The organism is Micromonospora sp. TSRI0369, from assembly GCF_001905625.1.
In the GTDB taxonomy this organism is placed as follows: Bacteria; Actinomycetota; Actinomycetes; order Mycobacteriales; family Micromonosporaceae; genus Micromonospora; species Micromonospora echinospora_A.
Genome location: NZ_LIVU01000005.1, coordinates 619,246 through 675,434, shown reverse-complemented (window position 1 = coordinate 675,434; position 56,189 = coordinate 619,246). Strand labels below are relative to the sequence as shown.

54 protein-coding genes (2 of these 54 only partly in view) are annotated in these 56,189 nt (G+C 73.8%); 32 read left to right on the top strand and 22 right to left on the bottom strand.

Features of this window, described 5'->3' with window-relative positions:
• The 4 genes from AMK25_RS20435 to AMK25_RS20420 form a co-directional block, all read left to right on the top strand.
• Positions 1-619, top strand: the final stretch of a protein-coding gene (locus AMK25_RS20435) for a right-handed parallel beta-helix repeat-containing protein (RefSeq protein ID WP_073830071.1). The gene continues 2,663 nt to the left of window position 1, outside the view; only the last 619 of its 3,282 coding nucleotides appear in the window; its start codon lies beyond the left edge, outside the window; its stop codon occupies positions 617-619.
• Positions 620-672: 53 nt separating this feature from the next.
• The gene (locus AMK25_RS20430) at positions 673-972 is read left to right on the top strand and encodes a YbaB/EbfC family nucleoid-associated protein (protein ID WP_370013514.1); all 300 of its coding nucleotides are present in this window, start codon (positions 673-675) and stop codon (positions 970-972) included.
• A 119-nt stretch (positions 973-1,091) separates the two neighbouring features.
• Entirely contained in the window at positions 1,092-1,727 is a 636-nt protein-coding gene (locus AMK25_RS20425; RefSeq protein ID WP_184685237.1) for a helix-turn-helix transcriptional regulator, read from the top strand.
• A gap of 1 nt (position 1,728) precedes the next feature.
• Positions 1,729-3,933: a hypothetical protein gene (locus AMK25_RS20420; protein WP_073829913.1), complete on the top strand. Its 2,205-nt coding sequence runs from the start codon at positions 1,729-1,731 to the stop codon at positions 3,931-3,933.
• A 131-nt stretch (positions 3,934-4,064) separates the two neighbouring features.
• On the opposite strand, the gene AMK25_RS20415 is transcribed toward AMK25_RS20420, so the two are convergent.
• From AMK25_RS20415 to AMK25_RS20400, 4 genes are all read right to left on the bottom strand, one after another.
• Entirely contained in the window at positions 4,065-6,092 is a 2,028-nt protein-coding gene (locus AMK25_RS20415; protein ID WP_073830069.1) for a BTAD domain-containing putative transcriptional regulator, read from the bottom strand.
• Positions 6,089-8,278, bottom strand: coding sequence for a BTAD domain-containing putative transcriptional regulator (locus tag AMK25_RS20410; RefSeq protein ID WP_073829912.1), 2,190 nt, complete (start codon positions 8,276-8,278; stop codon positions 6,089-6,091). The genes AMK25_RS20415 and AMK25_RS20410 overlap by 4 nt, the downstream gene beginning before the upstream one ends.
• Before the next feature lie 287 nt (positions 8,279-8,565).
• Entirely contained in the window at positions 8,566-9,801 is a 1,236-nt protein-coding gene (locus tag AMK25_RS20405) for a cellulose binding domain-containing protein (protein WP_073829911.1), read from the bottom strand.
• A 181-nt stretch (positions 9,802-9,982) separates the two neighbouring features.
• The gene (locus AMK25_RS20400) at positions 9,983-10,696 is read right to left on the bottom strand and encodes a Clp protease N-terminal domain-containing protein (protein ID WP_073829910.1); all 714 of its coding nucleotides are present in this window, start codon (positions 10,694-10,696) and stop codon (positions 9,983-9,985) included.
• 225 nt (positions 10,697-10,921) lie between these two features.
• On the opposite strand from AMK25_RS20400, the gene AMK25_RS20395 reads away from it, so the two are divergent.
• From AMK25_RS20395 to AMK25_RS20365, 7 genes are read left to right on the top strand one after another with little or no spacing between them, the layout of a single operon-like run.
• Positions 10,922-11,641, top strand: coding sequence for a class II aldolase/adducin family protein (locus AMK25_RS20395; RefSeq protein ID WP_073829909.1), 720 nt, complete (start codon positions 10,922-10,924; stop codon positions 11,639-11,641).
• Positions 11,638-12,612, top strand: a complete 975-nt coding sequence (locus tag AMK25_RS20390) for an ABC transporter substrate-binding protein (protein WP_073829908.1) — start codon at positions 11,638-11,640, stop codon at positions 12,610-12,612. Before AMK25_RS20395 ends, AMK25_RS20390 begins: the two co-directional genes overlap by 4 nt.
• Positions 12,609-13,370 (top strand): ABC transporter permease, encoded by a 762-nt coding sequence (locus AMK25_RS20385; protein WP_073829907.1) that lies wholly within the window; start codon positions 12,609-12,611, stop codon positions 13,368-13,370. Before AMK25_RS20390 ends, AMK25_RS20385 begins: the two co-directional genes overlap by 4 nt.
• Entirely contained in the window at positions 13,367-14,131 is a 765-nt protein-coding gene (locus AMK25_RS20380; RefSeq protein ID WP_073829906.1) for an ABC transporter permease, read from the top strand. The genes AMK25_RS20385 and AMK25_RS20380 overlap by 4 nt, the downstream gene beginning before the upstream one ends.
• Entirely contained in the window at positions 14,128-14,943 is an 816-nt protein-coding gene (locus AMK25_RS20375; protein WP_073829905.1) for an ABC transporter ATP-binding protein, read from the top strand. Before AMK25_RS20380 ends, AMK25_RS20375 begins: the two co-directional genes overlap by 4 nt.
• A complete protein-coding gene (locus tag AMK25_RS20370; RefSeq protein WP_073829904.1) occupies positions 14,940-15,857 on the top strand; it encodes an MBL fold metallo-hydrolase in 918 nt (305 codons plus the stop codon). The genes AMK25_RS20375 and AMK25_RS20370 overlap by 4 nt, the downstream gene beginning before the upstream one ends.
• The gene (locus AMK25_RS20365) at positions 15,857-16,786 is read left to right on the top strand and encodes an amidohydrolase family protein (RefSeq protein ID WP_073829903.1); all 930 of its coding nucleotides are present in this window, start codon (positions 15,857-15,859) and stop codon (positions 16,784-16,786) included. Before AMK25_RS20370 ends, AMK25_RS20365 begins: the two co-directional genes overlap by 1 nt.
• Positions 16,787-16,794: 8 nt before the next feature.
• On the opposite strand, the gene AMK25_RS20360 is transcribed toward AMK25_RS20365, so the two are convergent.
• Positions 16,795-17,358, bottom strand: coding sequence for a DM13 domain-containing protein (locus AMK25_RS20360; protein WP_073829902.1), 564 nt, complete (start codon positions 17,356-17,358; stop codon positions 16,795-16,797).
• A gap of 102 nt (positions 17,359-17,460) precedes the next feature.
• Here AMK25_RS20360 and AMK25_RS20355 point away from each other — a divergent pair, with 102 nt between their 5' ends.
• Together AMK25_RS20355 and AMK25_RS20350 are read left to right on the top strand one after the other, a co-directional pair.
• Positions 17,461-18,156: a response regulator transcription factor gene (locus AMK25_RS20355; protein ID WP_073829901.1), complete on the top strand. Its 696-nt coding sequence runs from the start codon at positions 17,461-17,463 to the stop codon at positions 18,154-18,156.
• On the top strand, positions 18,153-19,175 hold the full coding sequence (locus AMK25_RS20350; protein WP_073829900.1) for a sensor histidine kinase: 1,023 nt from the start codon (positions 18,153-18,155) through the stop codon (positions 19,173-19,175). Before AMK25_RS20355 ends, AMK25_RS20350 begins: the two co-directional genes overlap by 4 nt.
• 17 nt (positions 19,176-19,192) lie before the next feature.
• Here the strand turns inward: AMK25_RS20350 and abc-f are convergent, their stop codons facing one another.
• Positions 19,193-20,830 (bottom strand): ribosomal protection-like ABC-F family protein, encoded by a 1,638-nt coding sequence (gene abc-f, locus AMK25_RS20345; RefSeq protein ID WP_073830068.1) that lies wholly within the window; start codon positions 20,828-20,830, stop codon positions 19,193-19,195.
• 431 nt (positions 20,831-21,261) lie between these two features.
• On the opposite strand from abc-f, the gene AMK25_RS20340 reads away from it, so the two are divergent.
• A complete protein-coding gene (locus AMK25_RS20340; protein WP_073829899.1) occupies positions 21,262-22,485 on the top strand; it encodes a multidrug effflux MFS transporter in 1,224 nt (407 codons plus the stop codon).
• A gap of 46 nt (positions 22,486-22,531) precedes the next feature.
• Positions 22,532-23,080, top strand: a complete 549-nt coding sequence (locus AMK25_RS20335; RefSeq protein ID WP_073829898.1) for an adenylate kinase — start codon at positions 22,532-22,534, stop codon at positions 23,078-23,080.
• On the opposite strand, the gene AMK25_RS20330 is transcribed toward AMK25_RS20335, so the two are convergent.
• Genes AMK25_RS20330 through AMK25_RS20320 form a run of 3 tightly spaced genes read right to left on the bottom strand, consistent with a single transcriptional unit; the run spans position 23,081 to position 25,233 of the window.
• Positions 23,081-24,028 (bottom strand): acyltransferase domain-containing protein, encoded by a 948-nt coding sequence (locus AMK25_RS20330; protein WP_073829897.1) that lies wholly within the window; start codon positions 24,026-24,028, stop codon positions 23,081-23,083.
• A gap of 48 nt (positions 24,029-24,076) precedes the next feature.
• Positions 24,077-24,391 (bottom strand): TraR/DksA family transcriptional regulator, encoded by a 315-nt coding sequence (locus tag AMK25_RS20325; RefSeq protein ID WP_073829896.1) that lies wholly within the window; start codon positions 24,389-24,391, stop codon positions 24,077-24,079.
• Between the two features lie 2 nt (positions 24,392-24,393).
• On the bottom strand, positions 24,394-25,233 hold the full coding sequence (locus AMK25_RS20320) for a rod shape-determining protein (RefSeq protein ID WP_073829895.1): 840 nt from the start codon (positions 25,231-25,233) through the stop codon (positions 24,394-24,396).
• 368 nt (positions 25,234-25,601) lie between these two features.
• Here AMK25_RS20320 and AMK25_RS20315 point away from each other — a divergent pair, with 368 nt between their 5' ends.
• A complete protein-coding gene (locus tag AMK25_RS20315) occupies positions 25,602-25,832 on the top strand; it encodes a potassium transporter TrkA (protein WP_073829894.1) in 231 nt (76 codons plus the stop codon).
• A gap of 26 nt (positions 25,833-25,858) precedes the next feature.
• Here the strand turns inward: AMK25_RS20315 and AMK25_RS20310 are convergent, their stop codons facing one another.
• The gene (locus AMK25_RS20310) at positions 25,859-27,079 is read right to left on the bottom strand and encodes a PucR family transcriptional regulator (protein WP_073830067.1); all 1,221 of its coding nucleotides are present in this window, start codon (positions 27,077-27,079) and stop codon (positions 25,859-25,861) included.
• 124 nt (positions 27,080-27,203) lie between these two features.
• Positions 27,204-28,187, bottom strand: coding sequence for a SpoIIE family protein phosphatase (locus AMK25_RS20305; RefSeq protein ID WP_073830066.1), 984 nt, complete (start codon positions 28,185-28,187; stop codon positions 27,204-27,206).
• 192 nt (positions 28,188-28,379) lie between these two features.
• Here AMK25_RS20305 and AMK25_RS20300 point away from each other — a divergent pair, with 192 nt between their 5' ends.
• From AMK25_RS20300 to AMK25_RS20270, 7 genes are read left to right on the top strand one after another with little or no spacing between them, the layout of a single operon-like run.
• Positions 28,380-31,214: a Na+/H+ antiporter subunit A gene (locus AMK25_RS20300; protein WP_073829893.1), complete on the top strand. Its 2,835-nt coding sequence runs from the start codon at positions 28,380-28,382 to the stop codon at positions 31,212-31,214.
• Positions 31,211-31,678 (top strand): Na(+)/H(+) antiporter subunit C, encoded by a 468-nt coding sequence (locus AMK25_RS20295; protein ID WP_073829892.1) that lies wholly within the window; start codon positions 31,211-31,213, stop codon positions 31,676-31,678. Before AMK25_RS20300 ends, AMK25_RS20295 begins: the two co-directional genes overlap by 4 nt.
• Complete coding sequence (locus AMK25_RS20290) at positions 31,675-33,246, top strand: Na+/H+ antiporter subunit D (RefSeq protein ID WP_073829891.1); 1,572 nt, start codon at positions 31,675-31,677, stop codon at positions 33,244-33,246. Before AMK25_RS20295 ends, AMK25_RS20290 begins: the two co-directional genes overlap by 4 nt.
• On the top strand, positions 33,243-33,845 hold the full coding sequence (locus AMK25_RS20285; protein ID WP_073829890.1) for a Na+/H+ antiporter subunit E: 603 nt from the start codon (positions 33,243-33,245) through the stop codon (positions 33,843-33,845). The genes AMK25_RS20290 and AMK25_RS20285 overlap by 4 nt, the downstream gene beginning before the upstream one ends.
• A complete protein-coding gene (locus AMK25_RS20280; RefSeq protein ID WP_073829889.1) occupies positions 33,842-34,105 on the top strand; it encodes a monovalent cation/H+ antiporter complex subunit F in 264 nt (87 codons plus the stop codon). Before AMK25_RS20285 ends, AMK25_RS20280 begins: the two co-directional genes overlap by 4 nt.
• Complete coding sequence (gene mnhG, locus AMK25_RS20275) at positions 34,102-34,500, top strand: monovalent cation/H(+) antiporter subunit G (protein ID WP_073829888.1); 399 nt, start codon at positions 34,102-34,104, stop codon at positions 34,498-34,500. Before AMK25_RS20280 ends, mnhG begins: the two co-directional genes overlap by 4 nt.
• A 32-nt stretch (positions 34,501-34,532) precedes the next feature.
• Positions 34,533-36,125 carry an amidohydrolase gene (locus AMK25_RS20270; protein WP_073829887.1) on the top strand — a complete coding sequence of 531 codons (1,593 nt, stop codon included), beginning with the start codon at positions 34,533-34,535 and terminating at the stop codon, positions 36,123-36,125.
• Between the two features lie 144 nt (positions 36,126-36,269).
• On the opposite strand, the gene AMK25_RS20265 is transcribed toward AMK25_RS20270, so the two are convergent.
• The 4 genes from AMK25_RS20265 to AMK25_RS20250 form a co-directional block, all read right to left on the bottom strand.
• Positions 36,270-37,265: an ArsR/SmtB family transcription factor gene (locus tag AMK25_RS20265; RefSeq protein ID WP_073829886.1), complete on the bottom strand. Its 996-nt coding sequence runs from the start codon at positions 37,263-37,265 to the stop codon at positions 36,270-36,272.
• A gap of 132 nt (positions 37,266-37,397) precedes the next feature.
• On the bottom strand, positions 37,398-37,889 hold the full coding sequence (locus tag AMK25_RS20260; protein WP_073829885.1) for a hypothetical protein: 492 nt from the start codon (positions 37,887-37,889) through the stop codon (positions 37,398-37,400).
• Between the two features lie 58 nt (positions 37,890-37,947).
• On the bottom strand, positions 37,948-38,904 hold the full coding sequence (locus AMK25_RS20255; protein WP_073829884.1) for a hypothetical protein: 957 nt from the start codon (positions 38,902-38,904) through the stop codon (positions 37,948-37,950).
• Positions 38,905-39,021: 117 nt separating this feature from the next.
• Positions 39,022-39,201 (bottom strand): FCD domain-containing protein, encoded by a 180-nt coding sequence (locus AMK25_RS20250; RefSeq protein ID WP_241826424.1) that lies wholly within the window; start codon positions 39,199-39,201, stop codon positions 39,022-39,024.
• Here AMK25_RS20250 and AMK25_RS20245 point away from each other — a divergent pair.
• A complete protein-coding gene (locus AMK25_RS20245) occupies positions 39,191-39,382 on the top strand; it encodes an acetylxylan esterase (RefSeq protein WP_083664772.1) in 192 nt (63 codons plus the stop codon). The two genes, AMK25_RS20250 and AMK25_RS20245, sit on opposite strands and share 11 nt — an antisense overlap.
• On the opposite strand, the gene AMK25_RS20240 is transcribed toward AMK25_RS20245, so the two are convergent.
• Both AMK25_RS20240 and AMK25_RS20235 read right to left on the bottom strand, forming a co-directional pair.
• Positions 39,379-40,422, bottom strand: a complete 1,044-nt coding sequence (locus AMK25_RS20240; RefSeq protein ID WP_073829883.1) for a polyprenyl synthetase family protein — start codon at positions 40,420-40,422, stop codon at positions 39,379-39,381. The two genes, AMK25_RS20245 and AMK25_RS20240, sit on opposite strands and share 4 nt — an antisense overlap.
• Positions 40,423-40,429: 7 nt before the next feature.
• Positions 40,430-40,840: a hypothetical protein gene (locus AMK25_RS20235; protein ID WP_073829882.1), complete on the bottom strand. Its 411-nt coding sequence runs from the start codon at positions 40,838-40,840 to the stop codon at positions 40,430-40,432.
• 161 nt (positions 40,841-41,001) lie between these two features.
• On the opposite strand from AMK25_RS20235, the gene AMK25_RS20230 reads away from it, so the two are divergent.
• The 5 genes from AMK25_RS20230 to AMK25_RS20210 all read left to right on the top strand — a co-directional run bounded on the left by AMK25_RS20230 (position 41,002) and on the right by AMK25_RS20210 (position 48,075).
• Positions 41,002-42,564 (top strand): phenylacetate--CoA ligase family protein, encoded by a 1,563-nt coding sequence (locus tag AMK25_RS20230; RefSeq protein WP_073829881.1) that lies wholly within the window; start codon positions 41,002-41,004, stop codon positions 42,562-42,564.
• Between the two features lie 3 nt (positions 42,565-42,567).
• Positions 42,568-43,008, top strand: a complete 441-nt coding sequence (locus AMK25_RS20225; RefSeq protein WP_073829880.1) for a DUF4188 domain-containing protein — start codon at positions 42,568-42,570, stop codon at positions 43,006-43,008.
• On the top strand, positions 43,005-44,087 hold the full coding sequence (locus AMK25_RS20220) for a hypothetical protein (protein ID WP_073829879.1): 1,083 nt from the start codon (positions 43,005-43,007) through the stop codon (positions 44,085-44,087). The genes AMK25_RS20225 and AMK25_RS20220 overlap by 4 nt, the downstream gene beginning before the upstream one ends.
• Positions 44,088-44,089: 2 nt before the next feature.
• A complete protein-coding gene (locus AMK25_RS20215) occupies positions 44,090-45,103 on the top strand; it encodes a nitroreductase (protein WP_073829878.1) in 1,014 nt (337 codons plus the stop codon).
• Between the two features lie 155 nt (positions 45,104-45,258).
• Positions 45,259-48,075 (top strand): glycosyl hydrolase family 95 catalytic domain-containing protein, encoded by a 2,817-nt coding sequence (locus AMK25_RS20210; RefSeq protein ID WP_073829877.1) that lies wholly within the window; start codon positions 45,259-45,261, stop codon positions 48,073-48,075.
• A 57-nt stretch (positions 48,076-48,132) separates the two neighbouring features.
• Here AMK25_RS20210 and AMK25_RS20205 read toward each other — a convergent pair whose 3' ends face one another.
• Entirely contained in the window at positions 48,133-48,846 is a 714-nt protein-coding gene (locus AMK25_RS20205; RefSeq protein ID WP_073829876.1) for a hypothetical protein, read from the bottom strand.
• A 73-nt stretch (positions 48,847-48,919) separates the two neighbouring features.
• Here AMK25_RS20205 and AMK25_RS20200 point away from each other — a divergent pair, with 73 nt between their 5' ends.
• The gene (locus AMK25_RS20200; protein ID WP_073829875.1) at positions 48,920-49,747 is read left to right on the top strand and encodes a PIG-L family deacetylase; all 828 of its coding nucleotides are present in this window, start codon (positions 48,920-48,922) and stop codon (positions 49,745-49,747) included.
• 46 nt (positions 49,748-49,793) lie between these two features.
• Here AMK25_RS20200 and AMK25_RS20195 read toward each other — a convergent pair whose 3' ends face one another.
• The gene (locus tag AMK25_RS20195; protein ID WP_073830065.1) at positions 49,794-50,939 is read right to left on the bottom strand and encodes a carboxylate-amine ligase; all 1,146 of its coding nucleotides are present in this window, start codon (positions 50,937-50,939) and stop codon (positions 49,794-49,796) included.
• Between the two features lie 161 nt (positions 50,940-51,100).
• On the bottom strand, positions 51,101-52,525 hold the full coding sequence (glnA, locus tag AMK25_RS20190; protein ID WP_073829874.1) for a type I glutamate--ammonia ligase: 1,425 nt from the start codon (positions 52,523-52,525) through the stop codon (positions 51,101-51,103).
• A gap of 235 nt (positions 52,526-52,760) precedes the next feature.
• Here glnA and AMK25_RS20185 point away from each other — a divergent pair, with 235 nt between their 5' ends.
• Complete coding sequence (locus AMK25_RS20185) at positions 52,761-54,545, top strand: N-acetylglutaminylglutamine amidotransferase (protein ID WP_073830064.1); 1,785 nt, start codon at positions 52,761-52,763, stop codon at positions 54,543-54,545.
• 32 nt (positions 54,546-54,577) lie between these two features.
• The gene (locus AMK25_RS20180; RefSeq protein ID WP_241826423.1) at positions 54,578-54,841 is read left to right on the top strand and encodes a hypothetical protein; all 264 of its coding nucleotides are present in this window, start codon (positions 54,578-54,580) and stop codon (positions 54,839-54,841) included.
• An 83-nt stretch (positions 54,842-54,924) separates the two neighbouring features.
• Here AMK25_RS20180 and AMK25_RS32455 read toward each other — a convergent pair whose 3' ends face one another.
• A complete protein-coding gene (locus tag AMK25_RS32455; protein WP_162959107.1) occupies positions 54,925-55,095 on the bottom strand; it encodes a hypothetical protein in 171 nt (56 codons plus the stop codon).
• 534 nt (positions 55,096-55,629) lie between these two features.
• A protein-coding gene (locus AMK25_RS20175; RefSeq protein WP_073829873.1) for a serine/threonine protein kinase crosses the window boundary here: on the bottom strand, positions 55,630-56,189 show its 3' portion. The gene runs 73 nt beyond the window's last position; 560 of the gene's 633 nt are visible here — the last part of the coding sequence; its start codon lies beyond the right edge, outside the window — the gene reads right to left on this strand; the stop codon is at positions 55,630-55,632.

Below are 56,189 nucleotides of genomic sequence, written 5' to 3'. Positions count from 1 at the left end.
CGGCAGCGGCCGGAGCGAGTACGCCCGGCTCTACGCGGCCTGCCTGTCCGAGCTGGGCCTGGTGCCGGTCGGCCAGCTGGTGCGGGTGAGCACGCGCCGGGAGCTGGCGCCGCAGTGGCCCGGCCAGGCGGCCAGCCTGGTGGCCGCGGTCCTCGACGACGCGGCCGGGGGTGTGCTCCAGCTCGACTACGCCGACGACGGGTCCGGTGCGGCGCCGGAGATCGCCGAGGCGCTCGTCACGCAGATGCGCTCCCGGCTCGGCGACCCGGTGGTGGTGCTGACCGGCGAGGAGCCGGCGCTGGCGAGCCTGCGGGCCGCGGTGCCCGCGGTGAACGAGGTGTTCGGCCAGCAGTGGTCGGTGCCCGAGTTCAGCACCGACGAGCTGGCCGAGATCGTGCTGCGGCATCTGGTGCGGCGGGGCCACGAAGTCCCGGACGACGTCCGGGAGGCGCTGGCCCGGATGGCCGGTCAGCTGCCCGAGCGCACCGTCCACGCCGCACACCAGTTCTCGCTCACCCTGACCCGCCGCACCGGCTCCCGCACGCTCGCGCTCGCCGACCTGGCCGCGCCGCCGCCCCCGGTCGGCGAGCGTCTCGGTGGCCTGGCCGCCGTCGGCTGACCACCCGCCCCACGCAGACAGAAAGGCCCGGCATGCAGCCCGAATCCAAGCCGATCCCACCCTCGTTCCAGGAGTTCATGGCGAACGCGCAGCGGCTCGAGGACCAGATGCGCGCCGCGCAGACGGAGCTGGAGAAGGCGATCGTCACCGGCCGTTCCCAGGACGCGACGGTCGTGGTGATGGCCAGTGGCCTGGGCAAGGTCCAGGCCGTCCGGGTCGACCCCCGGGTATACGAGCAGCGTGACGCGGCGTCACTTCAAGCGGCGATCATGGAGGCGATCCAGGCCGCCGCCGCTAACGCCGGGAAGCTCGCCACGGAGAAGATGGGTCCCGTCGAAATCAATCTTCACTGACTGAAAAAAGTCTGACCAGCGCTTACGTGCACATCTTCACGGGTTGCCGCGTCCTGCGGCGCCACTGTGGAGATTTCCTGAAGGAGTCTCCACGAGACTGTCAGCCCCTACTGACAGTGATGGAGATGGCTGTGGAGCAAGTTGCCGTCTTTGTGCACGCGCCGGACCCGCTGACCCACACCGGGCTGACCGCCCACCTCCGGTCGCGGTCGGACGTCACGCTGCTGGACAGCGCGGACCGGACCCGCGCGCAGGTGCTGATCGTCGCGGCGGACCGCCTCACCACCGACGTGATCGCCATGCTGCGCCTCGCCGCGACCGAGATCGGCGCGCCCGTCGTGCTGGTCACCACCGACATCAGCGAGCAGGAACTGCTGACCGCTGTGGAGTGCCGGGTGGTGGCGGTCCTGCCACGGGCGGCGGTCACCGCCGAACGCCTCGCGCACAGCGTGCTGGCGGCGGCCTCCGGCGGCGGGGTGCTGCCCCCGAACCTGGTGGGCGAACTGCTCAAGCACATCGAACGGCTCCAGCGCGACGTGCTCAACCCGAACGGGCTGAACGCCTCGGGCCTCACCGCGCGCGAGATCGACGTGCTCCGGTTGATGGCCGAGGGCTTCGACACCAACGAGATCGCCGACGAGCTGCGCTACTCCGAACGTACGGTGAAGAACGTCATCTACGGCCTCAACCACCGCCTGAAGCTGCGCAACCGCTCACACGCGGTCGCCTACGCCCTGCGCTCCGGCATGATCTGAGGTGATCACCCGCCACACCGTCGGGAACGCTCTGGTGCTGCATCCCCGGGAGCGGATCAGCCCGGAGGCCCGTACGGTCGCGCTGTCGGTGGACCCGGATCCGGACAACGACATCGTGATCCTCGACCTGCAGCACGAGCTGCCCTTCGACGTCTGGGACACGGTCGCGACCGAGTTGCGCCGGCAGCGCCTGCGCCGGGGCATCCGGCTGGTGGTCTGCGGGGCGCGCCCCGAGACCGGGGCGCTCGCCGGCCAGTGGCTCTCCGACCGGCTGGGCCGGCCGGTGATCGCGCCGTTCGGGCGGATGATCCCGGGCGCCGCCGGGCTGCTCTTCGTGCACGGCACGGACCTCGGCGGCTGGGTCTGCTACCGGCGCGGCCGGGCCCCGGCCTGGCAGTCGAAGCGCTATCCGGCGCCGGCCTGGGACGGGGCCGCCACCGACCATCTCACCATCAGCTCCACCTGCGCCGTGGAGCCGCTGCCGGGTGGCGTCTGGCTGCGGGAGAGCCGCGACGACGCCGCGATCGCCGGGCACGGCAGCCGCCTGACCTCGGCCATGGCGTGCCTGCCGCACGCGATGCCGGTCCTGGTGGGCTGTCCCGGCACGGCCCCGCTGCGGCTCGACGACGTCGCCCGGTTCTGGCGTGGGCTCGCGCCGGAGGGCCGCGAGCACGCCCGCTTCATCCAGTACGGTCCGGTCGCGCTGCCCGACGGCGAGCAGTTCGGTCAGGCGCTCGCCGACGTCCTGGGCTGCTCGGTACGGGTCTTCACCGGGGTGCCCACCGGCCGGCCGGACGACCCGGCCATGTTCACCGTCACCGCCGACGGCGGGCCCGGCTGGCAGGTGTTCGCGCAGGAACTGGCGTACGGTCCCCGGGCGGCGCTCGGGGCGGCGGTGACGCCGCGCATCCTCAGCCACCGCGCGCCACCGGAACTCGGCGAGCCGGTCGGCCCCGGCGTCTACCAGTACGCCCACGACGCGGTGGTCGAGGTGATCCCGTCCGGCCTCTGGCTGCGTGGCCCGCAGCCGTCGCGTGACGCCGACCGGATCCGCGCCGTCCCGCTGGACCCGGCACAGGCCCGGCTGGTCGTGGACGACCCGGCGCCGGCGGTGGCCGACCGCCACCGGGAACTGGCCGGCGACCTCGCCGCGCGGCTCGACCCGGCCACCCGCGGGCGTACGGCGGTGCGGCCGTCCTCGCTCGTGGCGCCCGCGCGCCCGCTCGCCCCGGCGTCCGCGACGCGCCGGCACGCGCCGGATCAGGTCCCCGTGCCCCCGGTTCCCGCCCCGCCGCCGGTCGACCTCACCGTGCCCGGTCCGGTCGCCGCGCCGGTGGCCGCCGAGGTGGCCCTCCCCGCCGTGGCCGGGGCGGGCGGCGGTGGCGTGACCTGGGCGAGCGCTCCGACGATGGCGCTGCCGGTGCACCGCGCCACGGCGGCCCCCGCCCGCTTCCAGCGCACCCCCGTCGACGAGGCGCGGGGCGTGCGCCCCGGTCCCGACCTGGACGAGGAGCGGGCCTGGTTCCGCCGCGCGTTCCGGCGCCAGATCGCCGCGCTCGCCGCCGACGTCGCCCGCGTGCTCGCGGCGAACCCGGCGCTGCCGGACGGCGCGGACGCGGTGGAGTACGCGACAGCGGTCCGCCTCTACCTCACCGCCGCTGGGGACGGCGTCGACCAGGCGCTGCGGTCGGCCGAGCCGGGTGGGCACGTGCCGTTCGCCAGGTGCGTGGCCGCCGGGACGCGCCCGCTGCCCGTGCACACCGGCGTCACGTACGCCACCGCCGCCGTGGCCACGGCGGACCTGCGCCGGATCGCCCAGCGCCGGGTGCTGACCGACTGGGGGTTCACCAACGCGCTCGCCGAACCGCCGGCCGACCTGCCGGGCGACGTCGAGGTGCTGATCTGGTCGGCCACCGGGCGGCGCACGGGCGCGCTGGAGACCGGCGACGGCGTACCCGGCCGCGTCCTCTTCCTGCCCGGCACGGCTTTCGCGGTGCTCCACGTGCGGGAGCCGGCCGCCGGTGCTCGCGGCCGGCTGCTGCTGCGTGAGCTGGCCGCCGGCGACGCGACGGCCGACGAGCGGGCGCGGCACGACGCCCTGGCCCTCGCCGCCCTGGACCGGCACGTCGCGGGCGGCGCCGGCCCGGGTACGCCGGTCCCGCCGGCCGCGGCGCGCCGCTTCGTCGGCGTGCCCGGGCTGCGCTGAGCCGCCACCCGCGCGCACCGCTACCCTCGCCCGTCGCCGGCCGGGCAGGCCGCTGTCCGGGCACACCGCTGTCCGGGCACGCCGCCGCCACCCGCGCGGCGCTGCGCGGGCGTGCCGGGCGGCGTTGCGCGCTACCCGCCGAGGCCGTCCAGGAGGGCCGCGATCGTCTCCCGCTGTTCCGGCGGGCACCGGCCGCTCGCCAGGGCCCGGCGGAACAGCTCGCGGGCCGGCTCCGGCGCCTGCCGGGATACCTCGTCGCCGTGCGCGACCAGCCAGCCCACCTGCCAGGCGTCGACCTCGGGTGGCCCGGCGAGGAGGTGTTCGGCGACTCGGACGGCGGCGCTGCCGTTGTCCGCGAGCGCCTGCGCCGCGTACCTGTGCAGGGTCGGCCGCAGCGCGGCGGGGATGCTCCCGGCGAGCGCCCGCCGCAGCACCGGCTGCCGGAACGCCAGTTCGCTGCCCGCGCCCACGAGGACGGTCGCGGCAACCGCCTCCTCCAGGTCGGCCATCAGGTCGAACGGCGTCCGCCCGGTGACCGCGGCGAGGTCGGCGACGGCGAACTCGTCGCCGAGCAGGGCCGCGTACCGCAGTGCCTCCCGGGTGCCGGGGGAGAGGTGGTCGAGGCTGGCCCGCACGGTGTCCACAAGTGAGCGCGGCATGCCGTCGGCCCGCGCGTCGACCTCGGCGAACCCGTCGACCACCCGGACCCCGTCCTCCGCCACCAGACCGCTCACCAGCTCCCGCGCGTACAGCGGGTTGCCCCCGGTCAACGGCGCCAGCGACCGCAGCGTGGCGCCGGGCGGGACGCCCACCGCCGTGCCGAAGATCTGCTCGATGTCCGACCGCGGCAGGGGAGCGAGCCGCATCAGGTGCCCGTCGCGTGTCGCCACGCCCCGCCGCAGCCGGGCCAGGTCGCGGCGGCTGGGCTCGGGCCGGGTCGTCGCGACGAGCAGCAGCGGCAGCCACCGGGTCAGCGCGGCCAGCCGTTCCCAGGCCAGCAGGCTCGCCTCGTCGGCCCACTGGAGGCGCTCGACGGCCAGCACCAGCGGGCCGGTGGCGGTCAGCTGACGGACGTGCGCGAGCACCCGGTCGACGGCGGAGTCCGGGTCGTCGTGCGGCGCCGCCTCCTCGCCCAGCGCCGCGCGCATCACGTGCAGCGGGATGCGGCTGCTCAGTTCCTCGGCGACGCCGTGCACGACCCGCAGGCCGAGGGCACGCGCCTCGTGCAGCGCCGTGTCCAGCAGCGCGGACTTGCCGATGCCGGGCTCGCCCTCGATCCACACGATCGCGCTGCGTCCCGCGCGCGCCTCACCGAGCAGGCCGCGCAGCAGCGCCAGCTCGCCGTCGCGTCCGACGAGGCGGCGACCCCCCCTTACGGCCGGCCGGGCGACCACGGCGGCGGCCGGGGTCGTGGGCGGCCCCGACTCGGTGAGAATCCGGCTCTGCAGCTCACGCATCGCCGTGCCGGGCTCGACGCCCAGTTCGTCGGCCAGCACCCGGCGCGCCGCGTGGTAGACGTCGAGCGCCTCGGTGCCGCGACCGGCCCGGTGCAACGCGCGCATCAGCAACTCGTGGAACGGCTCGTGCAGCGGGTGGTCGCGGACCAGGGCGGTCAGGTCGGCGATCGGGCTCTCGTCGCATCCACCGTCGAGGATCAGCCGGGCCCGCCGCTCCGCCGCGGCGATCCGCAGCTCCGCCAGGCGGTGCCGGTCGAGCTCCGCGAACAGCGCGGCCACGTTGGCGTACGCGTCGCCCTGCCACAGCGCGAGCGCCTCGTCGAGCAGCGCCACGGCCTCGCCGGGCCGGCCCGCGGCGGCCGGCGCCTCGGCCGCCTCGCACAGCGACACGAACCGGTCGGCGTCGAGCGCGCCCGGGTCGAGGCGCAGCGTGTAACCGGCCCGGCCGGACAGCAGCCGTCCGCCGGCCCGGCCCAGGCTGCGCCGCAGGCCGGAGACGTACGTGTAGACGTTGCCCGCCGCGGCGCCGGGCGCGGAGCCACCCCACAGCGCCCGGATCAGCTCGCCACGGGTGACCGGCCGGTTGGCGTTCGCGGCGAGCATCGCGAACAGGGCACGCCGCCGGGCCGGTCCCAGGTCGATCTCGGCTTCGCCGTTCCAGGCGCGTACCGGCCCCAGAACGTCGACCCGCAGTTGCGTCACGAGCGGCCGACGACCGCCGGCCCGGCGCTGCGGGGCGGGCTGTCGGAGGCGGCGATCCGGCTCATCTCGGCGCACGTCGCGGCGTCCGCGGTGTGCGCCGACACCCAGGTCGCCTCGGCCCGGGCCGGAAGGCCGCAGCGGTGCAGCACCCGGGCCAGCTGCGCGGTGAGCACCTCGCGGGACGACGCGGAGAGGCCGGGCGAGGCGACGGCGTGCCGCAGCACCGCGATGGCGGGCGCGGGGGCGGCGTCGCTCAGCTGCGCGGCGTGGGCGGTCAGCCAACCCTGCACCCAGGCGTCGACCGGCACAGGCCCGGCCAGCAGCTGGCCGGCGACCCGGCCGAGGTCGCCGCCGGCCTCGGCGATCCGCTGCGCGAACTGCCTGTGCATCAGCACCCGCAGCGCGGTCGGGATCGCGCCGCGCAGCACCCGGCGGATCACCGGGTGCCGGAACCGCAGGCGACGGCCGTCCTCGACGAGCACCCCGGCGGCGAGCGCCTCCTCCACGGCCGGGACGAGCTGCGGCGCCGACCTGCCGGTGACCGCGGCGAGGTCGGTGACCAGGTAGTTGTTTCCCAGGAACGCGATCGCCCGCAGCAGCTGCCGGGTGTCGTCGGCAAGCGGTTGCAGGTGCCGGTTGACGGCTTCGGTCAGCTCGGGCCCGGGCGTGTCGGCGGTCCGGCCGTCGCGGTCGGCGAGCACGAGCTGGCGGAGGTAGAACGGATTGCCGGCGGCGGCCGCGACGAGCGCGCGTACGGTGCCCGCGCCCGGGCCGGGCGGACGGGCCCAGGAACGCGCCAGCCGGGTCGCCGTGTCGTCGTCCAGCGGCCCGAGTTCGACGAGCGCGGTGCCGTTGCGGGGCAGCACCCTGCGCAGGAGACGCACCTCGTACCCGGCGGGCACCGGGCGGCAGGCGGAGACGAGCAGCAACGGCAGCCGCCCGGTGAGGTTGTGCAGCGCGTGCCAGACCAGCAGCGACATGTCGTCGGCCCACTGGAGGTCGTCCAGGACCAGCAGCAGTGGCCGCTCGGCGCAGCGCGCCACCACGAACCGCTGGACCGTGTCGACGACAGTCATGGTCGGTGGCGCCCCGCCGGAGCAGGCGTGCAGCGAGGCGGGCAGGCCGCCGTCGTCGCCCAGCGACAGGCACTCCAGCACGATGCTCAGCGGCATCCGGTACGCCAGCTCGTCGCCGACGCCCCAGCCGACCTGGACGCCGAGCGGCGCCGCGTCGCGCAGCCCTTCGGCGAGCAGCGCCGACTTGCCGATGCCCGCCTCACCGCTGATCCAGACGCTGCCCCCGCGCCCGGCCGTGAGCGCGGTGACCGCCTGCCGCAGCCGGGCCAGCGCAGCCGTACGCCCCTGGAAGCCGGGGTGCGGGGGCGGCGCCGGGCTGTGTCCGCGCGTCACCGTGGGATTCGTGCCGAGTATCTGTTCGTGGATCCGGCGGACGGCGGCGCCGGGCTCGGTGCCCGACTCCTCCACCAGACGGTCCCGCAGCGTGGCGTAGAGCGCGCGGGCGTCGGCGGTGCGGCCCTGCGCGGCGAGCGCCCGCATGGTCACCGCGTACAGGCTCTCCCGGCCGGGGTGGCGGTCGGCGAGCGCGAGCAGGCGGTCGACGACCTCGGCGGCGCGCCCGAGGCCCAGCAGCAACTCCGCCCGCCGCTCCACCGACGTCAGGTACAGCTCGCCGAGCCGGATCCGCTGGCTGGCCGCCCGGGGTCCGGGGACGCCCACCAGCGCCTCGTCGCCCCGCCACTGGGCGAGCGCGGCGTCGAGCGCGGCCAGCTCGCCGGCCACGTCACCGGCGGCGCGCGGCGTGCGGGCGCGTTCGCGCAGCCGCTCGAAACGGTGGACGTCGACGGTGTCCGCCGCGACGTGCAGGCGGTAACTGCCACCCTCGGACGTGAGCACGCCGCCGGAGGACCAGCGGCCGCGATCGGGTTCGAGCACCCGGCGCAGCGCGGAGACGTACGTGTAGAGGTTGCCCTGCGCGCTGGCCGGCGGCCGGTCGCCCCAGACGGCGGCGATCAGCTCGTCCTTGGACAGGCCCCGCTGCGGGCTGAGGGCCAGCGCGGTGAAGACGGCCCGGCGCTGGGCCGACCGCATCGTCAGTTCCTGCCCGGCGAACGTGACCCGGAGGGGGCCCAGCAAGCGGATGTCGAAGCCACTGCACTGTGCCGTCATGCCGTCCTCGTGGTGACCCTGTCCCGGTGACAACCATCCGGGCGGAACCCTAGCTCACCCATCCACTATGTCAACTTCGTCGGCATGGCCGGAAGCCTTACGGCACATGGCCTTCCGGTGCGCCGACCGGCCGGCGAAGGCCCCTGCCGATCGCGCTAGCAGGGGCCTTCCGGCGGCGGGCTCGCACCGGCCGCGACGGCGGCCCGGCGACCGCCCGGCGTCCGGCGAGACGTTCCTCACCTGCCGGAGGGCCGGTCGCGGCCGGTCGCCGCCGTGTCAGTCGTGTCTCAGCTTCCGGCGCACGTGACGGTGGCGCCGCTGCCGTTGCCGGCGCCCTGGAATCCGAAGGTGGTGCTCTGGCCCGCGCCGACTCGCCCGTTGTAGCTCTGGTTCGCCACGGTGACGGTGCCGCTGGTTCCGCTGGGCACGCCGTTCCACAGCGAGCTGATCGATGCTCCGCCCGGCAGGGTGAGCGTCACGCGCCAACCGGTCAGCGCCGTGTTGCCGGCGGTGACGGTGACGGTGGCGACGAACCCGCCGTTCCACTGGTCCTGGACCACGTAGGCGGCCGAACAGGACGGGCCGCCGCCGGGCGGCGGCGTGGTGGGCGGGGGAGTCGTGGGTGGCGGCGTCGTGGGCGGAGGGGTGGTGGGCGGCGGCGTGGTGGGCGGCGGGTCGCCGTCGAGCGTCAGGTTCTTCTGCTGGACCGTCCACTGGGTACGGCACAGGCCGCAGTCCGGGCCGACGAAGTTGGCTCCGGCGCTCACGTCGCCCTTCAGGCGCCATTTCAGGTAGAGCACCGCCACCCGGCCGAACTCGCCGCCGTTGGGCTGGTCGTAGGTGCCGCCGTGCCCGACGTTGAGGTTGCCCATGAACGCGGGCAGCCCGGACGGCAGCTTGCCCCAGTCGTCCATGGCGTTGGGGTAGGCGATGTCGCTGGGCCCGCCGACGAAGTAGGCGATGGGCTTGGTCAGCCTGCGCAACTGGTAGTCGTCGGCGTCGTTGAGCAGCCCGCTGCTGAAGATGCCGGTCGTGGTGACGCGCGGGTCGTTGGAGACGGCGTACGCCTCCAGGCCGCCGCAGGAGAAGCCGGCGACGGCGATCTTCGTGGTGTCGAGCCGGTTGTAGTACTTGCTGCCCGACCGGGAGTTCTCCGCCACCGCCCAGTCGATGGACTGGGTGAGCATCTGGGCGTTTGTGGAGCCGGAGCCGTTCGGCGCGCCGTTGGCGATGGCGAGGAAGCCGTGGGAGGCGATCTCGCGGAGGAAGTTGCCCTGGGACAGGCCGTTGGCCGAGCACGCGCCGTTGCCCCACACCAGGACGGGTAGGCGTTCGGACGGGAGTGTCTGGGGCCGGAAGATGGTGTGGTTGGCCAGGGTGGACGAGGTTTCGTAGTCGGCGGGGTAGGGGCCGGAGCCGCCGATCGCGGCGCCGGCGGGCGTCGCGCCGAACGCCATGATCACGGAAGCGGCCGAAACGACGGCGGCCGCCAGCCCCGCGTAGATGCTCGATCTCCTTCTCATCGGTCCTCCAGCGACTGACGCGACGGCGTCCTTGGTGGTGACGGTGTGCGGTTACTATCACCGTGGTAACGAAAAGTGTCAATGTAACGTCCGCTGGGTGGACGCGACTTCGCGCTGGTCGGAGGTCCGAGGTGACGCCTCGGTAGAGCGATGCGAAACCGGCCCACCTCTGCGTCGGGCGTCAGGCGTCGGTCGCGTCGAGCCGCTTCTGCAGCCGGTCGAGCCGGTCGAGGACGTCGTGCATCATCACGCGCAGGACCGTCGTGTCGGCGTCGCGTCCGGGCAGCATCCGCCCGAACGCGACGCCGTGGTAGAGGGCGGAGAGCGCGGCGGGCGTGACGACAGCTGTCACCCCGGTGCGGCGCAGCGCGTCGCCCGCCTCGCCGTCGTCGCGCAACAGCCCGAGCAACAGGTGGCTGCCGGTGGTGACGGCCGAGGCGTGCGCGGTGGCCTGCTCGGCGGCGGCCGCCAGCACCGCCAGGGCGGCCGGCGACGTGACGGGATCGGTCGGTGTCGCCGTGGCGGCGGGGGTCTCGCCCAGGGCCGCGCGGATCGTGGCGGCGGGGAAGCCCAGCAGTTCGACGGTGTTCAGCACCAGGCTCTCGCCCTCGTCGAGGAAGGCCCGCAGCAGGTGGACCGGCTCCACCGTGCCCGCGCCGGAGGCGGACGCGAGGGCGTACGCCTGGTGCAGGATCGCCGCCACGTGGTGGTTGGCGGGCGGGGTCAGGGTGAGCCCGGCGGGCAGCGTCCGGGTGGTGGGTGTCTCGTGAGTCGCGCCCACGGCGCCGTCCAGCGCCTGGGTCAGCGCGGTCTGGCAGATCCGGGAGACCGGCAGCCGGGCGTCGCGGACGCGGTCGGCGAGGGCGTCGGGCAGATAAACGTTGACCTTGGGCACCTGACCGATCCTGTCACGCGAGAGCTGAGCAGGTCACCCCTTGATCGCCTACATTTCCTAGGGTTATAGTAGGGTTATGCCCGCGCTGCTGACCACCCGACGAGCCCTCGACCAGGGCCGTACCTCCAGCGCGCTCTGTTGCCGCTGAGCCCTACCGGCTCGCTTCGCACACGTCGCCTCGTCGTGCCCCCTGGGCACGGCCGACTCCTTAAGGCCCGACACGCCATGACTCAGCACGACCCTGTCCAGAAAGCCCGCGCCGACCTGACCGCCGGCATCAACAAGCTCTTCGCCGCCTCGGCCATGTCGGCCAGCGGACACGGCAACATCAGCGTCCGGATCCCCGGCCACGACGACCGCCTGCTCGTCAACGCCGGCGAGCTGCTGCGCCCGTGGCCCGCCGACGACCTGCGGGTCGCGGCGCCCGCGCTGCGCACCGTCAACGACGACGTCGTCGTGGTCGGCCTCGACGGGACCGTCCACGAGGGAACTCCCAGCCCGTCGGTGGCCGCGATCCTGAAGATGCACATCGGCGTCTACCAGGCCCGGCCCGACGTCAACGCCGTCATCCACACCCATTCGCCGTACGCCACCAGCTACGCCCTCGCCGGTGTGTCGCTGCCGGCCCGGTACGAGGCCCTGCTGGTGCACGGCCAGCCGGTCGACATCCCGGTCGCGCCGTGGGCGCCCCGCGGCACCGAGGAGGCGGTGCGGTCGATCGCCGAGACGTTCGCGGCGCACCCCCGCACGTACGCGATCCTGCTCGGCAACCACGGCCTGCTCGTCGCCGGCGACTCCGCCCGGCACGCCGCGAGCCTCGTCGTGGCGATCGAGGAGGCGGCCGTCTCCAGCATCGGCGCGGAGCCGCTCGGCGGCCCGGTGCCGTTCCCCGACCACGTTCACGACCTCGACCTGCGCCTGCGCTTTGAGGAGCCGACCGCATGACCACCCGTAGCCGCCGGATCGCCGGCGCCCTCGCCGCCGTCCTGCTCACCACGTCGCTCGCCGCCTGCGGTCAGGACGACGCGCCCGCCGCGGCGAGTGCCGACGGCCTCACCACCGTCCGGCTCGCCTCGTCGCCGCTGGGCCACCTCGCGCCCATCTACCTGGCCCAGGAGCGGGGCACCTTCGCCAAGCACGGCCTCAAGGTCGAGGTCGACACCGAGACCTCCGACCTGACCTCCGTGCCGGCCGTGCTGGCCGGCAAGGTCGACTTCGCCACCGGCGACCTCACCACGCTGATCGTGGCCCGGTCCAAGGGCCTCGACGTCAAGGCCGTGGTGCCGGCGTCCGCGTCCACCGGCAAGGAGGGTGCCGACTACGGCGCCCTGGTGGTCAAGGGCGACTCCGGCATCACCAGCGCCAAGCAGCTCGAAGGCAAGACCGTCTCGGTCAACGTCCTTACCAACATCGCCGCCGCGGCGGCCCGCGAGGCGGTCCGCGCCGACGGCGGCGACCCGGCGAAGGTCAAGCTCGTCGAGATCCCGTTCCCGCAGGCGCCCGCCGCGGTCAGCACGGGCCGGGTGGACGGCGCCTGGGTGGTCGAGCCGTTCCTGTCGGCGGCCAAGGCGCAGGGCGCGGTGCCGGTCGGCTGGGGCTTCACCGACCTGGCGCCCGACCTCACGGTCTCCGCCTGGTACGCGGCCGGCTCCTACACCTCGAAGAACGCGAAGATCGTCACCGCGTTCCGGGACGCGGTGCGGGAGGCGTACGCGTACGCCCGCGACCACGAGGACGAGGTGCGCGCGAAGATCCCCACGTTCACCGAGATCAAGCCGGAGGTGGCCGCGAAGATCACCCTGACCGGCCTGCGTGACGAGGTCAGCCGGCAGGCGGCCGAGAAGCTCGCCGGCTACGCCCAGCGCGACGGGCTCATCACCACCACACCCGACCTCGACGAACTGATCCTCAAGTGAGAAGGGGGTGGCTCGGCGCCGTGGGCCTGGCGGGCGCGGCTACGGGCTACGAGATCCTCGCCCGCCTGTTCTTCGACCCGGCGTACGTGCCGCCGCTGAGTGCCGTGGTTCCCGAGGCGCTGCGCCTGCTCATCGGGGAACGGTTCTGGACGGCGACCGGTCGTACGCTGACGGCGGTGGCGATCGGCCTGGTCATCGCGCTGCTCGCCGGCATCCTGGCCGGGTTCGCGCTCGGCTCGGTGCCGCAGGTGCGCCGGGCCACCTCCTCCACTCTCGACTTCCTGCGGCCGGTCCCGTCGATCGTGCTCATCCCGGTGCTGGTGCTCGTGCTCGACGTCCGGCAGATCACGGTGCTGCTGGTCGCCGTGTCGTGCTTCTGGATAGTCGTGTTCCAGGTGCTCTACGGCCTGCGCGACGTGGACCGGGTGGCGGTCGAGACCGCCCGCGCCTTCCGGCTCGGCCGGCTGGCCCGGATCGTGCACGTCACCTGGCCCACGGTGCTGCCGTACCTGGGCACGGCGCTGCGCCTGATCGTCTCGGTCGCGCTGGCGCTGGCCCTGACCGGTGGGCTGGTGATGGGCGCCGCCGGGCTCGGCGAGATGATCTGGAGCAGCCAGGAGTCCGGCGAGTCCACGGGCATGTACGCGCTGGTGCTGCTCACCGGCGGGCTCGGCATCGGCCTCGACCAGCTCGCCCGGCTGGCCGAACGGCGGCTGCTGCACTGGCACGTGGCGACCCGCCGGGAGGCCCCGGCATGAAGGCCCTCGGCTACGCGCTCGGCCTGCCCGCGGCGCTCGTGGCCGCCTGGTGGGTGGCCAGCGACGGCAGCACCAACGTGTTCCTGCCGCCGCTGCGCACGATCGTCGAGGCGTTCCGGGACGTGTGGTTCTCCGACACGTTCGTCCGCGACGTGGTGCCCAGTCTGTGGCGCCTCGCCGCCGGCTACACGATCGCGCTCGCCGCGGGCGTCGTCCTCGGCTTCGTGATCGGGCGGTGGGCGGTGCCGCGCGCGCTGACCGGCCCGCTGCTGGCGTACTTCCGGGTGCTGCCCGCCCCGGTGCTGATCCCGGTGCTGCTGGTGGCGGTCGGCATCGGCGACACGACCAAGCTGGTCGTCATCACTGTGGGCGCGGTCTGGCCGATCCTGCTCAACACCGCCGACGGCGTCCGCGCCGCCGACGAGGTCGGGCTGGAGACCGCCGCGGCGTACCGGCTGCCGCGCCGCACCCGGCACCTGCTGGTGCTGCGCGGCGCGAGCCCGCAGATCTTCGCCGGCGCCCGGCAGGCCCTCGGCCTGTCGATCATCCTGATGGTGGTCAGCGAGATGCTGATGAGCACCGACGGGCTGGGCTTCACAGTGGTGCAGTTCCAGCGCAGCTTCGCCATCCCGCAGATGTGGAGCGGGGTGCTGCTGATCGGCCTGCTCGGGTTCGGGCTCGCCAAACTCTTCGAGCTCGTCGAGCGACGCGCGTTGCGCTGGCATCGCGGCCACACCGGACAACTCACGGAGCGACCATGACCTCCCTGCTCGAGATCGCCGGGATCGGCAAGACCTACCGGGCCCGGGAACGCACCGTCGAGGTGCTGACCGCGATCGACCTGACCGTGTCCGAGGGCGAGTTCGTCGCGCTCGTCGGCCCGTCCGGCTGCGGCAAGACCACCCTGCTCAAGATCGTCGCCGGGCTGCTTCCGGCCACGGCGGGACAGGTCCGGTTCGGCGGCCGTCCGGTCACCGAACCGCCGCCCGGCCTCGGCGTCGTCTTCCAGGAGTACGGCCGCAGCCTGTACGCCTGGAAGACGGTCCGGCAGAACGTCGAGCTGCCGCTGCGGCACCTGGACCTGAGCCGGGCGCGGCGGCGGGAACTCGTCGCCGACGCGCTCGACGCGGTCGGACTCGGCGCGGCCGGCGACGCGTACCCCTGGCAGCTCTCCGGCGGCATGCAGCAGCGCGTCGCGATCGCCCGCGCGGTCGCCTACCGGCCCCGGCTGCTGCTGATGGACGAGCCGTTCTCCGCCGTCGACGCGCAGACCCGCGCCGACCTGGAGGACCTGGTGGCCGCGCTGTGGAAGCGGTACGGCATGACCATCGTCTTCGTCACCCACGACATCGACGAGGCGGTCTACCTCAGCCAGCGTGTCGTGGTGCTCGGCACCGGCGTCTCCGGCGTCCAGGCCGACATCCCGATCGACCTGCCCGCCGACCGGGAACAGATCGGCACCCGTTCCTCCGCCCGCTTCGGCGAGCTGCGCACCCGAGTGTGGACGCAGGTCCGCCGTACCCCCGACGGCGAGCCGGACGCTCGCCGCGCACCCGAGAGCGAGATGGTATGAGCAACGCCCGCTGGACCGACACCGGCGGCGGCGAGGGCCCGCTGTGGTCCTTCCGAGTCGGTGAGGTCGAGGTCTTCCCGATCCGCGAGGTCGACTACTTCGTGGACCCGGCCGAGTTCTTCCCGCAGCTGGCGACCGAGTCGTGGACCGACGGCGCGTTCTACACCCGGGAACCGTTCACCCACGACGGCCGGATCCTGCTCAACCAGGAGGCCCACCTGCTGCGCACGCCCGACCGGCTGATCCTGGTCGACGCGGGCGGCGGCAACGGCAAGCCGCGCAACGGTGGCGTGTTCGACCGGGCGGACCGGCCGTTCCTGGAACAGTTCGCCCGCGCCGGGGTGTCGCTCGGCGACATCGACACCGTCGTCTTCACCCACCTGCACGTCGACCACGTCGGTTTCGCCACCAGCGCGGACGGCCGCGGCGGCTGGGAGCCGACCTTCCCGAACGCCCGGTACCTGGTGGTCCGGGAAGAGTTCGACTGGTGGACCGGCCCGGACGGCGCACGAGCGATGCAACGGACCGGCGACTACATCGCCGACAGCATCCTGCCGCTGCGCGACGCCGGAGTGCTCGACCTGATCGAGGCCGACCACGTGCTGTCCCCGCAGGTGCACCTGGTGCCGGCGTTCGGCCACACGCCGGGCAACGTCTACCTGGTCGTCGAGTCGGCCGGGCAGCGGGCGCTGTTCGCCGGCGACATGCTGCACCACGGCGTCCAACTGGAACGGCCGGAGTGGAGCATCCGCTACTGCGTGGTGCCGGGCGACTCCGCCGACCAGCGCCGCCGGCTGCTCGAACGGGCCGCCGACTCGGGTGACCTGCTCGTGCCGGCGCATTTCCCGTTCCCGGCGGCCGGATACGTGCGCCGGGCCGAGCGCGGTTTCACCTACACGTTCCTCGACGTCTGATGCTCATCGCCGACTTCCACACCCACCACGCCTGTCCGGACTATCCCGCGGTGCTGCCGCACAACGCCACCGGCGTGCTCGCCGCCCGCTGGGCCGACACGGTCCGGCGGGTCGCCGACCTCGACGGCCTGCTCGCCGAGTCCGGCCGGCAAGGCGTGGACCTGCGCGTCCTCAGCGCCCCGCCGGCGATGGTCACACCGCACGGCGAACGGACGCGGCCGGACGACCAGCGGCGGCTCAACGACCATCTGGCCACAGTGGCCGCCGGGAATCCGGGCCGCCTCGCCGGGCTCGCCACGATCGACGCCTTCGGCGGCGACGCGGCCGCCGGGGAGGTGGCCCGGACCGTCCACGAGCTGGGCCTGCCGGGCATCGTCGTCGACTGCGCCGCCGCGGACGGGCGGCTGCTCGGTGACCCGGCCGCCCGTCCGACCCTGTCCGCCGCGGCCGAGCTGGGCGTGCCGGTCTTCGCGCATCCGATCAGCAGGTCCACGCTGACCGCCGAGTTCGCGGGCCTGGGCCGGCTCGGCACATCGCTGGCCCGCGGCACGACAAACGCCGCCGCGCTGCTGTCCCTGCTCACCGGCGGCGTCCTGGCCACGCTGCCCGGCCTGCACGTGGTCTTCCCGATGCTCGGGGTGGCCGGCCTGGCACTGGCCGCCGCCACGGACGAGGGCGCGTTGCTCACCGCGCCCGATCGCCGCGCCCACGTGTACGTCGACACCATGGGCTTCGCGCCGTCGGCGATCCGCTTCGCCACCGACCTGCTCGGCGCCGACCACGTGGTCGTCGGCGGGGACTGGCCGGTCGCCGAACGGGACACCACCCGGGAGCGGGTCGAGGCGGCGCTGCGCGGCGCGGGCCTCGACCCGGACGAGCGCGCCCTGGTGGCCGGCGGCAACACGTTGCGCCTGCTGGGGCGCGGCTGAGACGCCGATCAGGCCGGCGCCGATCCCGTCCCCGCCGCGGCCAGCGGGGCCGCGCCGAACGACACCGCGAACCGCTTGCACCAGATGGACACGCTGCGCAGCCCGTCCAGGTCCACCGACGCCGGGATGTCGTACGCCTGGTCGCCGATGTTGCCCTTGAGACGGCCCAGCTCCACCCAGCGGCCGTCGTCGAACACCTGCCAGCCCGCGCGGCCGGACAGCACCTTCCGGTCGGTGAGCCAGACCCGCAGGTCGGGACCGTCCGAGGTGTTCAGGCCCCGCAGCAGCAACTGGCGGCGGCCGTCGGCGAGACGGACCAGCTGCACCCGGCCGGACGTGTCGTGCTCGTGGGTGACGAAGTCACCGGCGGCGAGGACCACGTCGGCGGGCGCCCCGCCGGTGACCGGCGGGCCGCTCGTGCCGGCCGTCGGCGGCTCCGTCACCGACGGCAGCGCCTCGCGCACCTCGCGGTCGGTCACCAGCCGCCACGGCTGGAACAGGTACAGGCTCACCCCGAGGCCGGCGACGACCACGACGGCGAGCACCGACAACACCACACGTCTTCTGCCCATGTCGTGAACCGTAGGGCCGTACCCGGCCGGAGGATCTTTCCGTCCGCTTACGGCCCGACCGCGAGCCGCCGCATTGGGGTGCCGGTGGGTAGCGTCAGGCCCATGGAGCGCTACGTGCTCGTCGTCGACGACGACCGGACGGTGAGCGACGTCGTCCGCCGTTATCTCGAACAGGACGGCTACCGGGTCCGGCTGTCCTTCGACGGGGCGGACGCGCTCGTCGCGGCTGGGGAACAGCCGCCCGACCTCGTGGTCCTCGACCTGATGATGCCGGGCCTCGATGGCATCGAGGTGTGCCGTCGGCTGCGTCGCCGGCTGCCGGGACTGCCCGTCGTCATGCTCACCGCGCTCGGCGACGAGGCCGACCGGGTCGCCGGGCTGGAGGTCGGCGCGGACGACTACGTGACGAAGCCGTTCTCCCCACGGGAACTGGTGCTGCGCATCCGGTCGGTGCTGCGGCGCACGGCCCGCGACGACCGGGGACCGGCCGGGGTGCTGCGCGACGGCGACCTGACCGTCGACGCCGACCGGCGGGTCGCCGTGCGCGGCGACGACCCGCTGGCGCTGACCGTGCGGGAGTTCGACCTGCTCGCGTTCCTGCTGGCGAACCCGGGGCGCGCGTGGTCCCGGGCCGAACTGCTGGACCGCGTCTGGGGCTGGCGCTTCGGCGACCAGTCGACAGTCACCGTCCACGTCCGGCGGTTGCGGGAGAAGATCGAGGACCGTCCCGCGCGGCCGTGCCGCATCGTCACCGTGTGGGGCGTCGGCTACCGCTACGAGCCGCTGGAGTCCCGGTGAACGAGCTGCTGGTCATCGGGTTCTACGCCCTGCTGGCCGGCGCGGTCGTCGGCGCGCTCGGCGTGGGCGCGCTGCGGCTGGTGCGCCGCCGGTCGATCCTCGCGCACATCGCGGTGCTGCTCGCGGTCACGATCGCCTCGGTGACGGCGGGCGTCACCGCCGTCGCGCAGGCCATGTTCCTGTCCGCGCACGACCTGCAGGTCGTCCTCGTGACGGTCGCGGCGTCCGCGGCGGTCAGCCTCGCAGTCGGCGTGGCGTTCGCCCGCCGGCTGGCGCGTGCGGCCGTCTGGGCCGACCAGGCCCGCCAGCGGGAACGGCAGCTGGAGGCCGGCCGCCGCGAGCTGGTCGCCTGGGTCTCCCACGACCTGCGGACGCCGCTGGCCGGCCTGCGGGCGATGGCGGAGGCGCTGGAGGACCGGGTGGTCGACGACCCGGCGACGGTGGCCGAGTACCACCACCGGATCCGGGTCGAGACCGACCGGATGACGCGCCTGGTCGACGACCTGTTCGAGCTGTCCCGGATCAACGCCGGCGCGCTGCGGCCCGCACTGTCCCCGGTGCCGCTCGGCGACGTCGTGTCCGACGCGATCGCCGCCACCGCGCCGCTGGCCGCCGACCGGGGGGTGCGCGTGCTCGCCCCGGAGGCCGGATGGCCCACGGTCCGGGCCGCCGAGGCCGAACTCGCCCGCGTCGTCACGAACCTGCTCGTCAACTCGGTGCGGTACACGCCGCCGGACGGCACCGTGCGCGTCGACGCCGGGCACGACGAGGGCGACGTGTGGTTCGCCGTCTCCGACACCTGCGGCGGCATCCCCGAAGCGGACCTGCCCCGGGTGTTCGACGTGGCGTTCCGGGGGACACGGGCCCGCACACCCGCCGGCGCCGACCAGCCCGCGCCGGCCGGTGGCGGGCTGGGCCTGGCCATCGTGCGCGGCCTGGTCGAGGCGCACGGCGGGCGGGTGCACGCGCACAACGTCACCGGCGGCTGCCGGTTCGTCGTCCGCCTCCCGCCCGCCTGACCTGCCGCCGCGCCCGGTCAGGCGGCGTCCGGGGGACCGGTCTCCACCAGGCGCCCGTCGGCGAGCCGCAGCCAGCGCTCGACCCCGATCGCGGCGAGGAACCGCTCGTCGTGGCTGACCACGAGCAGCGCACCCCGGTACGCGTTGAGCGCGCTCTCCAACTGGGCGACGCTCACCAGGTCGAGGTTGTTCGTCGGCTCGTCGAGCAGCAGGAGCTGCGGCGCCGGTTCGGCGCCCAGGACGCAGGCCAGCGTCGCCCGCAGCCGCTCGCCGCCGGAGAGCACCCCGGCCGGCAGGTGCGCCCGCGGGCCGCGGAACAGGAAGCGGGCCAGCAGGTTCATCCGCTGCGCGTCCGGGGCCTGCGGCGCGAACGCGGCCAGGTTCTCCGCCACCGTACGGTCGGAGTCCAGCAGGTCGAGGCGCTGCGACAGGTACGCGATGCGGCCGTCGGCCCGGGTGATCCGGCCCTGCTCGGGTTCCAGGTCGCCGTTGATCAGGCGCAGCAGCGTGGACTTGCCCGCGCCGTTGCCGCCGAGCAGGGCGATCCGCTCCGGTCCCCGGATCGTCAGGTCGACGCCACCGGCGGCGAACAGCTGCCGGTCGCCGTACCGGATCTGCGCTCCTTCGGCGGCGAGCAGTGTGCGTCCGGCCGGCACCTCGGTGGCGGGCAGCTCCACCGAGATCTTCCGCTCGTTGCGCAGCGCCCGCTCGGCCTCGTCGAGCCGGGCCCGGGCGTCGTCGACCCGCCCGGAGTGCATCTCGTTCGCCTTGCCCGCGGCCACCTGCGCGTCCCGCTTCATGCCGCCGGCGACGATCCTCGGCAGCCCCGCGTTCTTCAGGTTGCGGGCGGCGTTGCCGGCCCGGCGGGCCGCCCGCTCGCGGGCCTCCTGCAACTCCCGCTTCTCCCGCTTGAGGTCCTGCTCGGCGTTGCGGACGTTCTTCTCCGCCACCTCCCGCGCGGCGCGCGCCGCCTCCTCGTACGCGGTGAAGTTCCCGCCGTGGAACCGCATCTCGCCGCGGTCCAGTTCGGCGATGCGGTCCATCCGGTCCAGCAGCGCCCGGTCGTGACTGACCAGCAGCAGGCAGCCGGTCCACTGCTCCAGCACGTCGTACAGCCGGTGCCGGGCGTCGAGGTCGAGGTTGTTCGTGGGCTCGTCCAGCAGCAGCACGTCGGGCTGCTTCAGCAGTTGCGCCGCCAGGCCGAGCGTGACGACCTGCCCGCCGCTGAAGGTGTCCAGCCGCCGGTCGAGCGCGAGGTCGCCGAGGCCGAGCCGGTCCAGCTCGGCGCGGGTGCGCTCCTCGATGTCCCAGTCGTTGCCGATGGTGGTGAAGTGCCGCTCGTCGGCGTCCCCGGCCTCGATGGCGTGCAGCGCCGTGATCAGCGGGGCGATCTCCAGCACCTGCGCCACTGTCAGGTCGCCGGACAGCGGCAGGCTCTGCGGGAGGTACCCGGGCACGCCGTGGACGGTGACCGACCCGGCGGCGGGCCGGAGCTCACCGGCGATCAGCTTGAGCAGGGTGCTCTTGCCGGCGCCGTTCGGCGCGACCAGGCCGGTCCGGCCCGCGCCGAGGGTGAAGGAGAGGTCCTGGAAGACCGGGGTGTCGTCCGGCCAGGAGAAGGTCAGGTTCGAGCAGACGACGAAGGAGTGTGACATCGGGAAGACAACCTCGGAGTGAGGGCAGGCGGAACGGAGCCGCCCGGCGGAGGACATGGTCTCGGGGAACGACGCGGCGACCACGGCGTACGGCGCTCATTCGCGCGTGCCGGTGGTCTGTCGCATCTGCGGGGCTCACCCGGAGATGTCGTCGTCGCCCGCCATGTCTGGTCTCCCTGCTTCTCGGACCGTCCGAGCCTAGATCGCGCCGGTACGCCGTGCAACGACGTTGCGCGCCGGCCGGTCGCGCCGGAGACCGCGTCGCAGCGGCGTGACCTGCGTTACCTCTCGCCGATGCGGGAATGTGATCACCGGAGACGCATTTGACTCAGGGTGTGAGTGCCGCACCCTCTTCTGCCCGGCCGCACGCCGACCGGACGGAAGTTCCCCAGACGACCGATGCCACCCCGACGCCCACCCCGGGTGACCTGATGAGCCGAGGTCAGCGCGTGAGGCTCGTGCTCGTCCTGGGCTCGCTGATCGCGGTGGGCCCGCTGACCATCGACATGTACCTGCCCGCGCTGCCCGCGATCGTGGCGGACTTCGCGACCACGTCGGCGGCTGTGCAGTTGACGCTCACCGGGACGCTCGCCGGGCTCGCCGTCGGGCAGTTGCTGATCGGGCCGTTGTCGGACGCGGTCGGGCGGCGCCGTCCGCTGATCGCCGGTCTGCTGCTGCACATCGTGGCGTCGGCGCTGTGCGTGGTCGCCCCGAACGTCGCCGTCCTGGGCGTGCTGCGGGTCGTGCAGGGCCTCGGCGTCGCCGCGACCGCCGTCGTCGCGATGGCTGTGGTGCGTGACCTGTTCAGCGGGTCGGCGTTCGCCACCATGCTGTCCCGGCTGCTGCTGGTGATGGGCGCGGCGCCGGTCCTCGCCCCGACGCTCGGCGGCGGTGTGCTGCGGTGGACGGACTGGCGCGGCGTGTTCGTGGTCCTCGCCGTCTTCGGCGTGCTGCTCGTCGTGCTGGCCACGCTCGCCCTGCCGGAGACGCTGCCGCCCGCGCGCCGTCAGCGCGGCGGAGTCGTGGCCACAGTGATGAACTACGGCGGGCTGCTGCGCGACCGGGTCTTCGTCGGCCTGGTCCTGGTCGCCGGCCTGGCCATGGCGGCGCTGTTCGCGTACGTGGCCGGCTCGTCGTTCGTCCTGCAGGACGGGTACGGCCTCGACGAGCAGGAGTTCGGGCTGGCGTTCGGGGCGGGCGCGGTGGGCCTGATCGGCGCGACCCAGTACAACGTGCGGCTGCTGCGCCGCTACTCGTCCCAGTGGATCCTGGTGGCCTCGCTGGCGGGGGGCACGGTGGCCGGGCTGGCGCTGCTGGTGTTCGCCGCGACCGGTTTCGGCGGCCTGCCCGCGCTGCTGGTGTCGCTGTGGGTGGTGCTGGCGGCGGCGGGCCTGGCCATGCCGAACGCCCCGGCGCTGGCCCTGTCCCGTCACGGCGAGGCAGCCGGCACCGCGTCCGCCCTGCTCGGTGCGGTGCAGTTCGGCGTGGGCGCGGTGGCGGCGCCGCTGGTCGGCGTGCTCGGCACCGGCGCGGTGGCGATGGCGCTGGTGGTGGCCGGCGGGATGGTGGCCGCCCTGGCGGTGCTGCTGGTCGTCGTGCGGCCGTCCCAGCTCGCCGGACTGGAGGCGGATCCGGCGGTAGCGGTCGCGCACTGACGGACCGCCCGGCGGCGCGGGTGCGCGCGGCGCCTACGCTGCTGCCATGACCGCCCCGGCCCGCATCCTGGTCGAGGGGATCCACGGGTCCGGCAAGTCGACGCTTGCCGCACGGCTGGCGCAGCGCTTCGACCTGCCCTGGTATCCGGTCGACGACCTGCTGTGGGAACCGGGCTGGGTGGAGGTGCCGGTCGCCGAGCAGCGGCGGCGGATCGAGGCGATCTGCCGGCGCGACCGATGGATCCTCGACGGCGCCTACCACGGCTGGCGGGACGTGGTGCTCGACCGCGCCGACCTGGTGATCGGGCTGGACTACCCGCGCGGGGTCTCGTTTCGGCGGCTGCTGCGGCGTACGCGGCAGCGGTTGGCCAGCGGCGAGGAGATCTGCAACGGCAACCGGGAGTCGTGGGGGAGCGTGCTGTCCCTCGACTCGGTGGTGGTCTGGCACGTCACCGGGTTCGGCCGGGCGCGCCGGCGCCTGCGGGCCTGGGCGGCCGACCCGGCCGGACCGCCGGTGCTGCTGTTCACCGACCCGGCCGCCCTCGACGACTGGCTGGCGAGCGGCTCGCCGGTGCCGGGCCGGCGCGGGACGTGACTACATCGGGAAGCGGCCGCGACGCCACTGCCAGTGGCGGCCGGCCCGCAGGTGGTCGATGATGGCGCGTTGCAGCGCGGTGCGGCGGGGCAGCCGGTCCAGCGGCGTGTTCAGGCTGCGGAAGACGAAGCGCAGCACCTCGACGTCGCCGTCCAGCCCGTCCATCTGCTGGTAGGGCTCCAGCGTGAACCGCCGCTGGAACCGGACGATGTTGGAGTCTTCCGGCAGGTATTCGCTCAGCTGCGGGTCGAGCAGCCAGGAGCCGCAGGAGAAGGCGGTGTAGCTCTCGTCGGGGAAGTGGCGCGGGAAGAACGCCCGGGCCCGCTCCAGCGACGCGTCGACCGCCTCCGGGGTCAGCGGCCCCGAGTCGGGGATGTGCAGGTCGACGGCCCCGGTGTCGCCGCGCTGGTGCTGCAGGCGGCCCAGCTCGTAGAGGCCGCCGCGCGCGTGCAGCGTCAGCCATGCCTGCATGACCGGCCAGCCCTCACCGTGCATCCGCCGGTCGACGGCGAGGTTGTTGCCCAGGTCGGCGAGCGTCGCCCAGGACACCTCGTCGGGCACGCCGTGGTCGGCGTGGTACGCCCGGACGACGTCGACCAGGGCCAGGTACGCGTAGGCGTAGAGGTGCCGCCAGGCCGGTCCCCGGTCGCGGGGCAGCGACGGGCCCGGCGGCAGCCAGCCGAAGCCGCCGAGGTCGGCCCGGACCAGGGCGATCGAGCGGTCGAGCAGCCAGCGCAGCTCCGGTGTCCACAGTGGGGACTCCGGCTCGGGCCAGGCCGCCATGATCTCGGCGGCGTCGTCGGGGCGGACCGCGAGCCGCTCCAGCAGCGCGGGCGCGTCCGCCCGGGCGGGCAGCGGCGCGGACGGCCGGTCGCCGGCGAGCCGGCGCACCCTGTCGATCTCCTCGGCGGGCACGCCGAGCCGGCCGGCGACGTCGTCCACATCCATGGGGACGACGCTACCGGCCGGCGTCCGCGCCGACAGCCCCGTGCGGTGTCAGCGCCGTTGCTGGCACGGCACGCAGAAGCGGGCCGAGGGGCGGATCTCCAGGCGGGCGGTCGGGATGTCCTGGCCGCAGCGCTCGCAGACGCCGTACGTGCCCTCGGACATGCGCTTGAGCGCCTGGGCGGTGTCCGCGATGCCCTGGCGCGCGGCCTCGATCAGCCGGCGCAGGGTGTCCGGGTCGTGGCCGCCGTGGTCGGGCTGCCGTGTGTGCAGCGTCAGCTCGGTGAGATGGTCGGTGTACTCGTTGAACTGCCGGTCCAGCAGTTCCCGCAGGGTGTCGGTGCGGTCGTTCAGGGCGTGCGTCATGATCAGGCGCTCCTTTCCGGGCGGCGCTGGGTGTCGTGCGGGTGGCGCAGGGCCGAGATGGCGGCCATGCCGGCGCCGGTCAGGGCGGCGGTCCGGGGTGAGGCGGCGCGGTGGACGGCGGCGCCGAGTGTCGCGACCATGCGGGCGGTCACGTCGGGCCGGGTCGCGCCGTCGCCGATGACGATCACGCCGCGGGCCAGAGCCGTGCGGACCAGGGGCCGCAACGCCGGGTCCTGGCGCAGCTCACGGACCAGTCGCGCGGCGGCGTCGGCGAGCATGCCGGCGGTCGTCGCGTGGTTCAGGTCGCGGGTGCCGACCTCGGCGCGGCGGGCGGCCACGACGCGGCCGTCCTCCAGCAACGCCACCTCGGTGAGCTGCGCGCCGATGTCGGCGAGCAGCAGGGTGCCGGCGGCGGCGCCGGCGCCGATGGCGCCCGCCCGGACGCTGTCGAGGAACAGCAGCCGGGACGGCGCGAGGACGGCGGCGAGCACGCGGCGCGTCGCCTCCTGCTCGGCCGGCGCGGCCAGCACCGGCCGGCAGGCCACCACGAGCGCGCCGACCGGCACCGACGCGCGGTGGTCACGCAGGATGCGTCGCAGCTCGGTGACACAGGCCGGGCCGTCCACGATCCGCCCGCGCCGCACGACCGGGCTGCGCAGGCCGTGACCGAGCGGGACGCTGAGCGTCCGGCCCGGCCCCAGCCAGATCCGCAGCAGGCTGCTGCCGAGGTCCACGGCGATCGGCGCCGCGTCGACGGCCACCGGCGGGCGTGTGGTGTGGGAGCGGCCGATCAGCAGACCGGTACGCGCCGGAGAGCGGACGGTGGTGACGGGATGCGGCATACCGACCTCTTTCGGATCAGGTGCCCAACCGGGCGGTGGACGGTGCGGGGAAGGGTGTGGCCGGGGGCCGGGGCCGGACGCCGGATTCGCTCGACGGCGTCGGCGGCCAGGGCTCAGGCGCGCCGCTGGTCGCCGCTCGCGGACCGGGACGCGCCGAAACCGGCGAACACCGGTGGTGAAGCCATCGACGTGCGGGTCATGGTCACCACCTCCTCGCTGCTCGGGTACCGCCTGGGACCTCCAGCTTCGCCCGGAAAGCCGCGCTCGGCATTGCCTGCCACCGGCCAACAAAGGGCCGAATGATTGCCGGTCACTGGACAACCGATCCGGGCACCCCCCGGAGCTATGGTTGACGTGAGGAGGTTCCCGTGATCATCGAACGCACGTTCCTCCCCGGCATCGGGGTCCGGCACACGCTGACCACCGAAGAGGGCCGCCGCATCGGAGTGATCGACTACCACACCGGCGGCCGGCGCGACGTCGTCCACGACGACCCGGACGACCCGGACCGCATGGTGACGCTCAGCCTCACCCGCGACGAGGCGTCGGCCCTGGCGAACCTGCTCGGCTTCCCGGAACTGGTCGCCGTTCCCGCCTGAGCGTCACGGCGGCAACGGCCCGGGTGTCAGGCCGGCAGCGGCTTGCGCGGCCAGTCCAGCGCCCGCGCGCCGAGGACGGCGGCGTGCAGTGTGAACCGGTCCCGCGTGTCGGCGGGGTCGTAACCGCTCAGCGCCCGCACGCGGGCCAGCCGGTAGGTGACGGTGCGGACGGACACGTGCAGCCGGCGGGCCGCCTCGGTGCCGACCTCGCCGCAGGCGAAGTACTCGTTCAGCGTGTCCAGCAGTGGCTCGGCGCCGCCGCGCGCCTGGGCCAGCGGTGTCAGCACCGCCCGGACCAGGTCGACCATGGCGGGCTGGTCGCGCAGCAGGACGCGGTAGATGAGCAGGTCGTGCGCGTCGATCACGGACGTGTCGGAGTGCAGCCGCCGCGCCGTGGTCAGCGCCTCCCGCGCCTCCTCGTAGGAGCGGGCGATGCCGTACACGCCGGGGTGCGGGCGGCCCACCGCCACCTGCCACGGCCGGCCCCGCACCAGGCGGTCCAGCTCGCCGTGCATCAGCGTGCCCAGATTCCCGGCCGGCCCGCGGCCCCGGTCGCCGGCCACCGGATCGGCCGGGGCGATCACCACGAGCAGCCCTTCCTTCGTGGCCACCAGGACGTCCCGGTCGCCCAGCCGGTCGAAGACGGCCCGTTCCAGCGCGCTGATCGCCGCCTCCGTGTCCGGCAGCCGGCGGCCGGGCGCGGCGAGCGCGACCTGGTGTACGCGGGCCAGGTCCAGCCCGAACGGCTCGGCCCGTTCCACCAGCCCGCCGAGGTCGGAGTCCCCGCGCAGCAGGTCGTCGACGAGTTCCCGGCGCAGCGACTCCTCGCGCCGGACCAGTTCCCGCCGGGCCACCGCGTAGCCCTCGGCGAGCGTGGCGACGGCGGTGTCGACCACGTGCAGCACGGCGTCGGCGGCGGCGCGGACCGCCTCGCTGTCGTCGGAGCGGTCCAGGTGCGGAAGCTGCCGCCACACCCGCCGCGCCGCGGACAGGTAGAGGCGTACCGCGCGTCCGGCGGACACCCCCTGCTCGGCCGCGCGCCGGCCGAGGGCGCCCACCGCGTCGAGTTCGGCGCGGCGCGGACGGCGGCCGGTCACCGCCGCGTCGGTCAGCAGCCGCAGGTAGTCGCCGAGCAGTTCCACAGGTACGCCACCGGCGTCGGCGCTCGCCTCGCGGGCCACCTCGGCCAGCCACTGCTCGTCCTCGCCGCCCGCGGCCGGCGCCGGCCGGCGGACGTTGTCGGTCATCGCGGTCTCCCCGTGCCGGACCGGCATCCGACGCCGGCCCACCGCGCCCAGCGTAGGCCGGGGGTCCGGAGCCGGCGGGCGCGACCGGCCCGCGCGGTCGGTCCGGGGGCGGGCGCGCCCGGTGTCATGCCCGCGACGGCGGGCCCGGGTCGACCACGAGCGCCGGACCGATCCGCCGCCCACCCCGGGGACCGCGGGTCAGCCGCCGCGCCGCCCCCGTCGGGTCGTGGTCGGCCGCCACCTGATCGAGTACGCGGACCCAGCGCTCGCCGTGCGCGTCGGCGAACGCGGCGCCGACCACGGCGACCCGCCGGCCGGTGACCGGCGACGGCGGCGCGTCCCCGCCCGGTGAAGTGGACCCGGCCCGGGCAGTGGACCCGGCCGGTCGAGTGGACCCGAGCGCCGGCCCGGCCGGCACCCCGGCGAGGTCGGCCCGGTCTCCGCTGACGGTGATCAGGTCGGGCGAGCCGCAGCGCACCGCCTCCACCGCGCCGGACCGGTCCACCCGCACGATCGTGGCGCGCAGGTGACCCGCCGGCGCGAGGTCGCGTACCGCCTGGTCGAGCACGCCGGCGAGGCGCTGCGGCGACGCTGCCGGCCCTGCGTGCCGGCGGAACGTCTGCTCGACCGCCCGCCGTCCGGCGGGCGTGTCCAGCGCGGCGCCGGTGACCGTGCCGATCAGGGCGAGGAGCCCGCCGCCGCGCAGCGGAACGGCGGCGCCGATCTCACCGGGCGAGCCGCAGACCGCCAGCGCCGCGCTTCCCGGCCCGGCCGGCACGGTGAAGACCGCGACGTCCGGCGGCCCGGCGGCGCGCGTCACCGACGCGGTCCGCGTCCGTCGGCGGGCCCAGGCCAGCAGGGGCACCGCGGACAGGCTGACCGCGGAGGCGAGCAGCGCCTGCGGGTCGGTGCGATGACCGGGGATCACCGGTACGAGGACCGACGCCACCACCAGCACGCCCGCCCACGCCGACACCAGCGCCGCCGCCCGGGGCCGGGCCGAGACGCCGAGCAGGCCGGGCAGCAGCACCCAGCCGATCGGGGTGCCGACCTCGGCGACACCCATCAGCACCGCGTTCCCGGTGGTGCCCGCCAGGGCGGCTCGCATCGGCAGCACGCCCACCACCCTATCGGGGGCACCCGCCGGACGGCGATGGCGTACCGGCCGAGACCCAACCTCACTCCTTACCCTGAGCCGGGCCCGGGTGACACGACACGAGCGCGTGATTCTCTCGACATTTTGTCTCGCCGAATCGCCAGTTAGGGTTGACGTACCGGGCGTCGATCTTGAGGAGTGTGTGTGCTGGTTCTGGTGGCGGTCCATGCGCTCGCAGCCGTGATCGCCCCCGTGCTGGTACGCCTACTCGGTCGACGCGCTCTCTACCTGCTGGCCGCCGTTCCCGCCGCGGCGCTGGTCTGGGCTCTGACCCGGACCGGGCAGGTGCGCTCGGGCCGGCCGGTCGTCGAGACGGTCACCTGGGTGCCGCAGCTCGGCCTCGACCTCGCGCTGCGGATGGGCACGCTGTCCTGGCTGCTGGTGCTGCTCGTCGGTGGCGTCGGCGCCCTCGTGCTGATCTACAGCGCGCGCTACTTCCACTCCGACGACCCGAGCCTCGGCCGGTTCGCCGCGGTGTTCGTCGCGTTCGCCGGCGCGATGCTCGGCCTGGTGGTCTCCGACGACCTGCTGCTGCTGTACGTGTTCTGGGAACTGACCACCGTCTTCTCGTACCTGCTGATCGGCAGCGACCCCACCAAGCGGGCCAGCCGGCGCGCCGCGATGCAGGCGCTGCTCGTGACCACGCTGGGCGGCCTGGCGATGCTCGCCGGGTTCGTGATGCTCGGTCAGCACGCCGGCTCGTACCGGTGGTCCGAGATCGCCGGGAACCTGCCGGAGGGCGGGTACCTCACCGCCGCGCTGGTGCTCGTCCTGCTCGGCGTGACGAGCAAGTCGGCGATCTTCCCGTTCAGCTTCTGGCTGCCCCGCGCGATGGCCGCGCCCACGCCGGTCAGCGCCTACCTGCACGCGGCCGCCATGGTCAAGGCGGGCGTGTTCCTGGCCGCGCTGATGGGCCCCGCGGTCGGCCAGGCCACCGTGTGGCGCGCCATCCTGCTCGGCGGCGGCCTGATCACACTGTTCCTCGGCGGCTGGACGGCGCTGCGGCAGGTCGACCTCAAGCTGCTGCTGGCGTACGGCACGGTCAGCCAGCTCGGCCTGCTCATGGTGATCCTCGGCGCGGGCACCCGCGACACCGCGCTGGCCGGCGCCGCGATGCTGCTGGCGCACGCCCTGTTCAAAGCCACCCTCTTCCTCGTCGTCGGCGTCGTCGACCACGTCACCGGCACCCGCGACCTGCGCGAGCTCAGCGGGCTGGGCCGCCGCGCGCCGGTGCTGGCGGCCGTCGCCGGGCTCGCGGCCGCCTCCATGGCCGGCCTGCCGCCGCTGTTCGGCTTCGTGGCCAAAGAGGCGGCGCTGGAGGCGTTCCTGCACGGCGGGCCCGTCGAGCTGCTGGTGCTCGCCGGGGTGGTGGCCGGCTCGGCGCTCACCGTCGCGTACACGTTGCGTTTCCTCTGGGGCGCGTTCGCCGCCAAGCCCGACGTGCCCGAGACCCGGCCCGAGCGGATCGAGCCGGCCTTCCTCGGCCCGGCGGCGGTGCTCGCCCTCGCCGGCCTCGTGGTCGGGATTGCCGCCCCGGCGGTGGACCGGGTCCTCGCCCCGTACGCCGACCAGTTCCCGACCGCCGACCCCGGCTACCACCTCGCGCTCTGGCACGGCCTGACGCCGGCCCTCGGCCTGTCGGCGCTGGCCGTCACCGGCGGCGTCGCGCTGTTCCTGCTGCTGCAGCGCCGCCGCCCGTACCTCGCCCGGCTGCCGTTCGACGGCGCCACCGGCTACGACAAGCTGGCGAGCGCCGTCGACCGTGCGGCGGTGGAGCTCACCGGCGCCACCCAGCGCGGATCGCTGCCGTTCTACCTCGGCGTCATCCTGCTGGTGCTGGTGATCCTGCCGGGTGGGGCGGTGCTGGCCGGCATTCCCTGGGCGCAGCGGTTCCAGCTGTGGGACACGCCGTTGCAGGCGGTCGCGGGCGCTGTCGTCGTGGTCGCCGCGCTGGTGGCCGCGCGCGCCCGCCGCCGGCTGACCGCGATGATCCTGGTCGGGGTGACCGGCTACGGCACGGCGCTGCTGTTCATCCTGCACGGCGCGCCGGACCTGGCACTCACCCAGTTCCTGGTGGAGACCGTCACGATCGTGATGTTCGTGCTGGTGCTGCGCCGCCTGCCGCGCCGGTTCTCGGCCCGCCCGATCCGCGCCACCCGGCAGTTCCGCGTCGCGCTCGGCGTGGCCGTCGGCGTGGTCACCGCCGGCATGGCGTACGTCGCGGCGGGCAGCCGGGTGGCCACGCCGATCTCGGTCGACTTCCCGGACGAGGCCGTGTCCTACGGCGGCGGCAAGAACGTGGTCAACGTGACGCTCGTCGACATCCGGGCCTGGGACACGATGGGCGAGATCGCCGTGCTGGTGGTGGCCGCCACCGGTGTGGCCAGCCTGATCTTCCGCGGCACCCGCGCCCTGGACCTGCGCAGCGGCATCCCCGGCGCCGGCCGGCAGCAGTCGTCGCGCCCGCGCTGGCTCACCAGCGGCGCGACGTCCCGGCAGCAGTCGGTGATCCTCCAGGTCGTCACCCGGCTGCTCTTCCACGCCATCCTGCTGTTCTCCATCTACCTGCTCTTCTCCGGCCACAACGCGCCGGGTGGCGGGTTCGCCGCCGGGCTGGTCGCCGGCCTCGGGCTCGCGGTGCGGTACCTGGCGGGCGGGCGTACCGAACTCAACGGCGCCGCGCCGGTGGACGCCGGTTTCGTGCTCGGCGCGGGACTGTTCGTGGCGGTCGGCACCGGCGTCGCCGCGATGCTGCTGGGCGGCGAGTTCCTGCAGAGCGCGACGCTCGACTTCCACCTGCCGCTGCTGGGCCATGTCCACTTCGTCACGTCCGTCTTCTTCGACGTGGGCGTCTACCTCATCGTGGTCGGCCTGGTGCTGGACATCCTGCGCAGCCTGGGCGCCGAGATGGACCGCCAGGAGGAGGACGACGAGCAGGAGACCGAGCCGGCCGGCGTACGGGAAGAGGAGCTGGTATGAGCCCGAACATTCCCAACCTGGTCTACATCCTGGTGATCGGCGTCCTGTTCGCCACCGGGGTCACGCTGCTGCTGGAACGCAGCCTCACCCGCGTCCTGATGGGGGTCATCCTGCTCGGCAACGGCGCCAATCTGCTGCTGCTCACCGGTGGCCGGGCCGGCGGCCCGCCGATCGTCGGCACCACCGACCAGGAGGACATGGCCGACCCGCTGCCGCAGGCGATGGTGCTGACCGCGATCGTCATCACCCTCGGCATGACCGCGTTCCTGCTCGCCCTGGCCTACCGCAGCTGGCACCTCAACGGCCACGACGAGGTGCAGGACGACGTCGAGGACCGCCGGATCATGGAACTCGCCGACCGGGACGAGGGCCCCGGCACCTCCGACGCCGACACCGCGGACGGCGGCCCCGCCGACGGCAGCCCCGAGGCGCGGGTCCTGGCTGAGGCGGAGGGCGGCCGATGACCTGGCTCGTTCCGCTGCCGGTGGTGATGCCGCTGCTCGGCGCGGCCCTCACGCTGCTGCTCGCCCGGCGGGCCCGCGCCCAGCGCTGGGTCAGCATCATCGTGCTCGCCGCCACCGTCGCCGTGGCGGCACTGCTCCTGGTCCAGTCGTCGCTGGACGGCCCGCTCGTCGTGGAGGTGGGCGGCTGGGTCGCGCCGATGGGCATCGTGCTCGTCGCCGACCAGCTCGCCGCGTTGATGCTCGTGGTCTCCGCCTCGGTGACCCTGTGCGTGCTCGTCTACTCCATCGGGCAGGGCATGGCCGACGGCAACGAGGAGACGCCGCTGTCGGTCTACCACCCGACCTATCTCGTGCTGACCGCCGGCGTGTGCAACGCCTTCCTCTCCGGCGACCTGTTCAACCTCTACGTCGGCTTCGAGATCCTGCTGGTGGCCAGCTACGTGCTGTTGACGCTCGGCAGCACCGAGACGCGGATCCGGGCCGGCACCACGTACGTCGTGGTCAGCCTGCTCTCGTCGTTGATCTTCCTGGTGGCGATCGGCCTGGTCTACTCGGCCACCGGCACGCTGAACCTGGCCCAGCTCGCCGACCGCCTGGACGCGCTGCCCGACGACATGCGCCTGGTGCTGCAGGGCATGCTGCTGCTCGCGTTCGGGATCAAGGCGGCGGTGTTCCCGCTGTCGGCGTGGCTGCCGGACAGCTACCCGACCGCGCCCGCGCCGGTGACGGCGGTCTTCGCGGGCCTGCTCACCAAGGTCGGCGTGTACGCGATCATCCGCACCGAGACGCTGCTGTTCCCCGGCGGCCGCACCGCCGACCTGCTCATGGTGATAGCGGCGCTGACCATGGTGGTCGGCATCCTGGGCGCGGTGGCCCAGTCGGACATCAAACGACTGCTGTCGTTCACGCTCGTCAGCCACATCGGCTACATGCTGTTCGGGGTCGGCCTGACCACCCCGCTCGGCCTGTCCGCGGCGATCTTCTACGTGGTGCACCACATCACCATCCAGACCACGCTGTTCCTCGCCGCCGGCCTGGTCGAACGACGCGGCGGCAGCACCGCGCTGGATCGTCTCGGCGGGCTGGCCCGGCTGTCGCCACTGCTGGCGCTGCTGTTCTTCGTACCGGCGCTCAACCTGGCCGGCATCCCACCGTTCTCCGGGTTCCTCGGCAAGCTCGGGCTCGTGCAGGCCGGGGTGGACGACGGCGGGTTCCTGGCCTGGGTGCTCGTCGGCGGTGGACTGCTGACCAGCCTGCTCACCCTCTACGCCATCGCCCGGGTGTGGAACCTGGCGTTCTGGCGGGCGCCGCACCCGGACATGCCGGAGCCCGGTGACGCCGACCGGGCGGCCCGGACCGACGGCGCCGAGCAGCCGCACGAGGGCGCGTCGCCGGCCGGGGCCGTGCTGCCCCGGCTGATGACGGTGCCGACCGCCGCCCTGGTGGTGCTCGGTCTGGCGCTGACAGTGGTGGCCGGGCCGCTGTTCGAGATCAGCACCGACGCCGCCGACGACCTGCTGCGCCGAGCCCCGTACGTGGAGGCCGTGTTCCCGGAGGGACCGCCGTGACAAGTCAGCCGAAAGCGCCGCTGACCCCCCGCGACCGCTGGCGCAACCGCGCGATCGCCGTGACCGGCCTGGTCACCGTCTGGGTGCTGCTGTGGGGCACCTTCAGCTGGGCGAACGTGATCAGCGGACTGGTGGTCGCCGCTGTGTTGCTCGTGGTCTTCCCGCTGCCCCCGGTGACGTTCGCCGGCCGGATCCGGCCGGTGCCGCTGCTGAGATTCCTGGCCCGCTTCCTGCGCGACCTGGTGGTGGCGTCCGTCCAGATCGCCTGGCTGGCCGTCCGGTCCAAACACCCGCACTCGGCGATCATCGCGGTGCCGCTGCGGGTGAACACCGACCTCAACCTCACCCTCAACGCCGAGGCCCTGTCGCTGGTGCCGGGCAGCCTGATCCTGGAGGCCGACCGGAACACCGGCACGCTCTACGTGCACGTCATCGGCATCCGCAGCCTCGACGAGGTGGAGCGCTTCCGGCGCGACGTGCTGGAACTGGAGGGGCGCATCGTCGCCGCCGTCGGCTCGGCCGAGGAACTGGACCTGATCCGTCGATCCGCACCCACCGGCCCGTCCGGGTCGGTCGAGCTGGAAGGAGCACCGACGTGACCGTCGTCGCCGTGATCGTCACCGCGCTGCTCGTCGCGGCCGGTGGGCTCACCCTCGTCCGCATCATCCGTGGGCCGTCGATCCTCGACCGGGCCGTGGCCACCGACGTGCTGCTCGCCGTCGCGGTCGCGGCCATCGCCACCGAGGCCGCCTACAGCCGGGATGCCACCGCGCTGCCGGTGCTCGTGGTCCTCGCCCTCGTCGGGTTCGTCGGCTCGGTGAGCGTCGCCCGCTTCGCGTCCCGGAGAAACCCGAAATGACGCTCGACACGATCCTGGACACCGTCGCCGGCGTCTGCCTGATCGCGGGCGCCCTGCTCTGTCTGGCCGCCGGCATCGCGCTGATCCGCTTCCCGGACGTGCTGTCGCGGATGCACGCGGCGGCCAAGCCGCAGGTGCTCGGGCTGCTGCTGGTGCTGCTCGGCTGCGCGTTGCGGCTGCGTACCGGGGTGGACATCACCACGCTGGTCCTGGTGGGCCTGTTCCAGCTCGCCACCGCCCCGGTCGCCGCGCACATGGTCGGGCGGACCGCGTACCCGCACGACGACATCCGGCGGGACCTGCTGATCACCGACGAGCTGTCCGGTGACATCGACCGGATCCGGGCGGACCGGGCCGGTGAGCCGCAGGAGACGTCGCCGGCCCGCACGTCCTGAGACCGCGCGCGAGCGCCGAGGCAGGGAGCCCCATGAGCGGCACGGTCTACGAGAACGCCCGTATCCACACGCTCGACCCGGCCCGCCCGTACGCCGAGGCGATGCTGGTCCGCGGCGAGCGGATCGTCGCCGTCGGCGACCTCGCCGAGTGCCGGGACCGGGCCGGCGGCGGCGCGCGCCGGGTCGACCTCGACGGGATGGCGGTGCTGCCCGGGCTGATCGACAGTCACATCCACGCCGCGTCCTACGTGCGCGGGCTGGACCAGGTGGACCAGCGCGGCACGGCGAGCCTCGACGAGGCGCTGGCCCGGATCGCGCGGCACGCCACCACGCTGCCGCCGGACGCCTGGCTGCTCGGCGGCGGGTGGGACAGCAACAGGTGGACCCGGCCGGTGCAGCCGAGCCGTACCGACCTGGACCGGGTCTGCCCGGACCGCCCGGCCGCGCTGCCCAGCATCGACGGCCACACCATCTGGGTGAACACCGCGGCACTGGCCCGCCTCGGCATCGACGCGGCCACCCCCGACCCGCCCGGCGGGCAGATCGCGCGCGACGAGCACGGCGAGCCGACCGGCATCCTGCGCGAGGCGGCGGCCGACGCGGCATACGCGGTGGTGCGTTCCCCGCACGCCGGTGACCTGGTCGCCCAGTTGCGCGCCCACCTGCCCCGGCTGCTCGCCGCCGGGCTGACCGGCATCCACGACCTGGACGGGCAGGACGCCCGCGCCGCCTACGAGACGCTGTACGCCCGGGGTGAGCTGCCGCTGCGGGTGCACAAGACGATCCCCGCCACGGCGCTGGACGAGGCGATCGACAGCGGCTGGGCCACCGGGGACGGGGACCGGTGGCTGAGCACCGGACCGGTGAAGATCTTCACCGACGGCGCGCTCGGCTCGCACACCTGCCTGATGACCGAGCCGTACGACGGCGAGCCCGGCTACCACGGCATCGCTGTCACCCCGGCCGAGGAGTTCGAGCGGCTTGTGGCCACTGCCGCCGGGGCCGGCATCGCGGTGGCGGCGCACGCCATCGGCGACGCGGCGAACCGGATGGTGCTGCGGGCGTACGCGCGCTGGCGCGACTCGGCGGGGCCCGGCCCGGCGGCGCGGCTGCGACACCGGATCGAGCACACCCAGCACCTGCTGCCGGACGACGTGCCGTTGCTCGCCCGCTGCGGCGTGATCGCCTCGATGCAGCCCACCCACTGCACCAGCGACATCCCGCTGACCAGCCGGATGCTCGCCGGCCGGGGCCTCGCCTCGTACGCCTGGCGCAGCCTGCTCGACGCCGGGGCCGTCGTGGCGTTCGGATCGGACGCCCCGGTGGAGGACCCCGACCCGTTCTTCGGCATCCACGCCGCGGTGACCCGCCAGCAGCCCGACGGCGTCCCGCCCGGCGGCGTGGACCCGCACGAGCGGCTCGACCTGGACACGGCGCTGCGCTGCTTCACCGAGGCCGGCGCGTACGCCTCCTACGAGGAGCACCTGAAGGGCCGGCTGCGCCCCGGCATGCTCGCCGACTTCATCGCGCTGCCCACCGACCCGTACCGGGTGGAACCGGCGGAGCTGCGCGACCTGACGGTGGCGCTGACCGTGGTCGGCGGCGTGGTGCGCTGGCAGCGCTGACCGTGCCCCGCCCGGACGCCGCTGTCCGGGCGGGACACGGCGGTCAGGCGCCCTTCACCCAGCCGTGCGGCTGTCCACCGACGACGGCGTGAGGTCGTCAAGGATCGGCTCCGGTCGACGCCTCGAGTCCGGCTCGGGGAGCCGTCAGCGGTCGTGCCCGGGCGTCTCGCCGAGCAGCGCTTCGCCCATCGCGGTGAGCCGGTGCAGCACGAGGTTGCCGTGCCGCTGGCTGGTGATCAGCCCGGCCTCGCGCAGGATCGTGGTGTGATGGCTGGTGGTGGCCGGCGAGATGCTGGCCCGCCGGGCCAGCTCGCCGGTGGTCGCGCCGCCCGCGGCGGCGCGCAGGACGGCCACGCGGGTGTGGCCGAGCAGCGGGCCGAGCCGGCGTTGCGGGCTCCCGGTCGCCGGGTCCGGTCGCTGCCGCCGGGCCGGGTAGACGAGCGTCGGGGGCAGGTCGGGATCGGCCAACGTGATCGGCGTGTGCCAGCAGAAGTACGAGGGGACCAACGTGATCCCGCGACCGTCGAGGTGCATGTCCCGGTCCTCCGGGTAGCCGCTCACGGACAGCACCGGCGGATCCCAGCGCGCCTCCGGGCTCAGGTCGTCGAGGATCTGCCCGGCGCCGGTGTCGAGCACCCGGGCCCCGCGCAGGGCCCGGTCGCCGGAGACGGCGGAGACGATGTCCGTCCAGTGCGGAGCGACGGCGACCCGGAAGTAGGCGCGCAGCGCGTCGCCGAGGCCGTGCAGGGCGGCGAGCCGGCCGGCGGCCAGGCCGCCCAGCCAGGCGCCGCCGAGCGGGGTCACCATCCGGCCCATCTCGGTGCGGATCCGCCGGGTCGGGGTGCCGAGCATCCGGTCGATCCCGTCGTCGAGGTCGGTGACCAGGCTGGGCGTCAGGAAGTCCGGGAAGTACCGCTTGCGGGGCGCGACGGGCAGCAGTCGCTCACGCACCGCCGGGACCAGGCCGGCTCGTTGCAGATCCGCGCGCACCTGCCGGTGCCAGCGGTCGTAACCCGCGTACCCGGCGCGGGTCTGCAGGCGGTGCAGGCTGCAGACGATCTCCCACAGTGGATCGGGCCGGGTCGCCAGCCGTGTGCGGCTGAGGTCCCCGGCCGTGAAGTGGATGCGTAGCGTCCCCATGACGCTCAGTGTTCCGAGGTGGCCCGCCGCGCTCAGTCTCATCCATGACATTGACGTACATCGCTGTAGCTGAACCCCGGGCAGCCGGGCGGGGCGGCAGCCGGACGGCTGCCGCCCCTCGTGGTCGTGGTCTCAGCCGGCGCTGCAGCTCGTCCGCCACCGGTGGGAGGCGATGTTGTCGTTCGTGTTCGCCATGTAGCCGTCGCGGTTGGAGCCCCAGGTGAACCAGGCCCCGGTGAGGTCGTCCCACGCGTCACCCGCGCCGAGGCAGGCGTACGCGCCGGTGTAGTTGGTGTGGATGTAGAGGGCGACCGGGCGGCCGCCGTTCGAGTCGTTCCACGCCGAGGACGCCAGGTTGCGCATGCTGGCCCTGTTGTTGTTGTCGCAGTTGGCGTTCTCGGCGACGTTGATCGTGTCCCAGTTGGTGTCGGCGTTGTACCACCAGCACCACCGGCCCGACCAGTAGGCGTCCTGGCTGACGTACAGGTAGCCGCTGCCGGCCGCCGCGCGCTGGGTGTCGGCGTGCGGGGTCGGCCGGGGCGCTGCCTGGGCGGCGGTGGTGGTGAAGGCCAGCGCGGCTGCCGCCGCGACCACTGTGGCCAGCACGGCACGTACTGCTCTCATGGGTTTTCCTCCGGTCGGGTCCTGCCGTGGCGGTCCGCCACGGACGTCGTGGGGTGGGTCAGCCGGCGGCCAGCGCGGCGCGGGCCCGCGGCAGCGCGGCGGTTTCGAGGCGCAGCCGATCGGCCACCTCGGTGCGGAACCGCCGTTCGACGGCGCGGCGGTGCTCGGCGTCGAGCTGCCGGGCGAGCCGCCCGAGGCCGGTGCGCGTGGCGCAGGTCGCCTCGCTCACCGCCAGCCCGACCTCGCCGGCCGCGACGGAGCCGGACGCCGGTTCGGGCACCGACGCGCGGGCCGCGGCCGGGTCGGCGACGTCGTGCCCGGCGGCGCGCATGCACCGCCGCCACGCCGTCACGCCGTCGGCGTAGCGGGGATCGGCGAGCACCCGGCCGACGCGCAGCCCGGCGAGGTTGTCGGTGATTTTGACGGCGCGGTACCAGCCGGGCAGGTCGAGATAGAGCCGGCGCTCCGCCTCCGAGGTGCAACTGTGACTGCTGCGGCGCAGCACGCCGCCGGCCGGCATCGTCGCGCGCAGGGCGTCCGGCTCGCCGGGGTCGCCGTTCACCGCGCGTACGGCGGCGGCGCCGCGCTCCGGCGGCAGCTCGCGGACGTACCGCGCGTTCGGGTCGGCTGCCATCGCCTCCTGGAGCCGGCGTTCCAGGACGCCGCCGTATCCGTGGCGGCGGGCGTAGGACACGTCGTCGAGGACGTACGGGAACTCACGCAGCTCCGGCACCGGGCGCCGGGGCACCGGCCAGTAGCGGAACCCGCGATGCTGCATGCAGTCGCGGATCAGCAGCTGCGTGGCGGCGTACAGCACCTCCGTGGCCGGGGCGGACGGGGGTGGGGCGGACAGGGCCGGCGCGCTCGCGGCAGGCGGTGCGGCCGCGCCGCGCTCGTCGGGCGGCGGTGGGGTGTCCCGGCCCGCGCCCATCGCCCCGGCGACCGCGGCCGCGAGGACGGCCGGGACCGCGACGGCGTACCACAGTGACCGCACCCGTCGCGACACGTCCGCCATGACACCCACCTCGGCCGTCCGGGGCGCCCGACGCGCCCGTCACCAGACAGCTTCGGCACGGGGCGCGCCCCGGGACAGAGGACTTCGATCAGGCTCGAACGACAGGCCCCCGGCGGGTCAGGGCTGCGCGGCGCGGGCGATGCTCGCCCGGATGGGCGCGTAGTGCTCGGCGATGGCCGAGCGCAGCGCCGCCGCGTCCCCGGCGGTGAGGGTGGCCACGATGGCCTGGTGCCGCTGGGCGGTGATCACCCGGTCCTCCGGCTCGGTGCGCAGGGTGGGCGCGACGATGGCCGGCACCTGCCAGAACGCCTCGGTCAGCTGGACCAGCAGGTCGTTGCCGACGACCTGCTTCGCCGCCTACCACCGCTACGGCGGCGACAAGGACGTGCGGGTGTACGAGTTCAACGACCACGAGGGCGGCGAGGCGTCGCACCAGCGCGAACAGCTCACCTGGCTGCGCGGGGTCCTGGGCGGCTAACGGGCGCGTTCCACCACGTAGTCGGTCAGCTCCAGCAGGAAACGGCCGTCCTCGGTGTCGGCGGCGGCGCCCAGCGCCCGCTCACCCTCACGCCGCGCTGCCAGCGCGAGATCCCGGGCGCTGCGCCGCGCCGACTCCACACAGTCGTACGCGAGCAGCCGCCCGTGCAGCCAGCGCACCTCGGCGTCGGTGCGCTGCGCGCGGGTACGGCTCAGCAGCCGCACGAGCCGTTCGCGTTCCTCCGGTGTGCACCGCCGCATGAAGTCGATCAGGATCAGCGTGCGTTTGCCCTCCCACAGGTCACCGGCGATCTCCTTGCCGTACCGGGCGTAGTCGCCGGTGAGGTTCAGCGCGTCGTCCTGGATCTGGAACGCCGCGCCCAGGTACCAGCCGTACCGGTCCAGCACGTCGACCGCGTTCTCCCGGCCGGTCGCCACGAGGACGCCGGTGCGACACGGGTAGATGCAGGTGTACCAGGACGTCTTCTTCAAGCACATCCGGTAGTAGTCGTCGGCGTCGAGGTCGCACACGTTGTCGCGGATCCAGCCGATCTCGATCGCCTGCCCCTCCAGCGAGTGGCGCATCATCAGCTCGGTCTCGGTGAACAGCCGCCAGGCGATCCCGGAGCCGAGCGCCGCCCGGTTCGCGGCCAGCCGCCGCAACGCCAGCAGGTTCGTCATGTTGCCGACGTTCAGCGCCACGCCGACGCCGTACTCGGCGTGCAGCGTCTGCCCGCCGCGCCGCTGTTCGCTGGAGTCCTGGATGTCGTCGTGGATGAGGAAGGCGTTGTGGAACAGCTCCACAGTCACCGCGGCGTTGAGGCCCACCGCGTCGCCGCCGCCGAACGCCCGGCACGTCGCCAGGCACAGCGCGGCGCGCAGCCCCTTGCCCCACCGGCGCGGATACTCCGCGACCAGGTCGTAGAGGTAGCGCGGGCCGCCGCCGGGCACGTCGTCGAGCAGCGCGCCGAGGGCGAGCCCGCGATAGCGCTCCAACATCCGTTCCACGTGCCCGCCGGCCACCCCGGCGGTCGGCGCCATCGCGCCGCTACCGGTCCGTCGGCCGCTTCGGGGCCGGCGACGCCAGCCGGTCCGCGAGCCCGTTGGCCACCTCGGGGGCCAGCCGCGCCAGATTGAGTACGGTGTCCAGCGCGTCGTGCGCGTCCGAGGTGTAGCGCCGGATCACCTCACCGCGCTGGTCGTCGGCCATCTTCAGCTGCCCGACCACGGTGTCGATGAGGGCGTGCCCGTCGGTGCGGAACCGGGCGACGAGTTCGTCGAACGCCTCCGGGTCCACGCGCCGGCTCTCGGTCAGCTTCTCCTCGAGCCGCCGGGCGCCGGCCAGCCCCGCCGCGAGTTCCTCCTCCAGCACCGTGGCCGCGTGGGTCACTGTCTCCGAGGTCTCCTCGGCCACCTTCTCGAAGCGCTCGTTCGCGCGCTCACGCCTGCCGTCTGTCATGGGCGAAGTGTCACCGGACCAGGGACGACACACCAGGTGAGTGTCGCCATCGTGACTGAGCGTGGCCAGCCCGGGTGGCCTTGCGACTGGGTACGGGTACTCAGCGCAGTACCGTCTCGTCGCTCATGTGCCGGCGTCGCGGCGTCGACAGGATTCTTGTCATGGCCGAGACGCTGCACCGACACGCCGCTGCACGTACCGTCGACATGCCGCTGCCCGCCGAGGCCGCGCTGGCCCCCGCCGGCCGCGCGGTCGCCGCGCTGGCCCGGCTCATCGCCCACCACCCCGCCGGCTGGCGCTGGCTGGCCCGGCGCCACCACCCGGTCCTGGACCGGCTCGCCGCCGCGAACGCGCGGTCGACCTGCGTACGGGCCGCCCGCCGGGTGCCCGCCTACCAGGCGTTCCTGCGGGCCCGCCCGGGCGGCCTGCGCCGCCGGCTGCGGGACTTCCCGGAGACCGACAAGCGCGGGTACGTGATGGCGTACGACTCCTCGGCCCGCTGCCGGGACGGGCGGATGCCGGAGCGGGGAGTGGTGGTCGACGAGTCGGCCGGCTCGTCCGGGCGGCCGTTCAACTGGCCGCGCGGCGAGCGGGAGCTGCTGGCGGTGCACCGGGACATCGCCGGGTACACCGGGCTGGCGTTCCCGATGCGCCGCCCGTTCGTCATCAACGCGTACTCGATGGGCGCCTGGGCGACCGGCACCACCACCGGCGCGGCGATGGCCCGGATCGCGACGGTGAAGAACACCGGCCCGGACCTGGGGAAGATCGTCGACACGCTGCGCGAGTTCGGCCCCGGTCACGACTACCTGGTGACCGCGTACCCGCCGTTCCTCAAGCACCTGCGGGACCGCCTCGACGCCGAGGGCTTTCAATGGTCGCGGTACCGGATCTTCGCCAGTTGCGGCGGCGAGGGGATGACCGAGGCGCTGCGCGACTACCTGGAGCAGCGGTTCGTACGGGTGCGCTCGGCGTACGGGGCGTCGGACCTGACCATCGGCGTCGGCGCGGAGACCCGGTTCACGGTCTGGCTGCGGCGGCGGCTGCGCACCGACGCGGGACTGCGCGCGGAACTGCTCGGCCGCGACGAGCAACGGCTGCCGATGGTGTTCCAGTACAACCCGTTCGCCACCTACCTGGAGACCAACGAGCGGCGGGAGCTGCTCTGCACGGTGACCGGCCCGCACGTGCTCCAGCCCCGGCTGCGCTACAACGTCGGTGACGAGGCGTTGCTGGTGCCGTACCGGCGGATCGTGGAGTTGGCGCACGCCGACCCGGTGCGCCGCGCCGAGTTCCGTACCGCGGTGTCCGAGGAGCGGATGACGCTGCCGCTGCTGCTGTTGTTCGGCCGCAGCGACTCCACGGTGTCCTACCTGGGCGCGAACCTCTACCCGCAGGACGTGGAGTACGGCCTCTACACCGGCAACCCGTATGCCGCCGAGATCAGCCGGTTCTGCCTGGCGTTGCAGGAGGACGCCGAGCTGGAGACCCGGCCGGTGATCCACGTCGAGCTGCGCCGCCCGCTGGACGCCGCGGCACGCGCGGCGCTCGCCGGCGCCTGCCGCGACGGGGTACGCGCGCACCTGACCTCGGTGTCGCGGGACTTCGCGCAGTCCCTGGTGGAGGACCCGACCGCCGGTGACCTGCGCGTGGAGCTGCACGAACCGGGCGGCGGCCCGTTCGCCGGCATGGAAAAGCTGAAGAACGTCTACCTGGTGAGGTGAGCGATGCGTACCCGTGACTTCTCCCGCGCCCCGGCCCAGGCCCGCGCCGGCGCCATGTTCATCGGCGGCACCCGGTACGCGAACCCGCTGGTGCTGCTGCGCCTGGCCCCGGATTGGATCCGGATGGTGCGCGACATGCGCCGGATGTCCGGCTACTGCTGGCACACCGTCTACTGGCAGTTCCCGCTGACGCTCGGCACCATCGCGTTCTTCACCGACCGCGACGCGCTGCTGCGCTTCGCCCGGACCCGGCACCACCGCAAGCTGATGATGTGGCTGACCGACGGCACCCGTAACGCCACCGCCGGGTTCATCCGGCTCTACACCGCCTCGCCGGACGGCTACTCCAACGGCGCGTGGCGGGCCGAGGACGGCGCGATGGGCCACATCGAGCAGTTCACGCCGCTGGGCGCGGAGACGACCGGACCGGCGGTGCGCCGGTGACCGGCCACCGGTTCGAGCGCGTGACCGGCCGGCGCGGCCTGCGCGACTTCCTCACCCTCACCGACCGGCTGTACGCCGACGAGCCCCGGTACGTGCCGACGCCCCGGCAGCAGGTCCGCCGCTGGTGGCGCGACGGCGTGCCGATGTACGTGCTGCGCGACGCCACCGGCGCGGTGGTCGGGCGGACCACGCTGCACACCGACGCGGACCTCGACGCCAAGCTGGGCCGCCGGTGCCAGCTGTTCGGGCTCACCGAGTTCACCCCGTCCGCCGACCGGCCGCTGTTCGACGCGATCACCGCGCACGCCATGCCCGGCCGGGACCTGCTGTTCGGGCCGGTGGCGCTGCTGCCCAACCAGGCCGGCGGAGTGATCACCGCCGGGTACGCCGACCGGGGCTTCGTGGACAGCGCGTGGAACCCGCCGCACTACCCGGATGCCTACGAGGAGAACGGGTTCACCAGCCGGTTCGTCTCCGACACCTGGATCTGCCCGGTGCCGCCACCGGCCGGACCGCCGCCCGCGCTCGGCGTCCAGCCGGACGGCGCGCGGCTGGAACTGCACAGGGGAGACACCCGGCGGCTCGACGCGCAGCTCGACCTGCTGCGCGGGATGCTCAACGACTCCTTCGCCCAGCTCGGCTACTACACGCCGATCTCGGCGGCGCAGCTGCGGCGGCAGACCGACGGGCTGGCGTACCTGCTGGACGAGTCGCTGTTGCTCTACCTGACCCGCGACGGGCGTCCGGTGGCGTTCGTGCTCTGCGTACCGGACATCAGCGACTTCCTGGTAGCTGTGCGCGGCGACCTGAACCCGGTCAACCAGCTGCGGCTGCTGGCCACCCGGCGCCGGTACCGGCGGGAGGCGGTGCTGATCGTCAAGGGCGTGGTGCCGCAGTTCCAGGGGCGCGGCTACCAGCGGCTGCTGTCCGAGCACCTGCACCGCAACCTGCACGCCGGTGGCTACACGGCGCTGCGCAGCACGTACGTCGGGCGCGACAACCCGGCGTCGGCCGCCCAGTACCGGCGCCTGGGCGGACGCCCGCTGCACGGCTACACGTTCTACGCCAAGGAGCGGTGAGCATGGACCTCGCCGCGTTCCGCGCGCTGGAGCCGCTGTGCTGGCGGGCCCCGAGCGCCCACAACACGCAGCCGTGGCGGCTGCGCTACGAGCACTGGGCGGTCACCGTCGGCTGGGACCCGGCCGACGCGCTGCCGGCGGGGGACCCGACCGGCCGGGACCTGCGGCTGTCGCTGGGCGCGTTCGTGGAGACCTGCCTGATCGTCGCCGCCGACGCGGGGCTGCGGCTGGACTGGGCCGCCGACCACGACGAGGCGGACCGGCGGGTGGGGCGGCTGCGACCGGCGCGGCAGCCGTACCGGACGCCGTTCCGCGCCGCCGACGTGCGGGACCGGCGTACCCACCGGGGCCGGTTCACCGGCGGCCCGGACGCCGACGTGGTCGCGGCGGTGGACGCGGTCGTCCGGCGGGCCGGTGGCGCGGCCCGCGTCGTGCCGGCGGCCGGGCGGCTGCGCGCGCTGCTGCGCACTGCCGACCGGCGGGTGTACGCCGAGCCGGCGGTGGTCGCGGAGCTGCGCCGCTGGCTGCGCCTGGACCGGGCGTGCCCGCGCTACCGGAGCGACGGGCTCAGTGACAGCTGCCTCGGGCTGGGCCGGGCGGCGGCCACCGGGCTGCGGGCGGCGCTCGCGGCGTACCCGGCGTTGCGCCCCCTGGGGCTGCCGCGCCTGCTCGCCGCCGGTGACGATCCGCTCGCGCGTGGCGGCGGGGTGCTGGCGCTGATCGCGCCGCCGGACCTGGACGCGGCCGGGCAGGTCGAGTTCGGACGGGTGCTGATGCGGGCGTGGCTGACGTTGCACAGGGCCGGACTGGCCGCGCACCCGCTCAGTCAGCTCGTCGACGTGGCCGACACCCGGGACGCGCTCGGGACGCTGCTGGACGTGGCGCCGGAGCGGATCGTGCACGTGACCCGCGTGGGCCGGCCGGCCGCTCCGGCGCCACGCTCGGCCCGTCGGGTGCAGCACGGATCCTCCCTGTTAGCGGTAACACCCCTTGACGCGGTGTCACTTCATCCATGAGAGTCCATGTTGGCTCACGTGTCGCCCGGTCGGGAGTTCTGGGCGCGGAGTGGCAGGAAACGGCGTCCGGGCGCATGAGGCATTTCTGTTAGCGATAACAGGATTGGTTCACGCGCCCGGGCCCGCCACTGATCCGCGTGGTTGGGAGAAGAACCATGTCTGAAGTGACACGACGAAACGTCATCAAGGCCACAGCGGCAGGCGCCGGCGCCGCGCTGGTGCCGGCCGCCTGGAGCGCCGCCGCCCGCGCCGGCTCGGCGGCGCCGGCGCAGGTGCTCGCCGCGAACGACCTGGCGCTCTGGTACGACGAACCGGCCGGCACCGACTGGCTGCGCGCCCTTCCGATCGGCAACGGCCGGCTCGGCGCGATGGTGTTCGGCAACATGGACACCGAACGGCTCCAGCTCAACGAGGACACCGTCTGGGCCGGTGGCCCGTACGACTCGGCGAACACCCGGGGCGCGGCCAACCTGGCCGAGATCCGCCGCCGCGTCTTCGCCGACCAGTGGACCTCGGCCCAGGACCTGATCAACCAGACCATGATGGGCAGCCCCGGCGGTCAGCTCGCCTACCAGACCGTCGGCGACCTCCGGCTCTCCTTCGGATCGGCGAGCGGGGCGACGCAGTACAACCGGACGCTCGACCTCACCACCGCCACCGTCACCACCACGTATGTGCTCAACGGTGTACGGCACCAGCGGGAGGTGTTCGCCAGCGCCCCCGACCAGGTGATAGTGCTTCGGCTGACCGCCGACCGGGCGAACGCGATCACGTTCTCCGCCGCCTTCGACAGCCCGCAGCGGACCACCGTGTCCAGCCCGGACGGCGCGACCGTCGCGCTCGACGGCATCTCCGGTTCGATGGAGGGGGTAAACGGCTCGGTGCGGTTCCTCGCCCTGGCCAACGCCGCCGTCACCGGTGGCACGGTCAGCAGCTCCGGCGGCACGCTGCGGGTGTCCGGCGCGACCAGCGTGACGGTCCTGATCTCGATCGGCACCAGCTACGTCAACTACCGCACCGTCAACGGCGACTACCAGGGCATCGCCCGCAACCGGCTGAACGCCGCCAGGAGCGTGGGCGTCGACCAGCTCCGCAGCCGCCACCGCGCCGACTACCAGGCGCTGTTCGACCGGGTCACGATCGACCTGGGCCGCACCGCCGCCGCCGACCAGCCCACCGACGTACGGATCGCGCAGCACGCGAGCACCAACGACCCGCAGTTCGCCGCGCTGCTGTTCCAGTTCGGGCGGTACCTGCTGATCTCCTCGTCGCGCCCGGGCACCCAGCCGGCGAACCTCCAGGGCATCTGGAACGACTCGCTGACGCCGTCCTGGGACTCGAAGTACACGGTCAACGCCAACCTGCCGATGAACTACTGGCCGGCCGACACCACGAACCTGTCCGAGTGCTTCCTGCCGGTCTTCGACATGGTCAAGGACCTCACGGTCACCGGCGCGCGGGTCGCCCAGGCGCAGTACGGCGCCGGCGGCTGGGTCACCCACCACAACACCGACGCCTGGCGGGGCGCGTCGGTCGTGGACGGCGCGTTCTGGGGCATGTGGCAGACCGGTGGGGCCTGGCTGAGCACGCTCATCTGGGACCACTACCTGTTCACCGGTGACCTCGGATTCCTGCAGGCCAACTACCCGGCTCTCAAGGGCGCCGCCCAGTTCTTCCTCGACACCCTTGTCGCCCACCCGACGCTCGGCTACCTGGTGACGAACCCGTCGAACTCACCGGAGCTGGCCCACCACACGAACGCCAGCGTCTGTGCCGGCCCCACGATGGACAACCAGATCCTGCGTGACCTGTTCGACGCCGCGGCCCGGGCCAGCGAGGTGCTCGGCGTCGACACCACGTTCCGGTCCCAGGTGCGCACGGCCAAGGACCGGCTGCCGCCGAGCCGCGTCGGCTCCCGGGGCAACGTGCAGGAGTGGCTCGCCGACTGGGTGGAGACCGAGCGCACCCACCGGCACGTCTCGCACCTGTACGGGCTGCATCCCGGCAACCAGATCACCAGGCGGGGCACCCCGGCGCTGTACGAGGCCGCCCGTAAGACGCTGGAGCTGCGCGGCGACGACGGGACCGGCTGGTCCCTCGCCTGGAAGATCAACTTCTGGGCTCGGCTGGAGGACGGCGCCCGCGCCCACAAGCTCCTGCGCGACCTGGTACGCACCGACCGGCTCGCGCCGAACATGTTCGACCTGCACCCGCCGTTCCAGATCGACGGCAACTTCGGCGCCACCTCGGGCATCGCCGAGATGCTGCTGCACAGCCACACCGGCGAGCTGCACCTGCTGCCCGCGCTCCCCAGCGCCTGGCCCGCCGGCCAGGTCGCGGGACTGCGCGGCCGGGGCGGCTACACGGTGGCGCTGGCCTGGAGCAACAGCCAGGCCGATGAGATCAGCGTCCGCGCCGACCGCGACGGCACGCTGCGACTGCGGTCCCGGCTGTTCACCGGCAGCTTCACCCTCACCGACGTCACCGACGGCAGCACGCCCGCCACCACCCGGCCGGAGTCCGACGTCGTCGCGCTCACCGTCCGCGCCGGCCACACCTACCGGGCGGCCCGGCCGGGCGTGACACAGTCGCCGACGGCGACGCCGACGTCCACGCCGTCACCGACTCCGACCCCGACTCCGACCCCGACCACCAGCTCGCCGGCGCCGTCCGGCGCGCGTGCCACGTACGCGATCACCGGCTCCTGGTCCGGCGGCCTCCAGGCCGAGGTCACGGTGACCGCCGGCGCCACCGCGATCCGTGGCTGGACGGTGTCCTGGACGTTCCCGAACGGTCAGGTGATCAACCAGATCTGGAGCGGCACGCACACCCAGAACGGCGCGAACGTGACGGTACGCAACGTCGACTACAACGGATCCCTGCCGGCCGGCGGTTCCACCACGTTCGGCTTCATCGGCACGGCCGGCGGCACGAACAACCCGCCGACGAACCTCACCTGCACGACCACCTGACCGCCCGGACGGCACGCCGCGTCGCCGCCACCCGGCGAGGGCGGGGCGTGCCGCCGGTCAGGCCAGCAGCGTCTCGCGCAGCCGCGCGCCCAGATTGAACTCGCCGACCGCCCGGGGACCGGCCGGGTCGTACACGGCGATGCGGTGGTTGCGGCGCATCATCTCCCGCACCGCCGGCGGCAGCCGGGGCGGGTCGTCCATCGTCGCGAGCACCCGCGCGCCGGTGCCCATCAGCCGCTCCACGAGCGACGCGCCGTCGGTGTCCACCCGCACCCGGCCGAACTCCCAGCCGACGGTGGTCAGGTCGAGCACCTCGAACAGCCGCGTCACGAACGGCTGCGGATCGGTCACCTTGTCCAGCCGGTCCGCCTGCCCGCCGATCGCCGCCACGGCACCGGCCACCTGCGCGTACGGGTGCAGCCCGCTGGGCAGCGCGCCGAGCGGCCAGCGCAGCGCGGGCCCGGCCTCCTTCCACAGGGGCCGGTAGTTGCGGCGGTGCACCAGCAGCCGCCTCCCGGTACGCCGGAACACCTCCTGCGCCTGGCACTGCAGGTCGGCGTGGGCCTGATCGGCGGCCTCGCAGACGATGCCGGCGGCCACCACGAGACCGTCGTCATCGGACAGCAGCCGGGCGATCGCGTCCACCTGGTCCGGGAACCGGAGGCGGGCGTGCGCCCCGTAGGACTGCCGGACGTCCCGCAGCAGCTCCTGCTGGCGTGTGGGGTCCAGTTCGACCCGTCCGCCACCGAGCAACCGCTGGAGCCAACCCATCGCGCCTCGCTTCCGTCGCGGTCTGCGGACCGGGCAATGCTAGTTCGTCGGCCGCTGCTCGTATGGTGACGGGGTGACCGATCGATCCCTGACCCTGATGGCGGTGCACGCGCACCCTGACGACGAGGCGACGAGCACCGGCGGCGTCCTGGCCCGCTACGCGGCCGAGGGCGTCACCACTGTGCTCGTGACGTGCACCGACGGGGGGTGCGGCGACGGTCCCGGCGGGATCAAGCCGGGCGACCCCGGGCACGACCCGCAGGCCGTGGTCCAGATGCGCCGCGCCGAGCTGGCCGCCAGTTGCGAGGCGCTGAAGGTCACCCACCTGGAGACGCTCGACTACGGCGACTCCGGGATGATGGGCTGGGCGACGAACGACGCGCCCGGCGCGTTCTGGAACACGCCGGTGGCCGAGGCGGCGGGCCGGCTGGCCGAGCTGATCCGGCGCTACCGTCCGGACGTCGTGGTCACCTACGACGAGAACGGCTTCTACGGCCACCCGGACCACATCCAGGCGCACCGGGTCACGATGGCCGCTGTCGAGCAGACCGGTATCCCGGCCAAGGTCTACTGGACCACCGTGCCGCGCAGCGCGTTCCAGCAGTTCGGCACCGTCATGCGCGAGATCGGGGTGGAGTTCCCCGAGCCGGAGGCGACCGACGAGATGCCGGCGCTGGGCCTGCCGGACGACGAGATCACCACCTGGGTCGACACCAGCGGCTACGGCGGGCAGAAGTTCGCCTCGCTGGCCGCGCACGCCAGCCAGGCGGAGAACATCTTCTTCCTGCGGCTGGGGCAGGAGCGATTCACCGAGCTGATGGGCATGGAGACGTTCGTGCGCGTGCGGGACACCACCGGCGCCCCGACGCCGGAGGACGACCTGTTCGCCGGGCTGCGCTGACCGGCCGCCGGCCCGGTCCGGCGTGTCGTCGGCCGGGCCGCTCATCTCAGGCCGCAACGGTCTGCGCGGCCAGGTGCGCGAGCACCACGCGGACGTCGCCGCCGGTGTCGGCCATGACCTGACGCTGCCGGGTGGCGCCGGTGCCCTCCTGGCGCACCCGGTCCATCTGCCGCCGCACCAGGTCCAGGTCGCCGTGGCGGGTCAGCGCGGGCGTGACGATGCCGAGCATGTCGTCGACGAGGTCCCAGGCGGGCCGGGGCCGCCCGGTGCGCAGGTCGATCAGGTCACCGTCCACACCGTCGTGTGCGGCCCGCCAGTGCGCGGCGGCGACCAGGCAGTCGCGGATGCGCTGGGCCGGCACACCGTCGCGAATGTCGTCGATCGCGGTGGCGACGAGCGCCCGGACCAGCCCGGCGATCAGCACCGTGTCGTCGACAGTGGGGCAGACGTCGCCGACGCGGATCTCCACTGTGGGGTACATCGCCGACGGCCGGGCGTACCAGTAGACCATCGCGGCGTCGAGCATGATGCCGGCGGTGATCAGGTCCCGGACCGTGGCGTCGTAGTCGGCGGCGGAGTGGAAGTGCGGCGTCGGTCCGATGCTCGGCCACCGTTCCAGCTGCATCGAGCGCCAGCTGGCGTGCCCGGTGTCCCGCCCGTCGTGCAGCGGCGAGTTGGTGGTGAGCGCCTGCACCACCGGCAGCCACGGACGCAGGTGGTTGCAGACCTGCACGGCCAGCTCCCGGTCGGGCACGCCGACGTGCACGTGGCAGCCGCAGACCGCGGGGTCGTGGGCCACCGGGCCGAACCGGCGGGACATGTCGTGGTAGCGCTGCTCGTCGGGCACGGTGCGGTGGGCCTCGCGGACCGGCGTGGCGCCGACCGCGACCAGTCGCGCCCCGGCCGCCTCGGCCGCCCGGGCGGCGGCCCGGCGCAGCGTGACCAGATGCTCGCGGAGCTGACCGAGGTCGGGGCTGACCGGGGTCACCATCTCCACCATGCTGTGCCGGAACTCCTGCCGGCTCTGCTCGCGTGCGGTCCCGGAGAGCGCGTCGCGGACCCGGTCGGCGACCGGCATGCTCTCGCCGGTGACCGGGTCCAGCAGCAGGAACTCCTCTTCCACCCCGAGGGTCAGGACGGTGGGGATCTCCGGTGTCGGGGTGGTGGCGGTGGTGGTGGGCCGCGGCCTCACCGACGGCTCCACCGGCACGGAACGGTCGGCGTGTCGTCGTGAGGCGGAGTCATGTCTCGACGGTACGAGGCCGGGGGCCGTCCCGAGGCTGTTTCCGCCGACCACCGCCCCCGCGGGTGGCGCGGGGGCGGTGGGTTCGCTCAGCAGTTGTCGTCCGTCGCTCAGCAGTCGTAGTACATGGCGAACTCGTGCGGGGTCGGGCGCAGGCGCACCGGGTCGACCTCGTTGGCCCGCTTCCAGTCGACCCAGGTGGAGATCAGGTCGGCGGTGAAGACGTTCCCGTCGAGCAGGTAGTCGTGGTCGGCCTCCAGCGCCGCCAGCGCCTCGGACAGCGAGCCGGGCACCTGCTTGACGTCGCCCCACTCCTCCGGGGGCAGGTCGTAGAGGTCCTTGTCGATCGGCGCCGGCGGTTCGATCTTGCTCTTGATGCCGTCGAGACCGGCCATGAGCATCGCGGAGAAGGCGAGGTAGACGTTCGCCGACGGGTCGGGGACCCGGAACTCGACGCGCTTGGCCTTCGGGTTGCTGCCGGTGACCGGGATGCGGGTGCAGGCGGAGCGGTTGCGCTGGGAGTAGACCAGGTTGACCGGCGCCTCGAAGCCGGGCACCAGACGACGGTAGGAGTTCACCGTCGGGTTGGTGAAGGCCAGCAGTGACGGGGCGTGGTGCAGCAGGCCGCCGATGTACCAGCGGGCGGTGTCGGACAGGCCGGCGTAGCCGGTCTCGTCGTAGAACAGCGGTTCGCCGCCGCGCCAGAGGCTCTGGTGGGTGTGCATGCCGGAGCCGTTGTCGCCGAAGAGCGGCTTGGGCATGAACGTGGCCGTCTTGCCGTGCGCCCACGCCTCGTTCTTGATCAGATACTTGAAGAGCTGGAGCTGGTCGGCCGAGTGCAGCAACGTCGAGAACCTGTAGTTGATCTCGGACTGGCCACCCGTGCCGACCTCGTGGTGTGACCGTTCCACAGTGAACCCGGCGTCGACCATCCGGCGGACCATGCTGTCGCGCAGGTCAGCGTAGTGGTCGACCGGCGGCACCGGGAAGTAGCCGCCCTTGTAGGCGGTCTTGTAGCCGCGGTTGCCGCCCTCTTCGATCCGGCCGGTGTTCCAGGCGCCTTCGATCGAGTCGATGTAGTAGAACGACTGGTGGGCGGAGGTTTCGTGGCGGATGGAGTCGAAGATGTAGAACTCGGCTTCGGCGCCGAAGTAGGCGGTGTCGGCGATGCCGCTGGCGGCGAGGTAGGCCTCGGCCTTCTTGGCGACGTTGCGGGGGTCGCGGGAGTAGGCCTCGCGGGTGAACGGGTCGTGGATGAAGAAGTTCAGCGCGAGGGTCTTCTGCGTGCGGAACGGGTCGATGAAGGCGGTGGCGACGTCCGGCAGCAGGAGCATGTCGGACTCGTGGATGGCCTGGAACCCGCGGATCGAGGAGCCGTCGAAGGCGAGGCCGTCGGTGAACACGCTGTCGTCGAACGACTCGACCGGCAGGTTGAAGTGCTGCATCACGCCGGGCAGGTCACAGAAACGTACGTCGACGAACTTCACGTCCTCGTTGGCGAGGTATCGCAGGAGTTCCTCGGAATTGGCGAACACACGTCCTCCTGGCAGGCGTCGTTGATCCTGGCCACGTCCCGTGGCCGGACCGCCCGGGGACATGGCCCGTACCGCCACCGTACGACGGCTCGCCGCGCCCGGCTCGCCAACCGCCCATCCGGGTTTCCTCCGCCACACCTCGGGTAGTCCGCTTCCCCGGCGGACCGCCCGGGGGAGACGACGCGGCGGGAGGTTGGCATGGTGGGTGCTCCGCGACTGACCGGTGGGCGCTGAGATGTGCGGGATCAGCGGTGAGGCCAGGTTCGACGGGGTCACCCCCGACACCGACGCGGTGAGGCGGATGACAGCGGCCATGCGCTCACGCGGCCCGGACGGCGAGGGCGCGTGGGACGACGGCTGGATCGCGCTGGGGCACCGCAGGCTGACCGTCATCGACCTGTCCGAGGCCGGCGCGCAGCCGATGGTCCGCGACGACCTCGGGCTGGCGCTCGTGTTCAACGGCTGCGTCTACAACTACCCGCAGCTGCGCGACGAACTGCGCGCCGCGGGGCACACGTTCCACAGCACCAGCGACACCGAGGTGATCCTGGTCGCGTACGCGCAGTGGGGGGAGCGGTTCGTCGACCACCTGGTCGGCATGTTCGCCGTGGCGCTCGTGGACCGGCGTCGCCGCCGGCTCGTGCTGGCCCGCGACCGGCTCGGCATCAAACCGCTGTACCTCGCCGAGTCCCCGGGCCGGCTCCGGTTCGCCTCCACGCTGCCGGCGCTGCTGGCCGGGGGCGACGTCGACACCGGCATCGACCGGGTCGCGCTGCACCACTACCTGTCCTGGCACTCGATCGTGCCGGCGCCGCGCACGATCCTTCGCGGGATACGCAAGCTGCCCCCGGCCACCGTCCGAGTGGTGGACGCCGACGGGAACAGCAGCGAGCGCGTCTACTGGCGGCCCGAGTACCGGCGCGACAGGGCCCACGACGGCATGGACGCCGCCGACTGGCGGGCCGCCGTCGGGGACGCGCTGCGCACCGCCGTACGCCGCCGGCTGGTCGCGGACGTGCCGGTCGGGGTGCTGCTCTCCGGTGGCCTCGACTCCAGCATGATCGTCGCGTTGCTGGACGGCGCCGGACAGCACCACCTCCAGACGTTCAGCATCGGCTTCGACAGCCGCGGCGACGAGACCGGCGACGAGTTCCACTACTCCGATTTGGTGGCCCGCACGTTCGGCACCGACCACCACCGCATCCAGCTCGCCGACGGCGACCTCGGTCCGGCCGTACGCGCCACCGTGGCGGCCATGACCGAACCGATGGGCAGCCACGACGTGGTGGCGTTCCACCTGCTCTCCGAGCAGGTCGCCCGGCACGTGAAGGTGGCACAGTCGGGCCAGGGCGCCGACGAGGTGTTCGCCGGCTACGGCTACCACCACCGGCTGGCCGACGCGGCGCGGGCGAACGCCGCGGCCGAGTTCACCGCCGCGTTCTTCGACCGCGACCATGCCGAGCTGAACCGGGTGGTCGACCCCGAGTACACCTGTGAGCGCGACGCCAGCGGCGAGCTGGTCGCCGCGGACCTGGCCGCGCCCGGCGCGCAGACCGCCGTGGACGCGGTGCTGCGCCTGGACACGCACCTGATGCTGCCCGACGACCCGGTCAAGCGGGTCGACAGCATGAGCATGGCCTGGGGGCTGGAGGTGCGGACGCCCTTCCTCGACCAGGATCTGGTGACGCTCGCCGCGGCCTGCCCGCCCGAGCACAAGCTGGCCCAGGGCGGCAAGGGTGTCCTCAAGGAGGTGGCCCGGGAGGTGCTGCCCGCCGAGGTCATCGACCGGCCCAAGGGCTACTTCCCAGTGCCGGCGCTGCGCAACGTCGACGGGCCCGTGCGAGAGTTGGTGGTCGAGGCGCTCAGCGCGCCCGAGGCGCGCCGGCGCGGGTTGTTCCGCCGGGAGTACGTCGACGAGCTGCTGGCCGAGCCGGACCGGGCGCAGGCCGCCGCCGGCAGCAACAAGCTGTGGCAACTGGGCCTGCTGGAGTTGTGGTTGCAGTCGCACGGCGTGAGCTGAGTGGCCGCCCGGCCCGGGGCGGCGAGAGGAGCATGGTGAAGTTCGTCATCGAGAGCGAAGCCGACGGCACCGTGGGGTTCACCGTGGTGGGCGGCGACGGACGGGTGCTCGCGACCGGGCAGCCCTGCCCGGACAAGGGCGCGGCGCTCGCCGCGGTGGGGGAGATGATGCACGCGCTGGGTGACGCCTGCATCGAGGACCGGACCGGGGCGACGGCCGGGCCGGTGGCCGGCACCCGTACCGAGATCGGCGACGACATGTCGGACATCGGCCGCTCCGGCATCCCGCCGGTCTGAGGCTGCCCCTCCTGGGCCGCACTCCGGGGCCGCCCTCCCGGGGCCGCCGAAACCCGCCCGGTCGGCCAGGCGGGTTCGCGCGCTCACTGCTCGTCGTCGAGCACTTCGGTGTGGCCGTCGCGGGTGACGGTGGGTGGGAGGTGCTCGTCCGGCTGGGGCGCCTCGGCCAGGGTGTGGTGCGGGTCGCCGTCGGGCGAGAACAGCACCCGATCGGTCTTGCGGGTCTTCTCCTGCTCCTCCTCCGGCTCCGTCACCGTGTTCTCCCTCCGCTCACCGGCGCCCCGGGCAGGTCACCTCGCCCCACGCTATGCGCCGGACGGGTCCCGGGAGCGGGTTTCCGCCCGACGGCCGCCCCGCGGTCACCGTCCGGCGGGTCGGCGTCCGAACTGTGGCGGTCGATGGGGTGAGGCTGACGCACGTCGGCGTGCCGATGTCCCGCACCGGCCCTGATGGTCCCGCCGCGTCGACCGTCGCCGTTACGGACGGTAGCGCCGAAGCTGCGCCTGCTGGTTCACCTCGTGGCTCCTTTGCTCTGCAGACATCGACGCAACGGTGACTCACGGCTACCGCTGCCTATGCGGATGCAGAGCAAAGGCGGCGAAGGGGCAACAGCGCCGCCGACGAACCGACGAGCATTTTGGCTGCTCAAAGGCACTGCGCGCGGAACTCGCTGCAACTCGACCGAGGAGCCACCCCTCACCCTCTGTGACGGGCTGCTGGATCGGGGCCGAAGTGACGGACAGTCACACCCCGGACCGCAGGTGGATCGCCGAACGGTGGCAGCAGGGTCAGGAGGCCCGCCAGTCGCGTACCAGGGCAGCCACGGTGGCGTGCCGCGCCGCCGGGTCGGGCCGGGTGGCCCGGTCTACGACCGCGCGTTGCACGGTGGTGCCGCGCCAGCCGGACGGACTGTCGGGCAGCCGGTCGGAGTCGAGCACGAACGCCCCCAGCCGGTACTCGTCCAGGTCGATCAGCCACATCCGGCGGGCGTCGAAGTCGTAGAGGAAGCAGCCGTCGTACAGGTCGACAGCGACGTACCCGGCCGCGCTCACCGCCACGTGCGCGTCGAGGATCGCGTCCAGCGCCGCGCGTACCTCGGCGACCGGGAGCCGCTGGAAGCGGGCCAGCCCGCTCCGGTCGCTGCCGTGGACGGTGGCGTGGTTGAGCACGACCCCGTCGCGCCACGGGTAGACGATCGTCGGACCGTCGGCGCCGTCGCGTACCAGCTCGGGCCGCACGAGCGCCGAATGCCGGACCGCGGCGTGCAGGCCCAGGGCGCGCGTGAGCGACTCGCGCGCCCGCGGCGTCCCGGCCCGCTTGACGAACCAGCGCCTGCCCGCCGACTCCA

Coding starts and splice junctions, on each gene's coding strand:
- AMK25_RS20425 (WP_184685237.1), top strand. CDS start 1,092: ATGGAGATGGCTGTGGAGCAAGTTGCCGTCTTTGTGCACGCGCCGGAC.
- AMK25_RS20405 (WP_073829911.1), bottom strand. CDS start 9,801: ATGAGAAGGAGATCGAGCATCTACGCGGGGCTGGCGGCCGCCGTCGTT.
- AMK25_RS20325 (WP_073829896.1), bottom strand. CDS start 24,391: ATGACGCACGCCCTGAACGACCGCACCGACACCCTGCGGGAACTGCTG.
- AMK25_RS20365 (WP_073829903.1), top strand. CDS start 15,857: ATGCTCATCGCCGACTTCCACACCCACCACGCCTGTCCGGACTATCCC.
- AMK25_RS20215 (WP_073829878.1), top strand. CDS start 44,090: ATGGACCTCGCCGCGTTCCGCGCGCTGGAGCCGCTGTGCTGGCGGGCC.
- AMK25_RS20310 (WP_073830067.1), bottom strand. CDS start 27,079: ATGACCGACAACGTCCGCCGGCCGGCGCCGGCCGCGGGCGGCGAGGAC.
- AMK25_RS20245 (WP_083664772.1), top strand. CDS start 39,191: ATGGCCGGCACCTGCCAGAACGCCTCGGTCAGCTGGACCAGCAGGTCG.
- AMK25_RS20265 (WP_073829886.1), bottom strand. CDS start 37,265: ATGGGGACGCTACGCATCCACTTCACGGCCGGGGACCTCAGCCGCACA.
- AMK25_RS20180 (WP_241826423.1), top strand. CDS start 54,578: ATGGTGAAGTTCGTCATCGAGAGCGAAGCCGACGGCACCGTGGGGTTC.
- AMK25_RS20395 (WP_073829909.1), top strand. CDS start 10,922: ATGACTCAGCACGACCCTGTCCAGAAAGCCCGCGCCGACCTGACCGCC.
- mnhG (WP_073829888.1), top strand. CDS start 34,102: ATGACGCTCGACACGATCCTGGACACCGTCGCCGGCGTCTGCCTGATC.
- AMK25_RS20185 (WP_073830064.1), top strand. CDS start 52,761: ATGTGCGGGATCAGCGGTGAGGCCAGGTTCGACGGGGTCACCCCCGAC.
- AMK25_RS20255 (WP_073829884.1), bottom strand. CDS start 38,904: ATGGCGGACGTGTCGCGACGGGTGCGGTCACTGTGGTACGCCGTCGCG.
- AMK25_RS20380 (WP_073829906.1), top strand. CDS start 13,367: ATGAAGGCCCTCGGCTACGCGCTCGGCCTGCCCGCGGCGCTCGTGGCC.
- AMK25_RS20240 (WP_073829883.1), bottom strand. CDS start 40,422: ATGGCGCCGACCGCCGGGGTGGCCGGCGGGCACGTGGAACGGATGTTG.
- AMK25_RS20295 (WP_073829892.1), top strand. CDS start 31,211: ATGAGCCCGAACATTCCCAACCTGGTCTACATCCTGGTGATCGGCGTC.
- AMK25_RS20330 (WP_073829897.1), bottom strand. CDS start 24,028: ATGGATGTGGACGACGTCGCCGGCCGGCTCGGCGTGCCCGCCGAGGAG.
- AMK25_RS20410 (WP_073829912.1), bottom strand. CDS start 8,278: ATGACGGCACAGTGCAGTGGCTTCGACATCCGCTTGCTGGGCCCCCTC.
- AMK25_RS20370 (WP_073829904.1), top strand. CDS start 14,940: ATGAGCAACGCCCGCTGGACCGACACCGGCGGCGGCGAGGGCCCGCTG.
- AMK25_RS20335 (WP_073829898.1), top strand. CDS start 22,532: ATGACCGCCCCGGCCCGCATCCTGGTCGAGGGGATCCACGGGTCCGGC.
- AMK25_RS20235 (WP_073829882.1), bottom strand. CDS start 40,840: ATGACAGACGGCAGGCGTGAGCGCGCGAACGAGCGCTTCGAGAAGGTG.
- AMK25_RS20340 (WP_073829899.1), top strand. CDS start 21,262: ATGAGCCGAGGTCAGCGCGTGAGGCTCGTGCTCGTCCTGGGCTCGCTG.
- AMK25_RS20230 (WP_073829881.1), top strand. CDS start 41,002: ATGGCCGAGACGCTGCACCGACACGCCGCTGCACGTACCGTCGACATG.
- AMK25_RS20390 (WP_073829908.1), top strand. CDS start 11,638: ATGACCACCCGTAGCCGCCGGATCGCCGGCGCCCTCGCCGCCGTCCTG.
- AMK25_RS20210 (WP_073829877.1), top strand. CDS start 45,259: ATGTCTGAAGTGACACGACGAAACGTCATCAAGGCCACAGCGGCAGGC.
- AMK25_RS20360 (WP_073829902.1), bottom strand. CDS start 17,358: ATGGGCAGAAGACGTGTGGTGTTGTCGGTGCTCGCCGTCGTGGTCGTC.
- abc-f (WP_073830068.1), bottom strand. CDS start 20,830: ATGTCACACTCCTTCGTCGTCTGCTCGAACCTGACCTTCTCCTGGCCG.
- AMK25_RS20260 (WP_073829885.1), bottom strand. CDS start 37,889: ATGAGAGCAGTACGTGCCGTGCTGGCCACAGTGGTCGCGGCGGCAGCC.
- AMK25_RS20225 (WP_073829880.1), top strand. CDS start 42,568: ATGCGTACCCGTGACTTCTCCCGCGCCCCGGCCCAGGCCCGCGCCGGC.
- AMK25_RS20270 (WP_073829887.1), top strand. CDS start 34,533: ATGAGCGGCACGGTCTACGAGAACGCCCGTATCCACACGCTCGACCCG.
- AMK25_RS20305 (WP_073830066.1), bottom strand. CDS start 28,187: ATGCGAGCCGCCCTGGCGGGCACCACCGGGAACGCGGTGCTGATGGGT.
- AMK25_RS20205 (WP_073829876.1), bottom strand. CDS start 48,846: ATGGGTTGGCTCCAGCGGTTGCTCGGTGGCGGACGGGTCGAACTGGAC.
- AMK25_RS20320 (WP_073829895.1), bottom strand. CDS start 25,233: ATGCCGCATCCCGTCACCACCGTCCGCTCTCCGGCGCGTACCGGTCTG.
- AMK25_RS20355 (WP_073829901.1), top strand. CDS start 17,461: ATGGAGCGCTACGTGCTCGTCGTCGACGACGACCGGACGGTGAGCGAC.
- AMK25_RS20375 (WP_073829905.1), top strand. CDS start 14,128: ATGACCTCCCTGCTCGAGATCGCCGGGATCGGCAAGACCTACCGGGCC.
- AMK25_RS20290 (WP_073829891.1), top strand. CDS start 31,675: ATGACCTGGCTCGTTCCGCTGCCGGTGGTGATGCCGCTGCTCGGCGCG.